We start from the raw sequence: 57465 nt of genomic DNA, 5'->3' as shown, positions 1-57465 counted from the left end.
ACGGCGGCGGCAGCCACCGGTGCAGCGGCGGCGCGGGCCGGTGCGGGAGCGGCAGCCGGAGCAGCCGCAGCAGTGGCCTTGGCGGCCTGGGCACGCTGGCGAGCAGCATCCTGCTCTTCGCGCTGGCGACGGCGCTCGGCCATCTGCTCTTCCTGGCGGCGCATGAATTCCGCCTGGCGCTTGGCTTCGACGTCACGACGCGCCTGCTCGGCGGCATCGATGACGGAACCCGTGGGCTTGCTGGCTACAGGCGCGCTGGCCTGTTTTTCCGGTTCTGCAATGGTGGCTGACACTTTTTCCTCGGCGGCGACGTCGGCGGGTACACCTGGGGCAGCTTGCGACTCAGGCTCGGGCAAGGGTTCCGGCTCCGCACGGACTTCAGGTACGGGCTCGGGTTCGGGTTCTGCAACCGGTGCGGGCTCGACGGCCGGCGCGACAGCAACAGGTTCTTCGACAGGCACGTCGACGACGGCCGGGGCCTCGTCGACGATCTCGACATGCGCGTCCTCGGGATGCGCGAGCACGTCCTCGTATTCGGCGGCATCGGCCGATTCGCCGGACGGCACGCCCTGCTCGTCGTCGCGACGGATGAAAGTGCGCTTCTTGCGGACCTCGACCTGGATGGTGCGGGCACGGCCCGTCGCATCGGCCTGCTTGATCTCGCTGGTCGTCTTCTTGGTCAAGGTGATCTTGCGACGTTCGCCGCCAGCCGAACCATGACTGGCCTGCAGGTAGCTCAACAACTTCTGCTTGTCGGCATCGGTCAGCGCATCACGCGCGGACGACTTGTTCACGCCTGCGTTGTTGAGTTGTTCCAGAAGGGTATCAGTCGGTTTTTTGAGTTCGGCTGCAAACTCGGCTACTGTGGTACTGGTCATATGTGTTTCTGCCCTCCATGATCACGACTCTTGCCCGTCGAACCAATGTTCGCGAGCTTTCATGATCAGCGCTGTGGCTTCGTCCGAAGACTGGCCGGTGATTTCTACGAGTTCGTCGACGGCCAGATCGGCCAGATCGTCGCGGGTGTGGACGCCAGCCTGCGCCAGCTTGGCGATGGCAGCGGTGTCCAGTCCCTGGAGGTCGCGCAAGTCTTGCGAGACGCTGCCCACCGATTCCTCGCGGGCAATTTCCATGGTGAGCAGCGCATCCTTTGCACGGGCACGCAGTTCATTGACGGTGTCTTCGTCGAAGCTTTCGATTTCCAACATTTCCTGCAGCGGCACATAGGCCACTTCCTCGAGGCTGGTGAAGCCTTCGCTGATCAGGATGTCGGCGATCTCTTCATCGACGTCGAGTTTCTGCATGAACAGCGAACGCACAGTCTGGGCCTCGTCGGCCTGCTTCTGGGCGGACTCGGCAGCGTCCATGATGTTGATCTTCCAGCCGGTCAGGTCGGAAGCCAGGCGGACGTTCTGACCGCCGCGACCGATCGCGATGGCCAGGTTTTCTTCGTCGACCACGACGTCCATGGCATGGCGCTCTTCGTCGACCACGATGGAGCTGACGTTGGCCGGAGCCAGCGCGCCGATCACGAACTGGGCGGGATCTTCGCTCCAGAGCACGATGTCGACCCGTTCGCCGGCCAGTTCGTTGGTCACGCCGTTGACCCGGCTGCCGCGCACGCCGACGCAGGTGCCGATGGGATCGACACGCTTGTCATGCGAGAGCACGGCGATCTTGGCCCGGCTGCCGGCATCGCGGGCGCAGGACTTGATCTCGAGCAGGCCTTGTTCGATTTCGGGCACTTCCTGGCGGAACAGCTCGATCATGAACTCGGGGGCCGAGCGCGACAGCAGAATCGGCGCGCCGCGCAGGTTCAGGTCGACTTCCATGATCATGGCCCGCACGCGGTCGCCGGTGCGCAGATTTTCCTTGGGGATCATCTCGCTGCGACGCAGACGGCCTTCGACACGGCCCGACTCGACGATCAGGTCGCCCTTGTCGAGACGTTTGACGGTGCCGACAAAGATCTTCTCGCCGCGCGACATGAAGTCGTTGAGCAGCATCTCGCGTTCGGCGTCGCGAATCTTCTGCAGGATGACCTGCTTCGCAGCCATGGCACCGATACGGCCGATCGGCACGGAGTCGACCGGCTCTTCGATGTAGTCGTCGACTTCGATGTCGCCGATCTGATCCTTGGCTTCGAACAGCAGGATTTCCTGTTCGGGCAGTTGCAGGCCGGCTTCATCCGGAACGACGTGCCAGCGGCGGAAGGTTTCGTAGGCGCCGGAATCACGGTCGATCGCCACACGGATATCCACTTCGCCTTCATACAGCTTTTTGGTCGCCTGAGCCAATGCGGCTTCCACGGCGCCAAACACCACGTCGCGCTCGACGTTCTTTTCGCGCGAGATGGCCTCTACCAACATCAACAATTCGCGATTCATGCCACGGCTCTCCTGCAAATACTGCTACTCTTTTATTAACTAATCTTGCCGACCTGCTCGCCAGGAGCAGCAGCGTCACGGGGTTTGCGGCCTTTGAAGTCGACCAGCGGGGCCAGCCGTGCTTCCTTGAGCTCGTCCAGGGTGAATCCCAGCGCATGGACGGCTTGTTCTGCCAGTTTTTTCTTGCCGGGTTTCTGACCCGGCTTGGTCTCGATGGGATCGCGCCAGACGATCTGCCAGCCGCTCTCGGTCTTCTCGAGCTCGCCACGGAATTTCTTGCGGTTGGCGGACACTTGCCCACCCGCTGCGGCACCCAGGGGCTGCTTGAGCGTGATGTCGACCGTCTCGCCTTCGAAACGCAGGAAATCCTGCTCGTGGCGCAACGGGCGATCGATACCGGGGGAGGAAATTTCGAGCCGCTTGTAATCGGCCCCGTCGACTTCGAGGGCGAACTGCAGCTGCCGTGTGACTTTTTCGCAGTCTTCGACGGTCACGAAGGCATCGGGTGCACCGGGCACGGCCTGCGCGGACCAGGGAAGATCGATGGTGATGCGCAGCAGCCCCCCAGCGGAGCGCTCGACTTCCACCAAGTCATAACCGAGTCCGGTCACGGTCTGTTCAACGATTTCCTGCAACGCCACCCAAGTCCTTTCAAGCCGACAGTCCAACGCGGACCCACAGCACAGAACACGGGCGCGCCAGCCGACCGCTCTTGCTTCGTCGCAAGAACAGTCCGCCTAACAAGCCCGTCAAATACTGTGCGCAAACATGTTCATATCCGTTTGACCAAAAAAAAAGGGCGGTCAGGTCGTCCGCCCGTTTGGTCGTTTAACTCGCTATTGTAACCCCTGCTGCCAGTCCGCACAAGGCTCGCGGTACAGGCCGGCCTCTTGCTACAGCAATTCGATGTCGGGCAGGCTCACGAAAGTGGTCTCGCGCACGATGCGCACGAAGTCTTCGAGATGGTTGCGCCCCGTCGCCTGAGCCGGCCAGACCGCATACAGCCTGGAGGTCAGGCCTTGGGCGGTGATGGAGCGCTGCGAGACGTAGCCGCGATCGAGATAGTGCTTGACGGCCCACAACGGCAGGGCCGCCACGCCGCGCCCGCTGGCCACCAGTTGCAGGATGGCCACGGTCAGCTCGGTGGTCCGGCGCGGCACGCTCACGCCGGCCGGCCGCAGCACCTGCCGGATGAGGTCGAGCATGTCGTCGGGCACCGGATAGGTGATCAGGGTCTGGTCGGCGAAATCCTCGGCCGACAGGTGACTGCGTGCCAGCAGCGGATGCTGGTTCGACAGCAGCGCCACCATCTCGAAGGCGAACAAGGGCCGCACGGTCAGGCTGGCCAGCGAACTGCCGGTCTCGTCTTCGGGATTCCATTCCGAGACGATGGCCAGGTCGGCCCGGTTCTGATGCAGCAGGCCCACCGGATCGGCCTGGAAACCCGAGACGATGTCGAGCTCGACCTCGGGCCAGCGCTGCCGAAAGATGTCCATCGCAGGCATGAGCCAATCGAAGCAGGTGTGACATTCCACGGCAATGCGCAACTGACCTGCCCCGCTTTCCCTGAGCCGGGCCACATCGCGTTCGGCCTCCTCGACCTGCGGCAGCACCCGATCGGCGAGTTCGAGCAGGCGCTGCCCGGTGCCGGTGAACAGGGGCGGCACCGATTTGCGTTCGAACAAAGGGCCGCCATAACGCGCTTCCAGCAGCTTGACCTGGTGCGACAGGGCCGACTGCGTCAGGTTGAGCAACTGCGCGGCACGCACGAGGCTGCCGGTGTCGCGCAGAGCAACCAGGGTTCGGAGATGTCGGACTTCGAGGAGGGAGGACATGGGAGCGGCCCGGCCCCTCTCGAGACCATCGATTACCTTCAAGTTGTCTGGCAAAAAATGTCGTTTGGATAATACATGTGTTTGAACGGCCCTGACGGGCGCGGCCATGCCAGCGCCCGTGCGAACAGGCGACCGTGCATATCGCACTGGCGCACTGGCGCACTGGCGCATCGGCACCTCGGGCCGGTCGGGCCCGGAAATCGAAAAAGCCGCACATCCCTTGAAGGACGTGCGGCTTTTTCATGACGACCGCCCCTGTGACGGGGAGTCAGGATGTCCGGTCGCCGATCAGCCCACCCACTTGCGGGCGTTGCGCCAGATGCGCAGCCACGGGCTGGCCGCGCCGGCATCGCCCGAGGTCCAGCTCATCTGCACATTACGGAAGACCCGCTCGGGGTGCGGCATCATGGCAGTGAAACGGCCGTCGGCCGTGGTCACGGCCGTCAGGCCCTGCGGGCTGCCGTTGGGGTTGAGCGGGTAGACCTCGGTGGGCTGGCCGTGGTGGTCGACAAAACGCATGGCGCCGATCACCTGCTGCGCGTCGCCGCGGCGTGCGAAGTTGGCATAACCTTCGCCGTGGGCCACGGCGATGGGCAGGCGGCTGCCGGCCATGCCGGCAAAGAACAGGCTGGGCGATTCCAGCACCTCGACCTGGCTCAGGCGGGCCTCGAAACGTTCGCTGCGGTTGGTGGTGAAACGCGGCCAGGCTTCGGCGCCGGGAATGATGTCGGCCAGTTCGGCAAACATCTGGCAACCATTGCACACGCCGAGGCCGAAGGTGTCGCTGCGGCCGAAGAAGGCCTGGAACTGCTCGGCCAGCACCGGGTTGAAGGTGATGGAACGCGCCCAGCCGATGCCGGCCCCCAGCGTGTCGCCGTAGCTGAAACCGCCGCAGGCCACGATGCCCTGCATGTCGGCGAGACTGGCCCGGCCGTTCTGCAAGTCGGTCATGTGCACGTCGACCGCCTCGAAGCCGGCGCTGTCGAAGGCATAGCCCATCTCGACATGCGAGTTGACGCCCTGCTCGCGCAGGATGGCGACCCTGGGGCGCGCGAGGTTGAGGAAGGGCGCAGCAACGTCTTCGGCCGGGTCGAAGCTCAGCGCGACATGCAGGCCGGGATCGGTCGGATCGCCTGCCAGGGCATGCTCGCTGTCGGCACAGGCCGGGTTGTCGCGCTGCTGGTTGATCTTCCAGCTCACGCTGTCCCAGACCTGATGCAGGTCGGCGAGCTCGGCGCTGAACACCGTCTTGGCGTCGCGCCAGACCTGCAGTTGGCCCTTGCCTGCATCGATGGCCGAAGCGGCAGGACGGGTCTTGCCGACGACATGCGTCAGGCGGCCCAGGCCGTGTTCGCGCAGGGTGCGCAGCACGGCATCGCGCTCTTCGGTACGCACCTGCAGCACGGCACCGAGCTCTTCGCAGAACAGCGCCTTGAGCGTGAGTTCCTCGCGACGGCCGCTGACCTGCTGCGCCCAGTTCTTGGAGTCCCCGGTTTCCATGCGGCTGTCGCTGATGCCGTCGCCTTCGGTGATGAGCATGTCGACATTCAGGGCCACACCGACATGGCCGGCAAAGGCCATCTCGGCCACGGCAGCCAGCAGGCCACCGTCGCTGCGGTCATGGTAGGCCAGCAACTTGCCTTGCGCACGCAGGGCGTTGACGGCATCGACCAGATGCACGAGGTCCTGGGGATCGTCGAGGTCGGGCACGTCGGTGCCTTCCTGGCCCAGCGCCTGGGCCAGGACGGAGCCCGCCATGCGGTGCTGGCCTGCGCCCAGGTCGACCAGGATCAGGGTGGTGTCGGATTCGGCTTCGAGCTGGGGCGTGAGGGTGCCACGCACATCGTCCAGGGTCACGAATGCCGAGACGATGAGCGAAACGGGTGCCGTGACCTTGCGGGCGGCGCCGTCGGCGTCCTTCCATTGGGTGCGCATGGACAGCGAGTCCTTGCCCACGGGAATGGAGATGCCCAGGGCGGGGCACAGTTCCAGGCCGACGGCCTCGACGGTGCGGTAGAGGGCCGCATCTTCGCCCGGTTCGCCGCAGGCGGCCATCCAGTTGGCCGACAGCTTGACACGCGACAGCTCGAACGGCGCAGCCAGCAGATTGGTGATGGCCTCGGCAACCGCCATGCGGCCGGACGCCGGAGCGTCGAAGGCCGCCAGCGGCGTGCGTTCGCCCATGCTCATGGCCTCGCCGGCGAAACCGCCGTAGTCGGCCAGCGTCACGGCCACGTCGGCCACGGGCACTTGCCAGGGTCCGACCATCTGGTCGCGGTGGGTCAGTCCACCCACGGTGCGATCGCCGATGGTGATGAGGAATCGCTTGGAGGCCACGGTGGGGTGGCCCAGCACCGCGATGACGGCATCCTGCAGCGTCACGCCGGTGAAGTCGACGGGCTGGAAGCTGCGCTCCACGGTCTGCACGTCGCGGTGCATCTTGGGCGGCTTGCCCAGCAGCACGTCCATGGGCATGTCGACGGGTGCCAGCGTACCGGCCGCTTCGGCGGCATCGCTCTCGACCACCGACAGGCCACGTTCCTCGGTGGTCACGCCGACCACGGCAAAGGGGCAGCGCTCGCGTTCGCAGAAGGCCTGGAACTGGGCCAGCGATTCGGGCGCGATCGCCATCACGTAACGTTCCTGGCTTTCGTTGCTCCAGATTTCCTTGGGCGCCAGGCCGGACTCCTCGAGCGGCACCTTGGACAGATCGAAACGCGCGCCGCGGCCCGCATCGTTGACCAGCTCGGGGAACGCATTGGAGAGACCGCCCGCGCCCACGTCGTGGATCGCCAGGATGGGGTTGGCATCGCCCAGGTTGGCGCAGTGGTTGATCACCTCTTGTGCGCGCCGTTCGATTTCGGGATTGCCGCGCTGCACCGAGTCGAAATCGAGCGAGGCGGCATTGGCGCCTGCGGCCATGGAACTGGCGGCGCCGCCGCCCATGCCGATGCGCATGCCCGGGCCGCCCAGCTGGATCAGCAGGCTGCCGGCCGGGAAGACGATCTTGCGGGTCAGGCGCGCATCGATGGTGCCGACGCCGCCGGCGATCATGATGGGCTTGTGGTAACCCCGGCGCTCGCCGGCCACCGTCTGCTCGTACTCACGGAAATAGCCGGTCAGATTGGGACGGCCGAACTCGTTGTTGAACGCCGCGCCGCCCAGCGGGCCTTCGGTCATGATCTGCAGGGCGCTGGCGATGTGGGCCGGACGGCCGTAGTCGGCACCGGCGTCGGGCCAGAGCTTGGAGACCGTGAAGCCGCTCAGGCCGGCCTTGGGCTTGGAGCCCCGGCCCGTCGCACCCTCGTCGCGGATCTCGCCGCCGGAGCCGGTGGAGGCGCCCGGGAAAGGCGAGATCGCCGTCGGATGGTTGTGCGTCTCGACCTTCATCAGCACATGCCGCAGTTCCTGCTGGCGTGTATAGCTGGGTGCGCGGTCCTGCTGTTCGGGGCTGGCCACGAACTTCTCGAGCGTGTAGCCCTCCATCACCGAAGCGTTGTCGGCATAGGCGATGACGGTGTGCTGGGGTGCGTTCTTGTGGGTGTGGCGGATCATGCCGAAGAGGCTGTTGGGCATCTCCTCGCCATTGATCGTGAACCGGGCATTGAAGATCTTGTGCCGGCAGTGTTCGCTGTTGGCCTGGGCGAACATCATCAGCTCCACGTCGGTGGGATTGCGGCCCAGCCGGGTGAAGGCGTCGACCAGGTAGTCGATCTCGTCGTCGGCCAGGGCCAGGCCGAATTCGGTGTTGGCGGCTTCGAGGGCTGCCCGGCCGCCGGCCAGCACGTCGACGGTGGCCATGGGCGCGGCCTCGAGCACGGTGAACAGGCGCGCGAGCTGGTCGCGGCTGTACATCACGCTTTCGGTCATGCGGTCGTGCAGCAGCAGGCCGATCTGCTCTCGCTGAGCCTGGCTCAGGCTGGGCTTGCCGGCCAGCAGGCCGGTCTTGAAGGTGAGCACGTACTCGGTGACACGCTCGACGCGGTGCAGCGCCAGTCCGCAGTTGTGGGCGATGTCGGTGGCCTTGGAAGCCCAGGGCGACACCGTGCCGATGCGCGGGCTGACCAGGATCACGCCGCCGTCCGAGAACTCGGTCGGGACTTCGTAGGGCTCGCCGTAGCTCAGCAGGGCCGCGACCCGGGCCGCCGTGGCTTCGTCGGGCTGGCCGTCGAACACCGCCACGTGCACGAACCGGGCATGGATGCCGTTGATCTTGTCGTGGATCGCCTGGAGCTGAGGCAGCAGTTGCTGGGCGCGGAAGGAGGACAGCGCGTTGATGCCGGGGGCGGCGCCTTCGAAGAGGGAAAGATACGGGGTCACGGTGCGAGTGGCCAGGTTTTGCGCGGCGCCCGGCAAGGCCGGGGCGTTCGGGCGGTGGGGAGGGAAGCCGGGATTTTAACGGGTTCGGGGCAAGCCCCGCTTCAGCGCGCCGCCGTTCCGCCGCCGGAGGCCGGCAGGGGCGGCGTGCGGTCCCAGGCCTCGATGATGCGTTCGGTCAGGCGCGCATGGTCGCCGTCGAAATGGTGACCGCCCGCCGTTTCGAGCACGGAAGCGCCACTGGCAGCGAGTTGCGGACAGGCACTCTCGACATCCTCTCGCCCGTAGACACACTGCACCCGCGCGGCCGGCACGTGCACCATGGCCTCCAGCGTCGAGCGGCCGTCGCTGGAGCCGATGCCCAGCCAGCCGCCCACACGGATGTGGAAATCCGCTTTGCCCGCCAGCCCCAGCAACGACACGAAACGCACCGATTGCCGCTGCTCCTCGGGCAGCCGCTGGTAGATGAAGGGCATGACGTCGGCACCGAACGAATAACCGATCAGCGCCACTTCACGCACCTGCCAGCGCTGGCGGTACTCGGCCAGCACACGGGCCACGTCGGCGGCCGTCTGTTCGGGGGTCTTGGTTTTCCAGAAATAACGCAGCGCATCCCAGCCCAGCACCGAGATGCCGCGCTGGACCAGTTCCGCACCGACCTGCTGGTCGATGTCGCGCCAGCCGCCGTCACCCGAGATGAACAGCGCCATCCGCTCGCTGCCCGGCTTGTGAAGCTCGACCACGGGCAATCCGGCAAAACCGCCGCGTGCCGAGTGAGACAGATGCTGGATCACGGCTTGCGCCAGGCGCTCGACCGCCTCTTCCTGCATCAGCGCCTGCGCGGCCTGCCCCACTCCGGCTGGATCGGGTGCCCGCGCCGGATTGGCGCTCGATGGCTGCACCGTGTAGAGAAAACCCTGGTCGGCTGCCGGCTGGCCCGTGGCGCAGTCGGGCAACTGCACCCCGGTTTCGGCGGGACCGCCATCGACCACGGCGCCGGCCACCGTCTCGGGCATGGCTGCGGCAACCGCCTGGTGCGCCAGCACTCCGCCGGCGCCCGTGCCCGCCAGCACCGGCAGCAGAAAGCCCTGTACATCCTCGCGGCGCAGCAGTTGTTTGGCCATGTAGCCCAGATCGCCGGCCAGAATGCCGCAACCGCGGGTTTCGGCCACGCGCTGCACGCTGGCATAGTCGTCGAGATCGACCACGGCCACCAGTGCGCCCTGGGCGGCGATGCGCCGGGCGGCCTGCCGTTCGACCGACTCGGAATCCGAATCCTGGGCCAGCAGGATCACCAGCGCGCGCGCCGCCTCGGTGTCCCGATCCGTGGGACCGATCACCTCGACGTCACCGAAACGGCCGCCCAGGCTTTCGCTCTGCCAGTAACCCACACCGACCCAGATGGCTGCGGCCACCAGGCCCGCCCCTGCGACGGCCACGCCCGTCTTGATCCACCGTTTCATGCGTCCTCATCCCCTTGGAACTGCCCGATCCGCCCTCTGTACCGGCGCCACCTGCCCTCTGTCGATCGAGGATGGGCATGCACCGGTCCGGTCGCGATCCGGCTCAGCCTGCCTGCACACGCAGGCGGGCACATTGTGAGGGTTTCCAACCGGCCCGGCGCTTCTCGGGGGGCTCACTGGCCTCGCGAGAAACCGGCGCGAGGGCACTCAGGCCGTGAATTCGATGCTGAGCCCCGTCAGGTCGAGGCCGTCGATCTGCGAATGCCAGGTCTGCCCGGCCTCGACCGGATAAGCCGTCGTGATCGTGCCGGTGGTGACGATCTCGCCTGCGGCGATGGGCGGGCGCGACTGTGCGGCCAGCACACGGGCCAGAGCCAGAATGGACTGCAGGGGGCTGCCCAGCACCTGCCGGCCCTCGCCCTTCTCGACCGCGACGCCGTCGCGCGACAGCAGCAGGGAGAAATGCTTCAGGTCTTCGGCCAGACCGTCGGACAGGGCCGAGACCGCGACCTGCGGACCGACCACCAGGCAACCATGGAACACCGAGTTGGCCACCGTATCGGCCACCACGGTGTCCTTGCTGTCGTAGTTGGACTGCACGATCTCGTAGCCGCTGGCGATCCAGTCGATGGCCGCGAGCACCCCTTCCTCGCCCTGGCTCACATCGGGTGCCTCGCGGAAGTGCACGACCACTTCGGGCTCGATGCGCGGTGCCAGGAAAGGGGCCAGGCTGAGGCGGCCGCGGGTGTCCGTCCAATGGATCACGCTGTGCCCGTAGATCGACGACCAGACCGGCGCCTCGACGCCCAGCTTGCGCCAGGCGGACGTGTTCGTCAGCCCGATCTTGCGGCCCAGCGCCACGGCGCCCTGCGCCAGCCGCAGCCGATGGACACGTGCATCGATCTCGTAGGCTTCGTCCAGGGTCACACCCGGGTAGCGGTGCGAGACGGGGCGCAGCGTGCGGACCGCCGTACGGGCGGCAAGGAGTTCGGCAGCGCAATCGGACAGTTGTTGATCGGTGAGCATGCGGTGGAAACCATCCAGGAAAAGATGAAAAATCAAACCGGCCGTCGGTCGACGGCCGGTCGGCCTGCCTGCGCGCAAGCAGGTGTGCAGGACAAGAGGAATCGGAGGACTACTTCTTGAGGCACTCGGAGAGATGCTGCTTGCGTTCGTCCCCCTTGAGTCCGGTCGCGGAGGCGTTGCAGGTTTTCATTTTCTCCTGCTGCCGCAACTTGCTGTTGGACAGACAGCTTTTCATGAACGCCTTGCGATCGTCCCCGGTCTTGCCGGTGGCCTGCTGGTTGCAGGTCGCCATCAGGCTTTGCTGGGCTGTTTTGTCTGCCGCGTGCACCGGCGTGGCCAAGGCCAGCAGGCAAACCACGGCCGACAGGGCCGGATACAGGAAAGAAGCGCGTGTTGTGGTCATGTGGTGCTCCTGAAACAAACGCCTGATCGGCGCAGGCGCATTTCAGCATGCTCCGGGGGGCTCAACAAGTGGGCAGACCCGGTTCAGGACGATCTGACAAACGCCGGCTCAAGCCGTCCAGGCCTGGGCCAGCAGCTCTTGCGCCGGAAGGGCCTGGGCCCCGCCGCCCCAGGCCGCTCCCCAATCGGGATCGAGCCGGCTGTCGACAAAAATGCCGGTTGCCGCCGGGCTGCCGAACTGCAGCATGAGCGCACCTTGCGCCGCCAGGGCCAGTTGCTGCGCGGCATGACGCGCCCGGGGCTCCAGCAGTTCGGCCGGCCGCAGGAACTGCACGGCCAGCCCCTGCACCAGACGCTGCAGCGGCGCGCAGCCCGCCTGTCCGGCCACCTCGTCGAGATGCTGCAGCACACGCTGGGCATCCTCGCGATGACGTGCGGCCACCCGCAGCATGTCGAGGCACATGATGTTGCCCGAGCCCTCCCAGATGGCGTTCACCGGCGCCTCGCGGAACAGCCGGGCCAGCGGCGAGGACTCGACATACCCGTTGCCACCCAGAACCTCCATCGCCTCGCCCGCAAAGGCCACGGCGCGCTTGCAGTTCCAGTACTTCGCAACAGGGGTGATCAAGCGGCGCCAGGCCAGGTCGAGCGCCAGCGAATCGCTGTCCGGCAGCGCCTGGGTGGATTCGCCGGACGTGCCGGCGTCGCCCTGCTGCCAGGCCGCCGCCTGCCCGAACCGGCCCGCCAGGTCCATGGCCAGCAGCATGGCGGCCTCGGATTCGAGCGCCATGTCGGCCAGCACGCTGCGCATCAGGGGCTGCTCGGCCAGCGGTTTGCCGAAGGCCTTGCGCCAGCGGGCATGGTGCAGGGCTTGCACCAGTCCCTGCCGCATGAACGCTGCGCTCGAGAGCGCGCAGTCGAGCCGGGTCAGCGTCGCCATCTCGAGCAGGATGCCGATGCCGCGGCCGGGCTCGCCGACGCGCACGCCCCAGGCGGCGGCGAACTCGACCTCGGCACTGGCATTGGAGCGGTTGCCCACCTTGTCCTTGAGGCGCTGCAGATGCACCGTGTTGCGCCCGCCATCGGGACGCCAGCGCGGCACGAAAAAACACGACAGCCCGAGCTCGGCCCCGCCCTGGGCATCGGCGCCGCGCTCACGGGCCAGCACCAGATGGGCGTCGCACATGGGGGCAGAGAAAAACCATTTGTGACCGGTGATCAGGAACTCGGTGCCCCAGGGGCCATCGGTCTGCCCCTGCAGCGGCACGGCCTGGGTGAGGTTCCCGCGCACATCGCTGCCCCCCTGGCGCTCGGTCATGCCCATGCCGAGGGTGACGGCGAACTTCTGCTCGATCGGCAGATCGCGCGGGTCGTGCTCGCGGGCCGCCAGCCGGGTGGCCAGCGCCGCATGCAGGGCCGGATGCCGGCGCAGCACAGGGATGGCCGCATGGGTCATGGTGGTCGGGCAACTGGAACCCGGCTCGGCCTGGCAGTGGAGAACGTGCGCCGCGGCGCGCGCAGTCCACGCAGAGGGCCGGTCGTCCAGATGCGACAGGTTGGCCACGCCATGGCGGCGGGCCAGATCCATCATGCGGTGCCAGGCGGGGTGGAAACGAACCACGTCGATCCGCTCGCCGGCACGGTCGTGGCTCTGAAGTTCGGGCGGGTAACGCTGCACATCCTCGGCGTCACGCAAGGTGGCTTCGCTGCCGCACTCGGCGCCCTGGTGAACCAGGGCCGACTCGTGCCAGCCCGCGCCCCCGCGCAACACGGCACGCGACAGCACGGGATCGCTGGCATACGGATTCCAGTCCTTGAGTTCGGGCGGCTGGTTGTGCACGACCGTTTCCAGAACGGCATGCGACCCCAGGTTGGACGAGGCGAAATCATTCATGGCGTGCTCCGGAGGGCCTGTCGGTCCATTCTGGACCCGTCCGCCGCCGGGCGCGATGGGGGTTTACCGAAAGCCGGGGGCTTCGTGCCCGAGCCGGCCCGCTCCGGCCGGAACGCTTAAAATCGACGCCATATGAGCATCATCATCAAAGACCAGGCCGGCATCGAGGCCATGAGACTGGCTTGCAGGCTGGCCTCCGAAGTGTTGGACTATCTCGACCCGCACATCAAGGCCGGCACGACCACCCGGCAGATCGACGAACTGGCCCGGGGCTACATGGCCCAGCAAGGCACCGTCTCGGCCACCCTCAACTACCAGCCCCCCGGCTATCCGCCCTATCCGGCATCGCTGTGCACCTCGCTCAACCACGTGGTGTGCCATGGCATTCCCAATGACAAGCCCTTGAAGAAGGGCGACATCATGAACATCGATGTCACCGTCATCAAGGATGGCTGGTACGGCGACAACAGCCGCATGTATGTGATCGGCGACGCCTCGATCGCGGCCAAGCGGCTCTGTGCGCTGACCTTCGACGCGATGTGGCTCGGCATCCTGCAGGTCAAGCCGGGCAACCATTTCGGCGACATCGGTCATGCCATCCAGAAATTCGCCGAAGGCCACGGCCTGTCGGTGGTGCGCGAGTTCTGCGGCCACGGCGTGGGCCAGAATTTCCACGAGGAGCCGCAGGTGCTGCACTACGGCCGCCCCGGCACGCATGAACAGCTCAAGCCGGGCATGATCTTCACCATCGAGCCCATGCTCAACCTCGGCCGCAAAGAGGTCAAGGAACTGGGCAACGACGGCTGGACCATCGTCACCAAGGACCACTCGCTGTCGGCCCAATGGGAACACACCGTGCTGGTGACCGAAACGGGCTACGAGGTGCTGACCCTGTCGGAAGGCAGTCCGGCCCTTCCGGCGTTCGTGCAGGCCGTCAAGACCTGAGACCTGATACCTGCGCCACGGCGGACGGCTCCCGGCGAGCCGCCCTGCCGACCCCACGCCGGCTCAGCCCAGCGGGTTGCCTTCGATGTTGGAGATGATGCCGCGGATGACGTTGCTGCCATCCTCGCGGCGCAGTTCCTCGTACCAGCGCTGCGTGACCTCGGGGTCCTTGGCATGCGTGACGTCGCAGCGCCTGCGGGCACGCAACACCAGTTCGGCAGTGCGCTCGTTGCGTTTGTTCTGGTAGCGCACCAGCGCGTCTTCCACGCCCAGGGTGTTGGTCTGCAGCGCGATCGCCAGCACCACGGCGTCCTCCATGGCCGCACAGCCGCCCTGCCCGATGTCGGGCGTGGTGCTGTGACCGGCATCGCCCAGCAAGGCCACACGGCCCCGCGCGAACTGCATGAAGGGTTCGATGTCGTGGATTTCCACGCGGTTGGTGGTCTGCGGATCGATCTGGCCGATCAGGCGCTGCACCGGCTCGGCCCAACCCTTGAAATACTCGCCCAGCAGGGCCGGATAGGTTGCGCGGTCGTTGGGCAGGCCGGTCGGCAGCGGCACATCGAAAAAGAAATAGAAACGGCCGCCGGCAATGGGCATCACCGACACCCGCTTGCCCTCGCCCACGAAGGTGGTCCACTGCGTGGCCGGCGCGATGCGCTCGTCGATGTCGACCAGGCCGTTCCAGTTGACATAACCCGCATAGCGCCGCTCGGGCTGGCTGCCCAGCACATGCGCACGCACGGTCGAGTGGGTGCCGTCGGCGCCGATCAGCAGGTCGCCCGTCGCGGTGCTGCCGTCGGCGAAGGTGGCGGTGACCTGCTGCCCGTCGTCGTGCACCTGCGTGAGCTTCATGCCCAGATGGATGCGGTCGCGACCGAAGGCATCCATCAGCATGAACTGCAGGGCCGCGCGGGACACCGGATAAGGCCGCTGGCCGACGGCCTCGACCAGGGGCTGCAGGCTGAACTGCGTCATGACCTCGCCGGTATGGCCGTCCATGTAGGCCATGCTGTCCATCTGCCCGCCGAGCGCCGCGGTCTCGCGCTCGAGGCCCAGGTAGTTCAGGCATTTCACGCCGTTGGACCACACGGAAATGGCGGCACCGACAGGCCGGATCTCGAGCACCTGTTCGTAGATCTCGACGTCGTAGCCGATGCGCTTGAGCGCGATGCCTGCGCTCAAGCCGCCCATGCCTGCCCCGATGATGATGACTTTCATGCGGATTCCTTGATATCTGCCACGTCCTGGTGCCTGGATTCGCCGCGCCGCACCATCATGATGCAGCATCGGCCTCAACGGACCACCGTTATGCGGCCACCCAAAAGTGTATACAAAAATCGGGCCACCCTGCCCTTTTCGCGCCCCGGCCGCCCCGGTTCCCGCATTGATAGCACCGTGCGGCCACCGGCCTTGCGTTCTGCCCGACCGGCCCTAGAATTTGATACCGAGCGCGCATGCGGTCCTCACCGGGACTGCACGCCTTGCACGCTTTAACATGCAGGGTCCGGCACCGCCGCCGTTCCCCACTTTCCTGCCGTCTTCCCATCCGCCTCCCATGATCGACATCAACCTACTGCGAGACGACTACCGCGCGCGCAAGGCCGAATTGTTCGGCGACATCGCCACCAGCGGACAATCCGTGCGCGGCATCCACAGCGTGATGCGCCATCTCGCACGCGAGGCGGACCAGGTCCTCAAGACCCTGTGGAAGGCTGCTGCGCTGCCCGAGGGTTTTGCCCTCGCGGCGGTGGGCGGCTTCGGCCGCGGCGAGCTGTTTCCCTACTCGGACGTGGATGTCCTGGTACTGATGCCCGATCGCACGCGGCCCGAGGTCGACCCCGAGCTCAAGGAAAAGCTCGAGCGCTTCATCGGCAACTGCTGGGATGCGGGGCTCGAGATCGGCTCGAGCGTGCGGACCGTGAGCGAATGCCTGAGCGAGGCGGCCAAGGACGTCACGGTGCAGACCTCGCTGCTCGAAGCCCGCCTCGTGACGGGCAGCCGCAAGCTCTATATGCAGTTCCGGGCCGGCTTCGAGGACGCACTCGACGCCCGCGCGTTCTATGTCGCCAAGATGCAGGAGATGCGGCAGCGCCACGCCAAGTTCGAGAACACGCCGTATGCGCTCGAACCCAACTGCAAGGAATCGCCCGGCGGCCTGCGCGATCTGCAGGTGGTGCAATGGGTGGCACGTGCATCGGGCTTCGGCAAGAACTGGGACGAGCTCAGCCGCAACGGCCTCATCACCCGCTTCGAGGCACGTCAGATCAAGCACAACGAAGCCCTGCTCAGCCTGGTGCGCGCCCGCCTGCACCTGGCCGCCAGCCGGCGCGAAGACCGGCTGGTGTTCGACATGCAGACCGCGGTCGCCGAGATGTTCGGCTACACGGCGCAAAGCGGCCACCGCAGCAGCGAACAGCTGATGAAGCATTACTACTGGGCAGCCAAGGCCGTCAGCCAGCTCAACCAGATCCTGCTGCTCAACATCGACGAACGCCTCAACCCGGCGGATCACGAACTGCGCCCCATCAACGAACGTTTCTTCGACAAGGCCGGCCTGATCGAGGTGGCCCGCGACGACCTGTACTTCGAACAGCCGCACGCCATCCTCGAGACCTTCTATCTCTACCAGACGCTGCACGCCATCCGCGGCCTGTCGGCGCGCACCATGCGCGCGCTCTACAACGCGCGCGAAATCATGGACAGCGCATTCCGCCACGACCCGGTCAACCATGCGATGTTCATGCGCATCCTGCAGGCGCCCGAGGGCCAGACCCACGTGTTCCGCCTGCTCAACGACACCTCGGTGCTGGGCCGCTACCTCTGGGTGTTCCGCCGCATCGTGGGGCAGATGCAGCACGACCTGTTCCACGTCTACACGGTCGATCAGCACATCCTCATGGTGCTGCGCAACGTGCGGCGTTTCTTCATGGCCGAGCATGCGCACGAGTATCCGATGTGCGCGCAACTGGCCGCAGGCTGGGACAAGCCCTGGCTGCTCTACGTCGCAGCCCTGTTCCACGACATCGCCAAGGGCCGCGGCGGCGATCATTCCGAACTCGGCGCGGTCGAGGTGAGGCGTTTCTGCAAGGAGCACCACATCGCCACGGCCGACGCCGAGCTCATCGAGTTCCTGGTGGCCGAACACCTGACCATGAGCAGCATCGCGCAGAAGCAGGATCTCAGCGACCCGGCCGTCATCAGCGCCTTTGTCGACCGCGTCGGCAGCGAGCGCAAGCTCACCGCGCTGTATCTGCTGACCGTTGCCGATATCCGCGGAACCAGCCCCAAGGTCTGGAACGCCTGGAAAGGCAAGCTGCTCGAAGACCTGTACCGCTACACCCTGCGCGCCATGGGCGGCCGCCTGCCCGACGCCGATGCGCAGGTCGAGATGCGCAAGCGCGAGGCCATCAAGCAACTCGCGCTGAACACGGCGCTGCCCAATGGACAGGAAGCGCTCTGGGGCACGCTCGACGTGCGTTACTTCATGCGCCACGATGCCGGCGATATCGCCTGGCACACACGCCAGCTCGGCCCCGTGCTGGCCAAGGCCGCGGGCCAGAAGACCGACGGCGGGCCAGCCAAGCCGACGACCGTGGTGCGCGCCCGGTTCTCGCCGGTGGGCGAAGGCCTGCAGGTGATGGTGTACACCCCCGATCAGCCCTCGCTGTTTGCCAGCCTGTGCGCGTATTTCGAGCAGAACGGCTTTTCGATTCTCGACGCCAAGGTGCACACCACCAACGACGGCCACGCGCTCGACACCTTCCAGATCGTCAGCTCCCTGGTCCCCGAGCACTACCGCGAACTGGTCTCCATGATCGAGACCGAGCTGCCGTTGACCATCGCCCGTCCGGACACCCTGCGCCTGCCCAGCCGCGGCCGTGTCTCGCGCCGCGTCAAGAGCTTTCCGGTACAGCCGCAGGTCGACTGGCTGCCCGATGAAAAAGCGCAGAACTGGGTGCTCAACATCATCGCCAGCGACCGTGTGGGCCTGCTGCACGCCGTCGCCCACGTGCTGGGCCGCCATGGCGTCAACCTGCAGATGGCCAAGATCACCACGCTGGGCGAACGCATCGAAGATACGTTTCTGATCAGCGGCGAGACGCTGACGCAGTACCGCAATCGCCACGACATCGAAAACGAGCTGCTCGAGGCCCTGCAAGCCTGATCCTTCGCCAGCGATCGCCCGGTCTGTGCGCATCGTCGCCTTTGGATGACAGGCATTGCCGGACAAGGCCTGGATGCCGAACAGGCGGCGCACCACGAATCGGGTGCATGATGGATGGGACGGCGCGGACTCCGGTTCGCAGGCCGTCCCCGATCAACACGAAAGGAGCATCCATGCACATCCAAGTCCGTACAGACGATCACATCCAAGGCGGTGAATCGCTCGCCAGCTGGCTGCAGGAAGAAACGGCCAGCCGCCTCTCGCGTTTCCGCGAAAACGTCAGCCGTGTGGAAATCTATGTCAGCGACACCGATGCCGGCAAGACCGGTGCCGGCGACAAGCGCTGCGTGATCGAGGCCCGTCCCAACAGCCGCCCGGCCATTGCCGTCAACGCCGAAGCCGACAAGGTCGCTTCCGCTTTCGTCGCGGCGATCGACAAGCTCGCACGTGCACTCGACACCGACCTGGGCAAGCTCAAGGACAAGGCCGGCCGCGACACCATCCGTTCGGCCGAAGCCTGAGGCCTGTCCTGCAGCCTCGCACAGACCGCGAGGGCCTGCAGGACCCGGAAAGGGCGGCACGGCAAGCCTGTGCCGCCCTTTTTTCTTTTCGCCGGGGCCGCTTCAGTCCTGCGGCGGAAACAGCACGTCGGTGTAACCGAACCGGCCAAAATCCCGGATACGCATGGTGTAGAGCACGCCCTTCAGATGGTCGTATTCGTGCTGCACGACACGGGCGTGGAACCCTTCGGCGACCTGCTCGACCGGGTCGCCGTACACGTCGAATCCGCTGTAGCGGATGCGTTTCCATCGCGGCACCATGGCACGCAAGCCGGGAATGGACAGGCAGCCTTCCCAACCCTCTTCCTGTTCGTCGTCCAGCGGCTCGATCACCGGGTTGACCAGCGCCGTGCGCGCAATGACCGGAGCATCCGGATCGCGCGCCAGCGGCTCGCCCGTACCGAACACCATCACCTGCAGGTCGACGGCGATCTGTGGCGCGGCCAGCCCGACGCCGCCTTCCGCATCCATGGTCTGCCACATGTCGGCCACCAGCAGATGCAGGTCGTCGGTGTCGAATTCGGTGACGGGCTGGGCGACCCGCAGCAGGCGCGGATCGCCCATCTTGATGATGGTTCTCAGGGTCATGCAATAAGCCTTGTTTGCGCCATGTCAATCCAGCGAGGCACGACGGGCTCGACAGGCGCATGCACAATAGCCGAACAAGACAGAAACCGCCAGTCCGCCGGCAGGTTTCGACGACAACGACCGCGCCCCGACCCATTCAGACCGATTGTCCGCCAGCCGCCGATTCCATGTCCCAGCCTTCCCCTTCCGACAGCCCAGCCGAGCCTCAGACATCCGGGCCCGCGGTCTCACGTGTCGAAAAAGCGGGCCTGCCGGGTGAATCCAGCCATGCCGCGCGCGTGGACGAACACCTGGCAGCGCTGCGTGCACTCAAACCGCTGCCCTGGCCGGTTCGCGCGCTGCTCGTGGTGTTTGCCGGCCTCAGCCTGGCGACCGGCATCGTCGGCATCTTTGTGCCTGGCCTGCCCACCACGGTCTTTGTCCTGATGGCGGCCTGGGCGGCTGCACGCAGTTCGCCCCGGCTCTACGGCTGGCTGGTGAGGCATCGCCTTTTCGGGCCCATGATCATCAACTGGCACAACGGCGGAACGGTCAGCCGCAAGGCCAAGTGGAGCGCCAGCATCACCATGGCGGTCTGCGCCGTGATCGTCGCCTACACGGCTCACCGCCCATGGCTGGCCATCGTGGCCATCGGCAGCATGGCCGCCGTGTCGATCTGGCTCTGGATGCGGCCCGAGCCCCAGGCACCCGGCACCGAACACGCAGACCGCTGAATCGGCCCGGCGCTGGGCCAAGCGAGCCCGGATGACCGCAAGGCGCCAGGCCATGCCTTCCCGGCCCCGGTCAAGCCCTCAGTCGCAGGGACCGCTGAGGGTCTGGGCCTGGCTCACATTGCTGTTGGGCGGCACGCTGTGCGTCAGCCAGACATTGCCGCCGATGATGGAGCCCTGCCCGATGGTGACGCGACCCAGCACCGTGGCTCCGGCGTAGATCACCACGTCGTCCTCGACCACAGGGTGACGGGCCAGACCCTTGACCAGACTGCCGTCCTCTTCCATGGGAAAGCGCTTGGCACCCAGCGTGACATGCTGGTACAGCCGGACCCGCTCGCCGATGATGGCCGTCTGGCCGATCACCACACCCGTGCCGTGGTCGATGAAAAAGCTGCGGCCGATCCGGGCTCCGGGATGGATGTCGATGCCGGTGCGCGCATGGGCGATGTCGGCCAGCATGCGCGCCAGGAAAGGCGAGCCCAGCCCATAGAGCGCATGGGCCAGCCGATGGCAGATGATCGCCGCCACGCCGGGATAACACAGCAGGATCTCGGAAATGCTGGTGGCCGCCGGATCGCCCTGATAGGCCGCCTGAAGGTCGCTGACCACCACGGCACGTACCTGGGGCAACCCTTGAGCGAACTGCGCCGTGATCTGTGCCGCACGCGCCTGCAGGATCTGGACATCGGTCTCGACCTCGCTGTCGTGTGCAGAAAAATGCAGGCCGCGACGCACCTGCTCCTGAAGCAGATGCAGGGTGTCGTTGAGCCGCTGGCCGACGAAAAAATCGATGCTGTGGTCGTCGAGTTCGGCTTGCCCGTAGTGCGTGGGAAACAGCGCGGCCAGGCAGCCGTCGAGAACCTGCTTCATCACCTTGCGCGACGGCAACTCGCGGATACGGCCTTTGTATCGGATCTTGTGCTGTTCCTCGCGCGAGACACGCAAGGCCTGCACGACAGAGGCCAGATCCCAGGAGGTGGCGGTATCGGCAGCCGGCGCCGTGCCGGAAACGGGGGGGATGGACGGAGAAGGCATGGGGGCTTGTCGTTTGAATACGGTTCTGCAATCCGGGCCGGCGGTGAAGTCGCCCGTGCGGCGCGCATCTGGGCGCGCTGCCCCTGAATTTAGCGCAAGCGGGATAAACCTGTCGGCAACCCCGGCTTGGCAGGAAGCGGCCACACGCGGCGGGCGATGCAGGCCCCCGGCCGGGTGCATCGCCCGCCGCATGGCGCAGACCGGCGAAAGCCGTCTTAGCCGCGCCGGCCCGTGGAAGGCCGCAGCGCGTAGGCACCGTCACCCAGCAAGGCCAATGCCGCAGCAGACACGGCGAGGAACACCGGGTACTCCCAGCCACCGCCGTTGGGGGCGGCAAAAGCCCAGCCGTTGCCCCAGTGCACGCTCGATGCGAACAGCAGTTGCACGGCAGCCACGGCGGCCACCCAGCGCGGCACGATGCCCAGGATCAGGAAGATGCCGCCGATCACCTCGAACGCGATGACCGGATAGGCCAGGAATCCGGGAAAACCGACGCTGGAAAAGAACTGGGCCGTGCCGGCCGGGGTGAACACCAGCAGCTTGGTCAGGCCATGGGCCAGAAACATCACACCCAGCGCCAGGCGCAGCAGGAATGCGGCATACGGCGCCGTGGAAGCGTTGGGGACGGAGGGAAATTGAGACATGATGGAATCCGATCGACAAAAGAAAAAAACAAAACAGCAAAAAACCCTGGAACCGAGCGGCCGCGTTCAGCCGCCGGCGCCCGCCGCCAGCCTGGCCTCGATCCAGGCACCGAAGTCCGCCAGTTCCTCGCGACAGAGCTCGTGGCCCATGTCGTAGAGGCGGGTCTCGTGCGGCACGCCCAGCCGGGACAGCCATTCGTCGGCCCGGTGGGCCCACTGCACGGTGAGCTTGTCGTCGCGCTGCCCATGGGCGATGAAGCCATGCACGCCGGCCAGCGCATCGGGCGCCGCCAGATGAGGTTCGATCTCGGGCAGGATGCGGCCGCTGAGCACGCCGAAACCGGCCACGCTCTGCGGCGCACTCAGCCCCACGCTGGCACTGAGAATGCCGCCTTGGCTGAATCCCGCGATGAGCGTGCCGCCGGCCGGCTGCGACCAGCGCTGCTGCAAGGTGCCGACCAGGGAAAGCAAGGCCAGCCGGCTGCGCTCGGCCTGGGCCGCATCGATGCGCGGCCCCTGCGGCCCGAACTGCACGGGAAACCAGGCATAGGCGCCCGGCCCCAAGGTCAGCACCGAGCGCACGAAGACCAGCCGCAGTCCGGCGGGCAACAGGGGTGCCAGACTCAGCAACTGGCTTTCGTTGCCGCCCACGCCGTGCAGCAGCAGCAGGGTCGCGCGGGCCGGTGAGCCGTCCGCCGGCTCGCGCACACGAAACGAAATGCCCGAAGCCGCATCGTTCTCGAGTTCCGGCACGCCGGTCGATGTCGCGGTGCTCATGCCACGGCCTCCTCTTCATGCGGCGCCAGGTGGCCCAGCACATACCCTTCCATCGACAACACGCCATGGCTGATGCCGCCGTCGATGACTTCGACCGGATCGGTGTCGTCGCTGGCCGCCATGGCGATCACCAGCGGCCAGTAATGCTCGTCCGTCGGATGGGCCCGCAGGGCATGCGGTGCACGTTCGCGGTAGTGGGCCAGCGATTCGAGGTCGTGGGCCTGCACCGCGGCACGGGCCCAGGCCGAGAACTCCTTGACGTACTCGGCCGCTTCGTCGCCGACGCGGCGGAACTCGTAGAGGTTGTGCGTCAGGCTGCCCGAGGCAACGATCAGCACGCCTTCGTCGCGCAACGCGGCCAGCGCCCGGCCCATGCGCACCGCCAGTTCGGCCGTGATGGGATGCGGCATGGAAACCTGCAGCACCGGCACCCGGGCCTCGGGGGCCAGATAACGCAGCGGCACCCAGGCCCCGTGGTCCAGCCCGCGCTGCGGATGGACACCGGTCTTGAAGCCGGCCTGTGCCAGACGCTCGGCCACGGCCTGGGCCCATTGGGGATGGCCGGGCGCCGGGTACTGCAACTGGTAGAGCGCGTCCGGGAACCCGCCAAAATCGTGCACGGTCTCGGGTTGCTCGGCTCCGGTCGTCAGCATGCCGCCGGCGGTCATCCAGTGCGGCGACACCACCAGAATGGCCTTCACGGCCTGGGGCAGCCGGCGGCCCACGGCCTGCAGCAGCGGACCGGCCTGGCCGGGGTCCACCGCAAATGTCGGTGAACCGTGGGATACGTAGATGACAGGAAGACGGGGTGTCATGGATCAGCTCCTTCGATGGCGAATCTGTTTTCGCCTTGAATCGAACTGTAGACCGGACGGTCTTTCCGATAAACCACTAGAATCCAGACATATTGTTCCGATTTTCGGAATAAATCCTGGAACAAGGTCCCCTGCATGGATCGTTCACTTGAAATGGCCGTCTTCGCGGCGGTCGTGGAAGCCGGCAGCTTCGTCGGCGCGGTCGAGCCGCTGCGCATGTCGAAGCCCGCCGTGTCGCGCCACATCCACGCCCTGGAGGAGCGCCTGGGCGTGCGCCTTCTGCAGCGCACCACCCGGCGCCTGTCGTTGACCGAAGAAGGCCGCATCTTCTACCAGCGAGCCAAGGAGCTGCTGAGCCTGCTCGACGAAGCCGAAGCCGAACTGCGCCCGACCCAGGGCGAGCCGAGCGGCACGCTGCGCATCAACGTGCCGGTGTCTTTCGGCATTCAGCACCTGGCGCCGCGCTGGGCCGCGTTCATGGAACGCTACCCCAAGGTCAAGCTGGAAGTGACGCTCAACGACCGTGTCATCGACTTGCTCGACGAAGGCTACGACCTGGCCGTGCGCATCTCGCGTCTGGCCAACTCCACCCTGATCAGCCGCCAGCTGGCGACCACCCGCATGATGCTCTGTGCTTCGCCCGGCTACCTGCGGCGGCGCGGCAACCCCGGTCATCCGCAGGATCTGAGCGAACACCTGATCCTGTCGTACACCAACTGGTCGGGCCGCGAGGAATGGCAATTCGACGGCCCGGCGGGACCGGCCAGCGTGCGCATCCGCCCCGCCATCTTCACCAACAACGGCGACACCACCCGCGCCATCGCACTGCAGGACGGCGGCATCATTCTCGAGCCCAGCTTCATGGTGGCCCAGGATCTGCAGGCCGGCCGCCTGGTCGAACTGCTGCCCGACTACCGCGCTCTCGAGCTCGGCGTCTACGCGGTCTACCCCTCCCGGCAGCACCTGCCGCTGCGCACCCGTTGCCTGATCGATTTTCTGGTCGAGTCCTTTGCGCAGGTGAACTGGTCGGATACGCCATCCGCCCGGCCCGCGGCATAACCGGGCCGGCCGCCCGGCCCCGGATTCAGCGCACCTGCATGGCCTGCGGCGCAAAACCGTGATTCAGCGGGCCCACGCCTCCGCCCGTCCGCACATGCGCGCCTGCGTTGAGCGCCGACATCACATAGGCACGTGCAGCCTGCACCGATGACAGCAGATCCAGCCCCAGCGCCAGGTAAGCCGCGATCGCCGACGACAGCGTGCAACCCGTGCCATGCAGGTTGTGCGTGGCGATGCGGGGCGACTGCAGTGCATGGGACTGCACCTGGCCCTGTTCGTCGCGCCAGGCCAGCACATCCAGAATCTCGTGACCCGGCAGATGACCGCCCTTGAGCAGCACCGCTCTCGCACCCAAGTCGAGCAACTGCCGTGCAGCATCTTTCAGGTCGTGCTCGGTCTGCAGCGGACGCCCCAGCAGCAGCACCGCCTCGTCCAGATTGGGCGTGATCAGCGTGGCGCGCGAGAACAACAGTTCCACCAGCGACGAAATGGCCCGCTCGTCGATCAGCGCGGCGCCACTGGCCGAGACCATCACCGGATCGAACACCACCCGATCCAGGCCGTGCGCGTCGAGTGCATCGGCCACCGTGCGCACCACCTCGGTCGAATGCAGCATGCCGATCTTGACCGCGTCCACGCCGATGTCTTCCACCACGGCATCGATCTGCGTGCGCAGAAAATCGCACGGTACGGCATGGATGGCACGCACCCCTTGCGTGTTCTGCGCCGTCAGCGCGGTGATCGCGGTCATGCCATAGCAGCCCAGCGCGGAAAACGTCTTCAGATCGGCCTGGATCCCGGCGCCGCCGCCGCTGTCCGAACCGGCGATGGACAGCACGCGCGGATAACGCACGATCGGGCCGGGGTTGTTGTTGTCGAGAGGGCTGTGACGCATGCACTTCTTCCAAAAGCGAAAAAACTGTGCCTATAATAGCGGTCTGTTCCTCGATAGCTCAGTCGGTAGAGCGCCGGACTGTTAATCCGTAGGTCCCTGGTTCGAGCCCAGGTCGAGGAGCCAGAATCAAGCAAAGAAATCAAAGGCTTGCGGTGAAAACTGCAGGCCTTTTTTCTTTGCCCGCGGGCTGCACCGACGGTTGTCGCTCGCTGCAACGACCGCTGCGGCCAAAGGCCGCAGTTCATTTGCGATCAGTTCATTTGCGATCCCCCGCGCAGGGCTCGGCCCCCGCTGCGGCGATCGCTTATTTACCCAGCTTTTCCAACGGCGTCTTGAATGTCTCGCGCATGCTGGCGATCGCCACCGCCGAGATCAGGCAAGTCGCGGCAGAAAACACGGCCGGCAGCACCCAGGGCGCGGTTCCCCATTTGCCGACCAGCGCGGACTGAATCAGCGGCGTGAAGCCGGCGACCGCAAAACCGAACTGCGTGCCGATCGCCATGCCGGACAACCGGACGCGGGTCGGAAACCGTTCGGCGTAAGTGACCGGCCAGCAGGCGCAGGTGATCGCAAAGAACACGCCCCCCAGGATCACGCCCACCGCAAAGACCAAGGCGTTGTTGCCCGTCGTGAGCGACCACAGGAACAGGGCTGCAAACACGACGCAACCGACGTTGCCGGCCAGGAAAACCGGCTTGCGTCCGATGCGGTCGGTGAGCGCGCCCCACAGCGGAATGGTCAGTGCGGCAATCAGATTCGCCACGATGGCAATCCACAGCATGGTCGATGCATTGATCGGGACTGCGCGGTCGCTGCTGGTACCGAACGACAGTGCAAACACGGTGAAGGTGGTGCCGATCGATGCCACGAAGGCGGCAAAGAACACCTGCAGCAGCTCGGGACGGTAGTCGGTGAAAAGAACCTTGAGCGGAATCTTGTCTGCGTTGGCGCTGGACTTGACCTCGTTGCGGAAGGCCGGTGTTTCCTCGAGCTGACGCCGGATCATGAAGCCGACGGCCACGACGACGATGCTCAGCCAGAACGGAACACGCCAGCCCCATGACATCCAGTCTTCCTGCGGCAGAAATGCCGCCAACGGCAGCACCACCGCCGGTGCCAACACCTGGCCGCCCTGCGTGCCGCTCAGCGTCCAGCTCGTGAAATAGCCGCGGCGATGGGCTGGCGCATGCTCGAACGACATGGCGTTGGCGCCGGCTTGCTCGCCGGCTGCAGAAAGGCCCTGAAGAATGCGCATCAGCACCAGCAAGGCCGGTGCCAGCAGGCCCGCGGTTTCGTAGGTCGGAAGGCAGCCGATCAGGAAAGTCGATACGCCCATCAACAGCAGCGTGCCCACCATCACCACCTTGCGTCCGAGCCGGTCACCATAGTGCCCCATCAGGAACGAGCCCAGCGGGCGCGCGATATACGCCACGCCAAAGGTCGCCATCGAAGCGAACAGGGCCGTGGACGGATCGTTCGTCGGAAAGAAGATCTTCGGGAACACCAACGCAGCGACGGTGCCGTAGACGAAAAAATCGTAATACTCCAGCGCGCTGCCGAACCAGGCCGCCAGCGCTGCCTTCCGGGGATTCGTTCCCGCTGCCTCTTCGCGATGGCCGGTCTCGCCGCCCACGCGGTTCCTGCCCGATATGACTTCTGACATGGTTGTCTCCAGTTTGATGTGATGGGTTGACTGTCGTTGCCGGGGTTCGAGCCCCGGCTGGATTTACGTGTTGCCGCCGAGCAGCGTCCGGGTGGCCTGCGCCGCCCGCGTGGCCAGTTCGAAGGCATCCATGCCCTGGGCGTAACGGCGGGTCGGGATCTCGACCCCGATCGACAGACCGGCGGGCAGACGCGCGACCAGTTCAGCGAGCGGCAGTTCGCCCTCTCCCGGCAGCAGGCGGTCGCCGCGCGCCTCGGCGACGATCTGGTCGTCTGCCGGCCGGCGCAGCGGTGCATCGCACAGTTGCACATTGCCGATCAACGGCAACAGCGCGCTGTCGATCTGACCGGGGCTTGCGCCGCATCGCTGCAGATGAAGCGCATCCACCAGGACAAAGGCATTGGGACGGGCCACCGCTTTCACGAAACCGGCGGCATCCCGCAGATCGTGCACCGGGCGCCACGCCATGAATTCGATGTCCACGGCCATCCCCAAAGGCGCCGCAAGGTCGCACAGCTGCACGCCGTTCTCGACCGCTCGCGACCGTACCGGATCGTCGACGTTGACGCAGAGCCGTGTGGCCCCCAGCTCCGCCCCGGCTTCCAGGAGAGGCAGGTACTGTGCGACCTCGGTGTCGGCAGCAAGGCAGACGACCTCGACTTCGGCGATCTCGACGCCCAGGCCATCGGCCAAGCGCCGCAGTTCGCGCAGGTCGTCCGAGCCGGCCTGCAGGGGATAACAGACATGGCCTGCCGCCGGTGTCGCGAGCCTCAGGCTCACGGCATCGAATCCGGCATGGGCCGCGATGCGCAACAAATCCGCGGGCCGCTTGTCCAGAAAGGACAGATGCGCGAGGGTCAAGGCCCGTTTGACGCTGGTCATGGCGCGAGCCTCCTAGTACGTCGCGCGTCCACCGGTGAGATCCAAGGTCGCGCCGGTCGTGAAAGAACATTCCTCGGTGGCCAGCCAGGCCACCATGGCCGCCACTTCGTCCGGCCGGCCGGCGCGGCCCATCGGGATCTTGGCCAGGACAAAAGCGCGTTGTTCTTCCGTCATCTTGGCCAGCATCTCGGACTCGATGGCGGCAGGCGCCACCGCATTCACCCGGATGTCCGTATCCGCGAGTTCCTTGCCCAAAGACTTGGTCAACGCGATCACGCCCGCCTTCGACGCACCGTAGGCGCCCTGATTGGGATTGCCTTCCTTGCCCCCCACGGAAGAGAGATTGACGATGCGTCCGTGGCGCGCGCGGCGAAGGTAGGGCAACACTTCACGGCAGGAGAGAAACACGCCGGTCAGGTTCACGGCCATCACCTGATGCCAGCTCTCCACCGGATAACTTTCGACCGGTCCGATCGCACCGTTGATGCCCGCCGCGTTGATCAGGATGTCGATGCCCCCGAACTGCTCGGCCACCCCGGCGGCCGCACGGGCCAGGCTGGCCTGGTCGGTGACGTCCACCACGTCGCCTGCGGCCGAGCCCGTCTCGGCAACCACGGCACTCAGCGCGTCCGGCTGCCGGTCCCACAGGATCACCTTGGCACCCGAAGCGACAAACCGCGTGGCGATGGCTTTGCCGATACCGCCCGTGCCGCCAGTGATGACTGCCACCCGTTGATTCAAATCCAGTTGATTCATAGCCTGAAATTTCCAAAGTCGTCGTTTCCGTGTACTGTATACCGTACACAGAAAGACAAGACATCGCGTAAACCACTAGAGGTAAACCCTGGTTTTAGCAGCCTTCACATTGGTTTTGATGGCCACGGATTTCGGTGCCGGCTTGTGTGAGATAGTTGGCTTGGCGCCGTGTGCCTTGAGACCCTCTCTCCCAACCGCATCTCATAAAAATGAGCAATCAACTCATCAACCGTCCGCCCAAGCTCGTCACCATCGTCACGCAAAGCATCCGAAAGAGCATCGTGGAAGGCGAGTTGCCGCTGGGGGAGTACATCGCCGAGGAACGCATTGCGGCCACGCTCGGCGTCAGCCGTACACCGGTGCGCGAGGCCCTGATGTCCCTGCAGTTCCAGGGATTGGTGGAGACCGCGCCGCCGCGAGGCGCCTATGTGTTCAAACCCTCTTACGACGAGGTCGTGAAGCTCAGCGAGTTCCGCATGTTCATGGAACTGCAGGCCCTGACGCTCGCTGCGGGCAATCAGTTGCAGAAGCTGCTGACCGACCTTCGCCGTGCCACTGCGGCCATGCGCACGGCTGCTGCGCATGCCGACCGCCTCGGCTACGGCAAAGCCGATGCCGAGTTCCACGATGCCCTGTTCGCGTCTTGCGAAAACCCTTATCTCACCGAGGCCTACCAGCTCACTTCAGGCCGCTTCGACACGCTGCGGAATTTTCTGTCCGGACGCCTGAGCGAACGCTCGCCGAGCCCGGCAGACGATCACGACCAGATCATCGATGCCATTGCAGAGGGGCGGCTGGAGGCCGGCAAGACGTTGCTGGCCGATCATATTCTTCGGATGGCGAAGAACTACAAGGCTGCCTTGTAGGAGCGTGAGCGCGGATGGTCCGTCTAGGCGGGGCTTTCGGGCTGCATGGCGTGGGACGGATACAGCTCGGCAAAACGTGCAACCGTCTGGTACATGAAATCCCGGAACACGCGGACCCGGGCGGACAGGTTGCGGTTGGGGGGATAGGCGATGTGGATTTCCGCGCCGGGGCTCATGTAGTCGGTCAGGAGAGGCACCAGCCGTCCATCCTGAATGGCCTGCGCCGTCACGAACGTACTGAGCATCACGATGCCCGCTCCGCCCAGGGCCATCGCCATCAACGATTCGGCATGGTTGATGTTGATGCGGCCCGACAGGTCGACCACCTGCTTGCGACCGTCCTTGATGAACACCCACTCCCGATACCGCCGCGTTTGCGGCATCGCATAAGACAGGCAATCGTGCTGCAGCAAGTCGTCCGGCGTCTGCGGGCAACCGCGCCGCGCCAGGTAGTCGGCAGAGGCACACGCCAGCATGCGATAGCGGCCCAGCCGGTGGGACACCAGCGCCTCGTCCTGCGTCGGCCCCACGGTGACGATGGCATCCAGTCCCTCGAGCAGGACATCCGCAGGCCGGTCGCTGAGCTCCAGATCGACCGAGACCTCGGGATACCGTTGCCAGAAATCGAGCAGTGCCGGCACGACCACCTGGCGGCCGAAACCCACCGGAGCCAGCACGCGGATGCGTCCCTGCGGTACCGATCTCGCATGCACCAACGCCGCGGCCGCGTCGTCGATCTCCGCCAGCACATGCTGGCAGCGGTCGAGAAAGACTTCGCCGTCCGCCGTCAGCCGAACCGAGCGCGTGTTGCGATGCAGCAGCTTCACGCCCAGGTCTCTTTCCAGTCGCGTCATGGCCTTGCTGACGGCGGACGGTGTGAGGCCCATCGCCCCCGCAGCCTTGGCAAAGCTCTGGTGATGGGCAATGCGCGCGAAGATCCGCAAGCCGTTGAGATCCCAATCCATGACGCCCTCATTGGTGAACAGAGTTCATCAGTCTAGTGATTCATCGCGCATTGATTGCATCGAGCGATCTAAATAGCATCAAAACCGATGCATAGACATCGAGGTCCGTGATGCACGGAAGACCAGATCGACAATCGGAGACACAGACATGAAACGTTTGCACAGGCATGGCCTGCCCCTGCTCCTGGTGGCGGCCCTCGGCTGCACGGCCAACGCCACGGCCGAGGAATGGAAGCCGAACGGCCCCATCAAACTGGTCGCGCCCGTCGCCCCGGGCACCGCCGCCGATGCCACCGCACGCTACTTCGCCAAGGAAATCGGCCAGGCCATGAATACGCCCGTGGTCGTCGACAACCGGGTGGGCGCGAATGGCATCCTGGGATCGGACGCCGTCGCCAAATCGGCACCCGACGGCAGGACCCTGCTGGTCGTCTCGTCGCCGCACTACATCAACAAGAGCGTCTACGCCCAGTTGCCTTTCGACCCGATCCGGGACTTCACCCCGGTGGCAGGCATCAGCGATGGCTGCCTCGTGCTGGTGGTCGCGGAGGACTCGCCCTTCAAGACCCTGAACGACCTGCTGGCCCACGCCAAGAGCCACCCCGGCGACCTCGACTACTCGTCCTCGGGCACCGGCAGCGTGCCGCACCTCGCAGCCTCCGTCATGCTCAGCCAGGCCCAGGCCACCGCCACCCACGTTCCCTACAAGGGCGGCGATCAGGCCGTGGCCGACGTGGTCAGCAAGCAGGTGACGTTCATGTTCGCGCCCTTGACCTCGGCCGTGCCGCTGGTCCAGGCCAAACGGCTCAGGGCGCTCGCGGTCAGTGCGCGCGCACGGGTGCCCAGCCTGCCGGACACCCCCACGATCGGCGAAGCCGGACTGCAGGGCTACGAAGTCGTGACGCGCTTCGGCTTTCTGGCGGCGGCTGGCACCGATCCGCACATCATCGACCGGCTCTCGAAGGTGATCACCACCATTGCAGCCAGCGAAGGATTCCGTGAATTCGCCTTGCCCAAGGGCTTTGTTCCCCATGTCGCCGACAGCGCGCAGTACGCGAGCACACGGCAGGCCGAACTCGACAAGTGGGCCGAAGTCGTGCGCATCAGCGGCGCCCGCGCGGAGTAGCCCCGCCGCCCTCCCCCTCTGCAGCGCTTTCGCCCTCCGGCCCACCCTATGAAAATCACCTCCATCACGCCCTACCTCTTCAACCCCAGAAGCGGCAAGAACCTGCTGCTGATCCGCGTCGAGACAGACACCGGCCTGTACGGCTGGGGCGAGTGCTACACGAGCCTGCGCAAGGAGCAGGTGGTCCAGGCCTATGTGCAGGCCATGACGCCGTACGTGATCGGCCGCGATCCGTTCAACATCCGGCACACCTGGCGCGTGCTGTTCGACGACTTCGCCATCCGGCGCAGTTCGCTCGACCTGGCCTGCGCCTGGAGCGGCATCGAGATCGCGCTCTGGGACATCATCGGCAAGGCCTGCAAACAGCCGGTCTACAAGCTGCTCGGCGGCGCCAACCGGGAACAGGTGCGCCTCTATGCCAATGGCTGGTACGAAGGCGCCCGATCGCTGGACGCTCTTTGCGATGCCGCCGTCCGCACGGTCTCGCAAGGGTGGAACGCCCTCAAATGGGACCCCTACAGCGGCCCGTGGCGCACCTTCATCAGCCAGAAGGAAGAAGACGAAGCCGTGGAAAACGTGCGCCGCATCCGCGCAGCCGTCGGGCCGCACGTCGACCTGCTGATCGATGCGCACCGGCGAGTCGCGCCGCGGCAGGCCGTCTCGTTTGCCAAACGCATCGAGGGCTTCGGCATCATGCAGTTCGAGGATCCCAACCTCGCCGACAACATCGATCTGGTCGCACAGACACGCGCCCAGATCGGCTTGCCCACGGTGACCGGCGAGACGCTCTACACCAAGGAACAGTTCGTGGCGGTGCTGGAGCGCAAGGCTGCCGACGTCATCAATCCCGACGTCTGCGCCGCCGGCGGCATCCTGGCCAGCATGGAACTGGCGGCCATGGCAGAACCCTACGGCGTTTCATTCAGCCCCCACAACAACAACAGCACCGTGGTCGGACTGGCCGCGACCCTGCACGTGTCCCTGGCCGCATCCAACTTCCTGATCGCGGAGCATTTCGTGAACCTCGCACCCGCCTGCGATGCGATTGCGACCTGCCGGCCGGATGTCCGCCCCGGCTGGGCCAGGCCCCGCGACATTCCCGGCCTCGGCGTCGACATCGACATGCGGGCGCTGCGCGAGTGGCCCTACGCCGACCTGGGCAGCAAGAACCTTCGGCACCCGCATGAAGAGTTTCCGCGCGAAGGCCATGTCTAGGCCGAAATCGGCCCGACTGCGAACATTTACCGCCCGCCCAATCTTGCGATTTGATCGACGCCAAAAAATAACGCTATAATCGAAGACTTGTTCCTCGATAGCTCAGTCGGTAGAGCGCCGGACTGTTAATCCGTAGGTCCCTGGTTCGAGCCCAGGTCGAGGAGCCAAAACAAATCAACGCCTCAGGTCGCAAGATCTGGGGCGTTGTGCTTTGTGGTGTCGAGAAACAGCTGATCTGCCGCAGCCTGGCCGCCCCCAGAGTCAATGCATGCGAGGAAGACCCAGGGCAACACCGGCGACATCCACGCAGTCGACTGCGCACTCGAGCCGTTGATACACGGATTCAAGCAGCAGCGCCACCCCCGCCCCATTGAGATCAACGCGCGGCTCACCCTCTCCACGCAGCAACGACATCAAGACCCCGATCGCGGCACAACTGCCGAGGATGTCCATCTGAATCTGGCGGAATTCGGCCAGATCCACGCCAGTACATGGGCGAGTGCCGAAGGATGGCCAAGGAAGGGAATTTCCCGAAGAAAGGGTATGGGTCATCGACCTGCTCCAATGAGGGTTGAAATAGGCCGCATCGACGCATGCGGCCAAACACCGCTCCATTCAGGGTTCCACGCCTGATCCGCTGTTCACGAGCGGATGTTCCCCAGTGTATGGCATGAAAAAAGCCATCACAGTGCCACGCCCTCAATGCCAAGTCTCAATCAAAGGCTCGTCGATCTCGCATCGATAACCGGTCGCGCAGTAGGCAACCGTCCAAAGACACGCGGTGACCCATGGCGCCTCGACGCCCTCGTCATCCGGCGCTCGGGCCTCGCTTGCCCGGGAGCCCACCCACTGCCGATTGCTGAACCCTGCTGCGCAGCATACACTCTCAATTGAGACCAACATCTCCACCAAATGAAGGATTTCGATCATGGCTGCTCACCCCACCGAGACTGTCAAAAAAATCACGGGTTCCAAAAAACCTGTCGCTCCTCATCAGCCGTGGGAGGGATTTTTATCATCGGTGGCAGAGAATAATCATTTCAGATTGAAAACCTTCGACCCGAAGCTCAAAATACCTCACACAACCAAGAGTCCATCGCAAGACGCATCCATCAACGATCGCACCACAACACAAGAGCCCCCCCATTCGAAGGGCGTCCGTTCCTTATCTGTTCCCGCAGATTTACCCAGGTACGTGCACCAAATGCCGTCACTGGACAAAGTGGCATTGGTCAAAGACGGTCTTCTGGCAGAGTCCATCAGCGATGTCGCGTTCGCCATGGACATCACATTGGACAACACCAATCGATTTCTAGGACTGCCGGCCTCGACGATTGCCCGAAAGATCAGAGAAAAACAACCCCTTGCGACGGAACAAGCCGAAAAAGTCGTTCAACTGGTCAGCTTGATCGGGCTGGTCGAGCAAATTGTCGACGAATATGGCGACCCCAAATCAACCCTGGATTTCGATGCCGCACGATGGCTCGGAGAATGGATTGAAAAACCACAACCGTCACTGGGAATGAGGAAACCCTCGGAATTTCTCGACACAGCGACCGGCATCGCGATGATCGAGACGCTGCTCAAACGAATCGCCGCAGGGGCTTTTGCATGAGGGGCGACGTCTCTTACGGATCTTTTTGGAGAATTTCAAACGAAGGAAAAGAAGACAAGGCCATGGGCCTCTCGGGCGCAGGGGGCCTGTACGTGGGGGGTCGATGGCACGAGAAAGGCAATCGCATCATCTATGCCGCGGAGTCGGTGGCACTGGCCTGCCTGGAAACACTGGTTCATTACAACGCCATCGGTCTTCCTCTGCTCAAAAAGCTGATCGAGCTTAGAATTCCGACCGATATCATCGATGCCGCCCACACGATTCATCCCCCTTCCGGGTGGGATACCATTCCAGACAGCCCGGCGGCTGCAACCGAAGGCACCCGTTGGTTGAACAGCGGCGTATCCTTGTTGACGTTTGTACCCTCCGTCATCATCCCCCAAGAACAAAACATCCTCATCAATCCGGGCCATGCGGATATCAGAAGAATCAAAGTGATCGATCATGGAAAATATGAGTACGACCCGCGCCTGGTGGGTCGGTAAAAACAAGCCGTCAACAAAAGGCCCCTGCATTTCTCCATCGAATGGGCGGCATCAAAAAGACCGAAGCCGGCAGCGGGCCGTCTACCGCCCCGTTTCCTCACGCATCACAAACTGCACCGGCTCCCCGTCGGTCACCATCACACACACCTTGCCGGTGCGTTTGCAATGGTCCTGGATACGCCAGTAATCGCCATGGCTGATGCAACCGGTCTGGCAGATCACCATGTCGGCCGCGCGCAGGCTGGCCTCGAACAGAACGGTATCGGGCAGGGACTCAGCATCGCTGCCGCCGGCCGGATCCGGCTGGACACCGTGAGACGCAAAGGGCGCCTCGAGCCCGGTGCCGGGCGACTGGCATGACGAGGGGCATTGCACCACTGTCCGGGCACCCAGTTGATGACGCAGGCACTCGCGCATCAGCACCTGGACACGGTCACGCAGATTCTCGATCACCTGCAGCAGTTGCAGGCGCCGGGGCAAGCCGGGCGCAGCGTCTTCCACCGCCAGGCGGCGATCGCGTTCGATGGCCCACTGGGTGGTGCGCACCATGCATTCGGCGCGCAGCCGCTTGACGTCGGCTTCGGCCCGATCGACGGCGGCCTGGCGTTCGGCCAGCAAGGCGCTGCAACGAACCTGAACCTCGGCGTACCGACGCAGCAACACATCGCGCTCCTGCCTGAGCATCTGCGCTTCCTCTGTGTTCAAGACATCATCCACACTCGTGCCCCTTCCTGCCCCAGGCCTGTCGGTGAACCGGAAACCGTCTCGCCAGCGCCGTCATCCCGGCATCGTCAAGCGAACAATTCGCATTCAACCAAATACAGGCATTCTAGCCACGTCGCAGCCCAACGCCAGCCATGTCCGACATGGCAGTGCAGGGTCTGATCAAGCCGTTCGGGACAGGACTGCGGCGTACGCGGCCTCGCACGGGCATCGGCTCGCCGTTCGCACGCTGGTAAAATCCGGCGCTCCCTGCATTGCTCGCCTTCGTCTATGGACTATCCCGGAAATCTTTTTGTCGTTGCGGCCCCCAGTGGCGCCGGCAAGTCTAGCCTGGTCAAGGCCCTGATGGAACTCGATCAGGGCGTACGCCCATCGATCTCGCACACGACACGCGCAGCCCGCGGCCAGGAGCTGCATGGCCGCGAGTACTTCTTTGTCGGCACCGAGGAATTCGAAGCCATGGTGGCCGAAGGCGCCTTCCTGGAGTGGGCCCATGTGCACGGCAACCGCTACGGCACGTCCCGCCACGCCATCGAACAACGCATCGCCCAAGGCGGCGACGTGATCCTGGAAATCGATTTCCAGGGCGCCATGCAGGTCAAGCAGATCTTTGCCAACGCCGTGCTGATCTTCATCCTGCCGCCCAGTTGGGAAGAACTGCGCTCGCGCCTGCATCGCCGTGGCGAAGACACGCCCGACGTGATCGAGACCCGCCTGCAGAACGCCGCGCTCGAGATGGCGCAAGCCAATCAGTTCGACTTCGTTATAATCAATGAGTTATTTGAGCGTGCTCTGTTCGATCTGAAAAGCATCGTGCACGCCCAACGCTTGAAGTACTCGGCTCAACGCCGGGCGCGTGCTGCGACTTTCGAAGCACTCCACATCGTCTAACAGGAACACACAATGGCCCGCATCACCGTCGAAGACTGCCTGGAAAAGATCCCCAACCGTTTCCAGCTCGTTCTGGCAGCCACCTATCGCGCCCGCATGCTGAGCCAAGGCCACACGCCGCGCATCGAGTCCAAGAACAAGCCCGCCGTGACCGCCCTGCGCGAAATCGCCGAAGGCAAAGTGGGCCTGGAAATGCTGAAGAAGGTGCCGGGCTGACCCTACAGTCCGTAACAAAAAACCGCGGATTGACGCGGTCGCACGTCAAAAACACCGCACAAGCGGTGTTTTTTTATGCCTGCAACAACCAAGCCCGTCGGCTATCGCTATATTCTTCAAGGTATGAGCGCAGTCATGCCCACTGATAAAAAATCGCACACGACATCATCATCCGACCTCTTCCCCAAAATTGTCGGTGCGGGTCCCGTTGAGCCCAATGCGGCCGCCGCCAGCTTTGCCGTGCTTGCCGCCCGGCTGGATTACCTGAGCGCGGACGACGTCGAACGCGTCCGGCGCGCCTACAAGTTCGCCGACGAGGCCCACCTGGGCCAGTTGCGCAACAGCGGGCTGCCCTACATCACGCATCCCATTGCCGTCGCCATTCAGTGCACGGAGTGGAAACTCGACGCACAGGCGCTGATGGCCGCCCTGCTGCACGACACGCTGGAAGACTGCGGCGTGACCAAGGCCCAGTTGCTCGAGCACTTCGGCTCCAGCGTGGCCGAACTCGTCGACGGCCTCACCAAGCTCGACAAGCTGCAGTTCAACACCCGCGAAGAGAGCCAGGCCGAATCCTTCCGCAAGATGCTGCTGGCCATGGCGCGCGATGTCCGCGTGATCCTGGTCAAGCTCGCCGACCGCACGCACAACATGCGCACGCTCGACGATTCGCCCAAGAGCAAATGGCGCCGCATCTCCCAGGAAACGCTGGATATCTACACGCCCATCGCCTACCGCCTGGGGCTGCACCAAACCTTCCGCGAACTGCAGGACCTGTCTTTCCAGCACATGCTGCCGTGGCGCTACAACGTGTTGAGCAAGGCGCTGGCCAAGGCCCGCGGCCGGCGCAAGGATCTCATCTCCAAGGTGCAGGCGGATGTCGCCGCAGCCTTCGACAAGGCCAAACTCAAGGTCGAGATCACGGGCCGCGAAAAAGCGCTCTACTCCATCTACCGAAAAATGGTAGAAAAACGCCTGAGCTTCGCGCAGGTGAGCGACCTCTACGGTTTCCGGCTGATTCTGCCCACCGTCACCGATTGCTACACGGCCCTGGGCCTGCTGCACCAGCTCGACAAACCGGTGCCGGGCCGCTTCAAGGATCACATCGCCATTCCGAAGGTCAACGGCTACCAGTCGCTGCACACCACGCTGGTCGGTCCGGCCGGCATCAACATGGAGTTCCAGATCCGCACCCAGTCCATGCACCAGGTGGCTGAATCGGGCATCGCGGCGCACTGGCTCTACAAGTCGAACGAAAAAGGCGAGCAGGTCGCCGAGCGGCTGGGCACCCAATGGCTGCAGTCGCTGCTCGACATCCAGCACGAGACCAACGATGCCTCGGAATTCTGGGACCACGTCAAGGTCGACCTGTTTCCCGATGCGGTCTATGTGTTCACGCCCAAGAGCCAGATCATGGCCATGCCCCGCGGGGCGACCATCGTCGACTTCGCCTACGCCATCCACAGCGATGTCGGCGACCACACCGTGGCGGCCAAGGTCAACGGCGAACAGGTGCCGCTGCGCACGGAAATCCAGAACGGCGACGTGATCGAGGTCATCACCGCACCGGTCTCGCGCCCCAACCCGGCCTGGCTGGGTTTTGTCCGCACGGGGCGTGCGCGCTCCAAGATCCGCCATCACCTCAAATCGCTGGCACAGACCGAGTCGGCCACGCTGGGCGAAAAGCTGCTGAGCCAGGCCCTGCGCGCCGAAGGCATGCAGCGCCTGCCCGACGAAGACGGCGAATACAAGGCCATCTGGGACAAGCTGCTGCGTTTCACCGGCAGCCGCAACCGGCTCGAACTGCTGACCGACATCGGCCTGGGCAAACGCATTGCCAGCATCGTGGCCAAGCGCCTGGTGTCCATGCTGACCGAACAGGGTGAAAAACGCGACTCCCTGCTGATGAGCCGCGAACGCTACACCGCACACGAAACGGTATCCCAGGGCGCCGTCACGCTCGATGGCAGCGAAAGCTCCTCGGTGCAGTTCGCCAACTGTTGCCGACCGATTCCCGGCGATCCCATCGTGGGTTACCTGGGCCGCGGCGAGGGCCTGGTGGTACACCATGGCGACTGCGAAGTCGCGCGCCGCCTGCAGCACAAGGACAGCGAACGCTTCATTCATGTGGAATGGTCCGAAGACCCGATCCGCACCTTCCAGACCTCGATCGTGGTCACCATCTCGAACGGCAAGGGCCTGCTGGCCCGGGTGGCCGTCACGCTGGCGGCAGCCGAAGCCGACATCGTCCATGTCGACATGGACGACCGCGGCAGCCAGGATGCGATCGACCTGCGCTTCATCATCGCCGTGCGCGACCGCCAGCATCTCGACGGCGTGCTGCGCAGTCTCAAGCGCATGCCCGAAGTGCTCAAGGCCACGCGCGCCCTGCCCTCCGAAGAAGGCAAATGAGGGCCAGCCACAGGCCTGCAGACGCCCTCGAACGGCCTCCGTGGTAATTTTGATGCGCCCAGTCCAAGCAAGCCAAAAAAACGGGTTATAATTTATTTCTCAGCGGCTGTAGCTCAGTTGGATAGAGTACTTGGCTACGAACCAAGGGGTCGTGGGTTCGAATCCTGCCAGCCGCACCAACTTGAGAAACCCTGCATTTGTTTGCAGGGTTTTTTAATCGAAAAATTGAGATCAATCTTTATCTGCGGCTGTAGCTCAGTTGGATAGAGTACTTGGCTACGAACCAAGGGGTCGTGGGTTCGAATCCTGCCAGCCGCACCAATTAAAAGCCCTGCAATCCACCGGTTGCAGGGCTTTTTTATTTCCCGACTGCGCGCGTGCAGCACAGGGGCGAAGCGTCACGGCATCGTCACATGGCTGTCTTAGCATGCGCCAGCCATGCGCTCCAGCCCTCACCTGCTCACCCACACCCGCCATTCCCGTCAGGACCATCGGCGGGCACTGGTGCGCATGATGCGGCAGTACGCCCTGCATGCCGTGTTCCAGCCGCTGATCGACATGCGCGACGGCTCGGTACTCGGGCACGAAGCGCTGATCCGAGGCCCCATCGGCTCGTCGCTGCACAGGCCGGACGCCTTGCTGGCACTGGGCCGGCATGCCCGCATGGAGCAGCAGCTTGAGCTGTTCTGTATCCAGAGCATCCTCGCGCAATGGCGCATCACGGGGCACGCCGGTCTGCTTTTCATCAACCTCAGCGCCGACAGCCTGATTCAAACGCTGGCCCGGCATGGCTTGCCCATGCTGCAGCATGCCGTCCGCCAGGCCGGTCTCGAGGGCGGACAGTTGGTCATCGAACTGACCGAACACGACCGGGTCAGCCAGCAGGCCACCCTGGCGGAAGTCGTGCGGCGCCTGCGCGGCGAAGGCGTCCTGTTTGCGCTCGACGATTTTGGGGACGGCCATTCCAGCCTTCGGCTGTGGCACGAATTGCGTCCCGATTTCGTGAAGATCGACAAGTACTTCACACGGGGCGTGCACAGCGATCCCCGCAAGTTGCAGATCGTGCAGGCCATTCAGGGCATCGCCGGGCTGATGGGCACCAAGCTGGTGGCCGAAGGCATCGAGACCCCCGAAGAATTGCAGGCGCTGCGCGCCATCGGCATCCAGATCGGGCAAGGTTATCTGCTGGGTCGACCCGCCGCCGCACCGCGCACCGAGCTGGACGCGCTGTGCCAGGAGTTCTTCTGGCAGGTTCCCACCCGCCCGCCGGTGCTGCCGGTTCATCCGGCGCGCCCCAGCGTGCTGCAACGGCTGGATCTGATCGACGCGCCCGCCGTGCCGCCCCACACCACGCACAACGATCTGGCGGCGCTGTTCCAAGCGCATCCCGAACTGCATGCCGTCGCGCTGGTGGAGCATGCGCGACCGGTCGGACTGGTCAATCGCAGGCAGTTCATGGACCAGTACGCCAAGCTGTATTTTCGCGAAGTGCACGGGCGCCGGGCCTGCATCGCGACGGCCAACCGGTCTCCACGCGTCGTGGAACGCGACGACAACATCGACGACCTGATCGCCATCCTGATCTCGCACGACCAGCGCTACCTGGCCGACGGTTTCATCGTCACCGAGCAAGGCCGCTACATCGGTCTGGGCACGGGCGAACAACTGGTGCGTTCGGTCACCGAGGCGCGCATCGAAGCGGCGCGGCACGCCAATCCGCTGACGCTGCTGCCAGGCAACATTCCCTTGAATCTGCACATCGACTGGCTGCTGCGCTGCGGCGCGGATTTTGTGGCCTGCCACGCGGATCTGGACAACTTCAAGCCGTTCAACGACCACTACGGCTACTGGCGCGGCGACGAGATGATCCGGCTGGCGGCCCGGCTGACCCAGGAACACTGCAATCCCAGGCACGATTTCGTGGGCCACATCGGCGGCGACGATTTCATGATCCTGTTTCAGAGCGCGGATTGGGAACAGCGCTGCCAAGCCATTTCCCGCGAGTTCGCCGCTGCGGCACTGGGCCTGTTCGACGCACCCGCGCGCGAAGCCGGCGGCATCCACGCCGAAGACCGGGCCGGGCAGCCGCAGTTCTTTCCGTGCACCACGTTGTCGATCGGCGCGGCCCGCGTTCGCCACGGCGACTACCGTCAGGCCGATGCCGTGGCGACCGCTGCGGCACTCGCCAAGCACGAGGCCAAACGCACTCACCAGCGGCTGTACATCCAAGGCTCGTTCAGCCCGTAAACGGCCAGGCGCAACCCGCCGGCCTGTCGCACGCCATCCACGGGCGTTTTATTTTGCTTGTCTTGTTTCTTTTTTGATACTAGTATTAAAAAAGAAATAAACTGCTTTCACCCACCCAGAACCATGACCGCCCCTCCCTGCTTCCAAAGGAATGCCGACCACGTGGCCTCGCACCGGTGCGAGGTGATCGAGCACCGCTGGGTGAACAGCCGCTACCGCTACATCCGGCTGCACGCACCGGTGGATCTGGCCAACATCACGCGCCCCGGGCAGTTCTATCAGCTCAAGTGCCCGACCACCGAGGCCCATCAGCCTTTCCTGCTGCGGCCGATGAGTGTGTACGGCGTGGGGCCCGAACCCGGCACGATCGAGTTTCTGTACAACGTGGCGGGTGCCGGCACGCAGGCGCTGGCGACGCTGGCCGTCGGTGGCTCGCTGGACATCGTGGGCCCCTTGGGCAATCTCTTCAGCCTGCCTGCGCATGCACAGCGCATCCTGGTGGTGGTGCGCGGGGTGGGCTTGGCCACTCTGGCGCCGCTGGTTCAGTTGGCTGCGCTGGCCGGTGTACAGGTCAGCGCGGTGCTGTCCGCACGGGCTCCGCAAGACCTGATGCGCGACGAGTTTCTGCGCGGCGTGCAGGCCGAGGTACACAGCGTGTACGACAGCGACGGCAGCTCCGGGGTCGAGGCGCTGGAACGCCTGGTTCGCGGGCTGCTGGCTCGCAACCCCTTCGACGTGGTCTACACCTGTGGCTCGCACCGCGTGCTGATGATGCTGCAGCAGGTGCTGGAAGACCATCCGGCGATCCGTGGCGAAGTGGCGATGGAGCAGCGCATGGCGTGCGGCATGGGCGTATGCCTGTCGTGCGTGCGCCTGTTCGATCGGGACGGCGATCGCCAGTTTCTGCGGGTGTGCCGCGAGGGCCCGGTTTTCGACATCCGGCAGGTCATGAAGGAGGTGGAATTTGGCTGATCTTTCAGTGAAGGTTGGCAGCGTGAACCTGCGCAACCCGGTGATGCCGGCTTCCGGCTGCTTTGCCATCGAGTACGCCGAGGCGCTGGATTTCAACCGCCTGGGTGCGCTGGTGATCAAGAGCCTCTCGCCCACCTGCCGTGCGGGCAATCCGACGCCGCGTGTGGCGGACTGCCATGGCGGCATGCTCAATGCCATCGGCATTCCCAGCCACGGCCTGGCCTACTACCTCGAACGGGTCCTGCCGCCTTACACGCGTTTCGACACCCCCGTGGTGGCGTCGGTTTCCGCCGACACGGCAGCGCTCTTCGCGGAGGCCGCCGCGGCGCTGTCCCTGCCGCAGGTCGCGGCCATCGAAGCCAACATCTCCTGCCCCAACCTGGAGGCCGACGGACGGGCATTCGCCGTGTCGCCGCAGGATACGTTCGAGGTGCTGAGTGCGATACGCCGCCAGACTCGTCATCCCTTGTGGGCCAAGCTCACGCCGAACACCGCGGATGTCGCGGCCGTGGCGCGTGCCGCCGAAGCTGCCGGTGCCGATGCGCTGGTGATGGGCAACACGGTACTGGGCATGGCCATCGATGTCCGCACCCGCAAGCCCAAGCTGGGCAATGTGATGGGCGGCCTGTCCGGCCCGGCCATCAAGCCGATCGCGCTGCGCATGGTGCATCAGTGCCACCGCGCCGTGAGTCTTCCGATCATCGGCTGCGGCGGCATCGCCACGGCCGACGACGCCGTCGAATTCCTGCTGGCCGGCGCCAGCGCGGTGCAGGTCGGCACGGCCTCGTTCATCGATCCGGGCGTGATGGGCAAGATCGTCGACGGGCTGCACGCCTATTGCCAGGCCCATGGCGTCGAACGCATCCAGACGCTGACCGGCGCGGTCGCCATCGACGACCAGTTGGCCGAGCGCTGGCACCGCTACGCCACGCAGGCGGCCTGAGGCCGCAGGCCCCGCCTCTGTTCTTCGCCACCGGATACCGATCGTTCCAGCAACGACTTCCTTTGCTTCTTTTCGCTGCCATTCCATGCAACTCCTGTCCTATCAACCGCTGGCCGAACAACTTTTCGACGAGATCCGTGCGCTGAGCTTCGATGGCGTCGGCGTCACGCGCGCCAGCTACGGCGAAGGCGAATCGGCCACCGCAGAGTACCTGCGCGCCTTTGCGCTCGCCCAGGGCCTGCGTGTGCAGGTGGACCGTGCAGCCAATGTGGTGTTCTCCCTGCCCGGCGACGACCCCGAGGCGCCCGCCATCTGGATCGGCTCGCACATCGACTCCGTGCCGCAGGGCGGCAACTTCGACGGCCTGGCCGGCGTGATCGCCGGGCTGCTGGCCCTGGTGGCTCGGCAACGCTGGCACCCCACAAGCGGTGGCGGCAGCGCGCTGCCGCTCAAGGTGATCGCCTTTCGGGGCGAAGAGAGCGCATGGTTCGGCAAGGCCTACATGGGCTCGAGCGCACTGCTGGGCAAGCTCGCGCCCGCCGACCTGCAGCTGAAACAACGCAGCACCGGCCAGTCTCTCGGCGAATGCATGGCAGCCGTGGGCGCAGACGTGCAGGCGATCTCGCTTCAGGAAAAGCTCGTCGACACCCGGGCCATCAAGGCCTATCTGGAACTGCACATCGAGCAGGGCCCCGTCATGGACGCCCGCGATCTGCCGCTGGCGGTGGTCTCGGGCATCCGGGGCAATGTGCGGCACAACCGCATCGTCTGCCTGGGCGACGCGCAGCATTCGGGCGTGGTGCCGCGCTGGCTCCGCCACGACGCCATGTTCGCCGTCTCGGATCTCATCATGCGGCTGGACACCCACTGGCGCGAGCTGCTCGAACGCGGGACCGACCTGGTCGTCACGGCCGGGATCGTGCAGACCGACGAGGCCGAGCATTCGATCTCGCGCATTCCGGGGCGCGTCTCCTTCAGCCTGGAGGCCCGCAGCAAAAGCAGCGACACGCTCGAGGCCTTCTACCAGTTGGTGCAGGCGGAGATGGCTTCGATCTCGCGTGAGCGCGGGGTCCGTTTCCAGAACGACCGCCGCCTGACCAGCGACCCGGCCACCATGGACCCGGGCCTGTGCGACATGCTGCTCCAGGCCTGCAGGGACAACGGCATCCGCCACGATACGCTCCCCAGCGGGGCGGGCCACGACGCCTCGTTGTTTGCCAATGCGGGCGTGCCCAGCGCCATGCTGTTCGTGCGCAACCAGAACGGATCGCACAATCCGCACGAGGCCATGGACATCGACGACTTCATGCTGGGCGTGCAGGTGCTCAGCGATGCCGTGCAGCGCGTGCAGGATCTCGGCCATGCGCTGGCCTTCTGAGCCTGCCATGCCGACATCAACCTTTCGCCAGCGATTGACGGCCCGGGCGGACCGCCGGAGCTGCCCCACCGCCGCCGAATCGCCTATATTCTCTTTTTCGATCCATTCAGGACAAAAAGAGATGACCGCCGAGCACGAGCACTGGATATCGGCTATCGACTACACCGCGCTGGGCGATCGCCTCAAGGCCTATCGCATCGGGGCCTCGCTGCAGGCCGAAGACATCGCCGCGCAACTGGGCGTGTCGCGTGCGGTGGTCTACCGCATGGAAAAAGGCGAGATCGTCAAGATCGAGACCCTGGAGCGCCTGGCGCATGTGCTGGGCACCTCGCTGGCTTCGCTGCTGGGCGTGGAGGCCGAGTACTACCCCACCGCGCTGGGCCTCTTCGAACGCATGCGGCAGCTCGAGAGCGCCAGCGACCGCATCCTGGCGCATTTCGAGCCGATTTCGCTGCTGCTGACGTCCGACGCGTACCTCCAGCATCTGCGCGCCATGCTGCACGAAGGTGCACCCCGTGCAGGCAAGGGCACGCAGGCCGCGGATATCGAGGCCATGCTGCTCATCCTGGCCGAGCGCCGGGCCTTCTTCGAAAAACGCAAACCGCACATCATCAGCCTGATCGGCCTGCGCGAGCTCGAGCGGTTCGTGCACACCGGCCTGGTCGGCCGCGTCGACCTGCCCGAAGACATCCGGAGCGCCCGTGTGCAGGCTGCGCGGCATGAAGTGCTGCGCATCGCCGAGCTGATGGAAAGCGAGCCCTTGCATGTCCAGATCGGACTGGTCGACGATGCCATGCCATCATCGACGTTTCAGGTGCTGTCCGGGCCGCAGCACAGCGTGCTGGCCACCAGCCCTTTCCGGCTGGGCGAGCTGCCCAACGTGCGCAACGGCATCGCGACCGTCACGGCGGCCCCCGAGGCGGTCAGGATGCACAGCGATCTCATGATTCGCCTCTGGAAGACCGCCTACAAGGGCAAGTCGGGCGCCCAGCGCCTGCGCAAGCTGGTCGAACGCATCTGAGAAAAAGCCCATGCAACCGACGATCACCCCGGCTCGCCACGAGCCCACCCACGAGTCCCCCACTCGAGACACGGAGACCTTCCAATGACCTCTGCTCACGATGCACATGCCGCAGCCGCCCTGCTGCTCGACAGCGGTTGCGTGACCCTGCGTGCCGACGAGCCCTTCCGCCTGCCTTCCGGCTGGGCCAGTCCGGTTTACATGGACTGCCGCCGCCTGGTCTCTCTGACCGATGCACGCCGGCAACTGCTGGGGCAAGGCCTGGCCCTGCTGCGCGAACACGCGGTGCTGGACGGCCTGCAGGCCGTTGCAGGCGCGGAATCCAGCGGCATCGCACCGGCCGCCTGGCTGGCCGACGTGCTCGATCTGCCGCTGCAGGTCGTGCGCAAGCGCGCCATCGGCAACCGGCAGATCGAAGGCCTGGTCGAGCCCGGTGCCCAGGTCCTGCTGGTCGACGACATGATGGCTGCGGGCTACTCCAAGCACAGCTTCGTCGACGCCCTGCTGTTCGCGGGCGCCCAGGTCAGGCACGCGCTGGTCTATTTCGACTACGGCACCTTCGAAGCGGCCGCCAGCCTGCAGGCGCGCGGCGTGACCTTGCACGCCCTGGCCAACTGGCAGGATATCCTGACGGTCGCGCATGAACGCCAGTCCTTCGACACGGCATCGCTCGCCGAGCTCGCCTCGTTCATCCAGGATCCTGGCGCCTGGTCCCTGGCCCACGGCGGCATTGCCCAGCCGGGCCGCCCTTCTGTATCCCCCTCCGCGGAGTAACACCACCATGACTTTCCAAGAACTCGCCACCACCTTTGCCCAGGCCGAAGCCGGCACCGATTCCTTCAAGAATCTCTACAAGAACGCCTTCCGCCTCATGAACGAAGACCGCGACAACGCCGCGCTCTACTTTGTCGTGGGCGTGGCGGCCCGCTCGTACGTGCACACCTACGAGGACCAGGGCGTGAGCGTGGAAAAAGCCCATGCCGCCAAGGTGCTGCTGACGGGCTTCAACGACAAGCTGCTGCAGGCCCTGCAAGGCACGGCCGAACAACGCCTGCAGGCGGTCAACGAAATCGCCCATGCCTATGAATGGACGGTTCCGGATTTCTGAACCCGCTCGGTGACAGCCATGAAAAAACCGCCCGAAGGCGGTTTTTTTGTCAGTGGGGGAACGAGGCGCTTACTCGCGCTCGCCGCCCATGATGCCCAGCAGCGCCAGCAGGCTCTGGAACACGTTGAAGATGTCGAGGTACAGAGCCAGGGTGGCGCTGATGTAGTTGGTCTCGCCGCCGTCGACGATGCGCTTGAGGTCGTACAGCATGAATGCGCTGAAGATACCGATAGCGGCAACCGACAGGGCCAGCATGGCTGCGGTGGACTGCACGAAGATGTTGATGACACCGGCTGCCAGCAGCATGATGGCGCCGACGAACAGCCACTTGCCCATGCCCGACAGGTCGCGCTTGATGACCGTGGACAGGCTGGCCATGGCGAAGAACACCGCAGCGGTCCCGCCGAAGGCGATCATGATGAGCTCGGCACCGTTCGAGAAGCCCAGCACGGCACCGATCAGGCGCGAGAGCATGAGGCCCATGAAGAAGGTGAAAGCCAGCAGCACGGCCACGCCGGCGCTGGAGTTCTTGGTCTTCTCGATGGCGAACATGAAGCCGAAGGCGCCGCCCAGGAAGACCAGGATGCCCAGCCCGCCATGCAGCGCGGCGGTCATGCCGGTGGCCACGCCCAGCCAGGCGCCGAGCACGGTGGGAACGAGGCTGAGAGCCAGCAGCCAATAGGTGTTGCGCAGCACGCGGTTGCGCTGCTCGGCCGATACGGCATAACCGTAGTTCAGGGAAGAAGTAGAAGGTAGCGGCATGTCCAGAATCCTTTGAGACAAAGGTAGAGGGCAAAAAAGGGAATTCAAGTCGCAGCCTTGCGGCCACGTGCGCCAGGATGTTGTTGTCGATATGACGGCGCGTTCGTGCGGCGGCCCCCGCACACACGACTTGCGACCATTCTAGCGGTATGTCGAAATGTGGCAACGCCATGACGCCGCCCCGGCGTGTCGGTGGTCAGGCCGGGCCCGTCACGCCTTCACGACCCACGGGGCGCAGGCAGAACGGGCATGGCCTGCGGGCGCTCTGGTTTCCGACCCCGTCAGCCCCTTGGAAAAAACTCAGAAAAGCCCGTTCCCGGGCCGGTCCCGGCCTTGAACGAGACCGTCCCCCAGCGTCGGGTCGGCGTCGGGCGAGGACGCAGCGCCGAGCGCCGGTGTGTCCCCGGCCCCTGGCGCGGTCGCTTGCCCCGGCTCAGGCGGCAGGGCCGGCAGGGTTTCGTCGTCGGCCGCGTACTCGGCCGCTTCGTCGGTCAGCCCTTTGGAGAATGCCTTGGTCGGCTTGACGCCCAGGCTCCTGAGCATTTCGGCACGCCGGATCACGTTGCCGCGTTTGCGCGCCAGCTTGTCGAAGGCCGACTGGTAGGACTCCTGCGCCATGCGCAGGCGCTCGCCCACTTTCTCGAGATCGCCGGTGAACGAGACCAGTTGGTCGTAGAGATCGGCCCCCCGCTTGGCGATGTCCTGTGCGTTGCGGGTCTGTGCCTCCTGCCGCCAGAGATGGGCCACCGTGCGCACCACGAACAGCAGTGTCGAGGGACTGACCAGCAGCACGTTGCGATCCCAGGCGTCCATGAACAGTTGCTGGTCGGCCGAAATCGCCAGCATGAAGGCGGGCTCGATCGGCACGAACATCAGGACGAAATCGAGCGAACGGATGCCGTAGAGCTGCTGGTAGTTCTTGCCCGACAGGCCCTTGATGTGCGCCCGGATCGATTCCACGTGGCGCCGCTGGGCGGCGGCACGGACCGCGTCGTCGCCCGCGCTCGTGTACTCGTCGTAGGCCAGCAGCGAGACCTTGGCGTCCACGACCAGGTGCCGGTCTTCGGGCAGGTGGATGACGACGTCGGGCTGCACCCGCGAGCCGTCTTCGCGCACATGGCTTTCCTGCACGTCGTACTCGGCCCCGCGGCGCAGCCCCGAAGCCTCGAGCACGCGTTCGAGGATGAGCTCGCCCCAGTTGCCCTGCGACTTGGCCGAACCCTTGAGCGCCTGCGTGAGGTTCCTGGCATCGTCGCTGAGCATCTGGTTGAGCTGCATCAACTGCTTGACCTGCTGCTCGAGGGCCGACCGTTGCTGCCCTTCGGCCACGTAGAACTGCTCGACCTTGCCCTGGAACTCGTGCAGCCGCGTGCGCAAGGGATCGAGCAACTGGCCCAGATTCGCCTGGTTCTGCTCGGTAAAACGTTTGCTCTTTTCCTCGAGGATGTCGTTGGCCAGCGACTTGAACTGGTTGGACAGCGCTTCGCGCGCTTCCCCGAGCAGGGCGATCTTTTCGGCGGACTGGCTGCGCTCGGCATCGAGCCGCGTCTGCAGCTCGGCAACCTGGGCCTGGGCGTCCTGGCTGGTCGCATGCAGTTGATCGATGCGCTGCTGGGCCTGGGCCAGGCGGTGCTCGAGCGCCGGCAACTGGGCGGCCCGTTCCTGGAACGACGAACGCTCGTCGCGGGCCAGATCGAGCGCCTGGCGCAGCGTTTGAATCTCGGTGCGCGCCTGGGCGATGTCGTTGTGCTGGCCCTCGCGGTCTTCGAGCAGGCCCCGCACCCGTTCCTGCAGCGTGGCGGCGGTGGCCGAGGCCATGGCGCGTTCGCGTTCGACCGCGCCGGCCACCGCCAGATCGACGGCTTCGTCCACCGCTTCGCGAATCGCCTGCGCCTGTTCCTCGGCCAGTCTCTGCCGCATCCGCAAGGCCGTGATCCAGCCTCCCGCCAGCAGCCCGAAGACCAGTCCGGCCAGCAGGCTCAGCACCGACACCCCTTCACTCATCGCCATGCGACTGCCGTCCGACCAGCCGGTTGATGGGGGTGACGGCCTGTCCCTGGGTCAGGAAAGCGATCAGGTTGTCGGCCGCCAGATCGGCCATCGCACGGCGCGTGCCCACGGTGGCGCTGGCGATGTGCGGCGTGAGCACGACATTGGGCACGGTCAGCAGATCGGGATGCACGCGGGGCTCGCCCTCGAACACGTCCAGACCGGCTGCGGCAATGCGGCCGGCGCGCAGGGCCGCAGCCAGCGCGGCATCGTCGACGATGCCGCCGCGGGCGATGTTGACCAGCGTGGCGGTCGGCTTCATGGCGGCCAGTTCGGCCGCCCCGATGGCATGGTGCGACTCGGGGCTGTAGGGCAGCACCAGCACCAGGTGATCGGCGCTGCGCAGCAGTTCGTCTTTCGAGACGTATTGGGCACGGCACTCGGCTTCGGTCTGTGCATCCAGGCGCGAACGGTTGTGATAGATCACATTCATGCCGAAACCGAATGCCCCGCGGCGGGCAATGCCCTGTCCGATCCGTCCCATGCCCAGGATGCCCAGGGTGCTGCCGTGCACCTCGCCGCCGACGAACATGTCGTAGCGCCAGCGCTGCCATTCGCCGCGGCGCAGAAAATGCTCGCTCTCGGCAATTCGGCGGGCCGTGGCCATGAGCAGTGCGAAGCCGAAATCGGCGGTGGTGTCGGTCAGCACGCCCGGCGCATTGGTGGCCTGGACGCCGTGCCGGTCGAACGCGTCCATGTCGAAGTTGTTGTAACCCACGGCCATGTTGGCGACGACCTTGAGCTCGGGGCAGGCTGCCAGCACCTCTTCGTCGATCCGTTCGCTGCCGGTGGTGAATGCGCCCTGGTGCCCCTGCAGACGACGGATGAGCTCGGCCTTGTCCCACGCCTCGTCGTGCGTGTTGACGCTCAGTTCGAAGTGCTGGCTCAGGCGTTCGACGGTTTCGGGGAAAACCTGGCGTGCGACCAGCACGCGGGGACGTTCGGACATGGGGTGTCTCCAGGATCGGTAGGAACGAAAAAGGGTGCGGCGGGATGGATCAACGGAACCAGACCCAGCCCATGACCGCAAACAACGGCAGCAGGACGACGGCCGACCAGGCCATGTAGCCAAAGAAGCTGGGCATGCGCAGGCCACGTTCTTCCACCACGGCCTTGACCATCATATTGGGCGCATTGCCGATGTACGAGAGCGCGCCCATGAACACCGCGCCCGCCGAGATCGCGGCCAGGGTTGCGGCATGCCGGGTCATCAGGCTCTCGGGGTCGCCGCCGGCCAGGTTGAAGAACACGAGATAGGTGGGCGCATTGTCCAGAAAACCCGACAGCATGCCGGTGGCCCAGAAGTACATCAGCGGCACCGGCTCGCCGGCCGGGGTGGTGACCGAGGCCACGATGGATGCAAAAGGCCCTTGCAGGCCTGCCTTGAGCATCGCGAGCACCGGAATCATGGTGAGGAAGATGCCGGCAAACAGCTTGGCGACCTCGACCATGGGCCCCCAGCCGAACTGGTTGCCCTCGCGCGCCATGGCCGGCGTCAGCTTGAGCGACAGCAGCAGCACGACCAGCAGGCCGGCGTCGCGCACCAGCGACTGCAAGCCGACATCGACACCGGCGATGTGGAAGTCGATGCCCGGCTTCCAGGTTCCGCTGAGCAGCACCAGCGCCATCACGCACAGCAGCAACGGGACGTTGATCTGCCAGCCATGGACCTGCAGGCCACCGGCGGCGGTGTCGGGGGTGGGGTCGACCGGCTCCACGCCTTCGCGGCGGTAGAAATAGCGGTCGATGGCATAGAACAGCGCCAGCAGGCTGCCGACCAGGAACAGCGTCTGCGGCAGCACGTGCACCAGCGTCCAGCCAAAGGAAACGCCTTTGAGGAAACCGAGGAACAGCGGCGGATCGCCCAGCGGCGTCAACGAACCGCCGGCGTTGGCGACCAGAAAGATGAAGAACACGAACACATGCACGTGATGGCGCCGGTTGTCGTTGGCGCGCATGAGCGGGCGGATCATCAGCATGGCCGCGCCGGTGGTGCCCATGAAACTCGCCAGCACGGTGCCGATGGCCAGCAGGCCGGTGTTGAGCGCGGGCCGCCCGCGCAGGTTGCCCGAGAAATAGATGCCCCCGGCCACCGTGAACAGCGTGCTCAGCAGCACGATGAACGGGATGTACTCGCCGATCAGCGCATGCAGCAGGCCTTCTGTTGCAGCAGCCACGCCATGCCCGATCGCAAACGGCAGCAGGAAGCCCAGCGCGCAGGCCGCCGCAAATTTGCCGAAATGACGGTGCCAGAAGGCCGGCGCCAACAGCGGCAGCAGCGCGATACCCAGCAGCAGGGTCACGAAGGGAAGAGCGTAGGCCAGGCTGAGCGTGGCGCCGTCGAGGTGGGACATCGTATCGGAGGGTCGAAGGCTGAGGATGGCGACCGAGGAAGAGGCCGCCGGCGAAGGATGTTCAGGGGATGCCTCCAGCGATGCGGCAGGAGGCGTCGGGCGAGCGAGTGAGCGAACGCCTCGGCGGTCAGGTCGAGGCGGGCTCCGGGTCGGGCTGCTCGATGTCGAAGACCTGGCGCAGGTAGGCGAGGTATTTTTCATCCTCGCACATGTTCTTGGCCGGGGTGTCGCTGAGCTTGGCCACGGGCTGCCCGTTGCAGCGCACCATCTTGATGACGATCTGCAGAGGCTCGTAGCCCAGGTCGTTGGTGAGGTTGGTGCCGATGCCGAACGCCAGTTGGCAACGCCCCTTGAACTGGCGGTAGAGCTCGATGGTGCGCGGCACGGTGAGGCCGTCGCTGAAGATCAACACCTTGTTGAGCGGATCGACGCGGTTGAGTTTGTAGTGGGCAATGATCTGCTCGCCCCAGGCAAAGGGATCGCCGCTGTCGTGACGCGCGCCATCGAACAGCTTGCAGAAATACATGTCGAAATCGCGCAGGAAGGCCTTGATGCCGTAGACGTCGGACAAGGCAATGCCGAGGTCGCCCCGGTACTCGCGCGCCCACGATTCGAAACCGAATATCTGGCTGTCGCGCAGACGCGGGCCCAGGCCCTGGCAGGCCTGCAGGTATTCGTGCGCCATGGTGCCCAGCGGGGTGAGGCCCAGCTTCTGCGCCAGCAGCACGTTGCTGGTGCCGGCGAGCTGGCTGGCGCCGCCCTGCCCCAGCCTGTCCTTGAGCACCCGCACCACTTCCTCGTGCCACGCACGCGAGAAGCGGCGCCGGGTGCCGTAGTCGGCGATCTTGAGTTCGGAGACGGCCCCCTGGGCGCGGTCGTGCTCGGCTTCCTGCTGGAGCTGCGCGATCTTGGTGTCGAGACGGCGGCGGCCTTCGAGCACGTCGGGCGCCGGGTGATGGTGCCGGAAGTACACCTCGTTGACGATCGCCAGGACCGGGATCTCGAACAGGATGGTGTGCAGCCACGGCCCCTGGATGTCGATGCCGATCTCGCCCGAGGGCAAGGCTTGCACGTCGATGTACTTCTCGTTGAGGCGGAACAGCCCCAGGAAATCGATGAAATCGCTCTTGATGAAGCGCATGGAGCGCAGGTAATCGAGCTCGTCCTGCCCGAACTGAAGGCTGCAGAGCGCCCGGATCTCTTCACGGATCTCCGCCACCAGCGGGGCCAGTTGCACGCCCGAGTTGCGGCACTTGAAGCGGTACTCGGCCTGGGCACCCGGGAATTGATGCAGCACGACCTGCATCATGGTGAATTTATAGAGATCGGTATCGAGCAGGCTGTTGATGATCATGGCACACAGGGAAAACGGGCGCGGAACGCAAACCAGACTGCAGCTCGTCCGTCATGCCCGGCGATACCGGGCACCCGCCGCTTCAGTCTACCGGCTGCATTGTGGCACCGACGGCGTGGCAGCCGGCGCCAAGCCCGGTACATCGCTTGGCGGACCGCCCGCTCAATCGCCGGAACGGTCGCGGACGGGCCAGCCGCCGCCCGGCTGCAGGCAGCCGTCGTGTTCGCCGAGCCGGGGCGCTGCGTGCGAGATTCGGCCGGGGGTTGCACTGAGCTTGGGCACGATGCCCGGCACCTTGAGCGGCAGGCCGTCGGAGGCCGGGCTGTCCACCAGCATGTCGCGGGCCTGGTACTGAGGGTCGGCTGCGATGTCGGCGACGCTGTAGATGCGGCCGGCGGGCACCTGCGTCGCATCGAGCACGGCCAACACCTCGTCGCGCGCGCGGCTGGATGTCCATTGCGCAATGGCGGCATCGATCTCGGCGCTGCGCACGACACGGCCGTCGTTGTGGCGCAGGGCCGGGTCGTCGGCCAGATCGCCGCGGCCGATGGCATGCATCAGACGCCGGAAGATGCTGTCGCCATTGCCTGCCACCAGCACGTACTGGCCATCCCGGCATGGATAGGCATTGCTGGGAGAAATCCCCGGCAGCGCACTGCCCGCCGGTCCCCGCACGGCACCGAAGGCATCGTATTCCGGCAGCAGGCTTTCCATGACGTTGAAGACGGATTCATACAGGGCGACATCGACCATTTGCCCTTGTCCGCCCTGCGTGTCGCGGTGGCGCAGCGCCATCAGCACGCCGATCACGCCATGCAGGGCCGACAGCGTATCGCCGATGGACACCCCCACGCGCACAGGCACCGCGCCCGGCTCGCCCGTGAGATGGCGCAGCCCGCCCATGGCTTCGCCCAGGACCCCGAAGCCGGGCTTGTCGCGGTAGGGCCCGGTCTGCCCGTAACCCGACAGGCGCAGCATGACGAGCCGGGGGTTGAGCGCATGCAGCGCCTCCCAGCCGAGTCCCCAGGCCTCGAGCGTGCCGGGCTTGAAGTTCTCGATGAGCACGTCCGCTTCGGCGGCCAGGGCCCGCACGGCCTCTTGCCCTTCGGGCGTGCGCAGATCGAGGCAGACCGACCGCTTGTTGCGCGACTGGACCTGCCACCAGACCGATGTGCCGTCGCGCAGCAGGCGCCACTTGCGCAGCGGATCGCCCACGCCCGGCGGCTCGACCTTGATCACGTCGGCACCGAAATCCGCCAGGGTCTTGCCGGCAAAAGGGCCTGCGATGAGTTGACCAAGTTCCAGGACCTTGAGACCGTCGAGAGCTTGCATGGGTGGCGGGATCGCGTTGTTGAAAGACACGGCCACTTTACGCAGGAATGCGCCGGCCAGGCAAGGCCGTCGAATGCCCTGCCGCCGTGAAGGCTTGATGACGCGAGCGCTGCGGTTCGCTGACACTCAAACAAAAGTTTGACCGGGTTTCACGATTTAGCAGCCTCATTAGAAACCTCAATCTAATCAACGATAAAAGACGAAAAATGCACTTGCAAAACCAGCGGCTCTCCGTACAATGAAAAGCATGCTGCAGTGCAACATTCAACGTTGCGCAGCAAGAGGCTCATTCCTCGCTCGGGCCGCGCTCACAGCAGTTTTCGTCAGCTCGCCGCCTTTCATTCATCATGATTTGAATCGGAGATCACCATGGCCACCCCTGAAGACTTCATCACCGCCCAGAAAGCACAGGTCGAAACCCTGTTCGGCCTCACTGCCAAGGCATTCGAAAGCGTCGAAAAAATCATCGAACTCAACGTGACCGCTTCGAAGGCTGCGCTGGCCGAATCCGCCGATCACGCCAAGGCCGTGCTGAGCGCCAAGGATGCACAAGAGCTGCTGGCCCTGCAAGCCAGCCTGTTCCAGCCCCTGGCCGAGAAAGCCACGGCCTACAGCCGCCACCTGTACGACATCGCCAACGCCACCGGCAGCGATTTCGGCAAGGCCTACGAAGAACACGCCGCCGAAGCGCAGCGCAAGTTCCTCGCACTGGTCGACAACGCTTCGCGCAACGCCCCGGCCGGCTCCGAAACCGCCGTCGCCGTGCTCAAGAGCGCCGTTGCTGCCGGCAACACCGCTTACGACTCGCTGCAAAAGGCCGTGAAGCAGGCCACCGAAGTCGCCGAAGCCAACTACAACGCTGTTGCCAGCACGGCTGCCACCGCAGCCAACAAGGCCGCCGCGACTGCCACACGCAAGCGCTGATCCAACGCTTGCGAGAGATCGGCCTGGCGACCACCGCCGGGCTGTCGAACCGGGTTTTCATTGCAGATGTCTCCTCGAGCCCTGGCGCCAGGGGGTGATAGGCTCATTGGGGCTGGTCTTCGGACCAGCCCCTTTTGTTTGTCCGCAAGAAGAAGCAATACTTTTGTTTGCGCACGCATCGGTCCGGCATCAAAAGCTTGCCTTCAGGTGTAGCGGACACACCGCAATACGGCTCGTCGAGACGCCTGTCAAATCTATAATTTCCGGAGCACCCCGCTCCTGGGGCGATTACGGCGAAGCCATCGGACGACGGGTCTGCGGCACGCCGACCAAGAGATTTGCCGCATGGCCGTATTCGCTTCCCGACCCCGCCTGCCCTTCCCTCCCGCGCCCACCTCGCTTGCGGCCAGCCAGAGTGCCGCTGCACATGCCGATCCCTTGCCGCAGAAACGCGCGGGTCGTGTCCACGGGCTGTTTCGCCGCCCCGTGATGCTGGCCCTGCAATGGTCGCTGGCCGGCCTGGTTCTGCTGGCCCCGGCGGCCGTGATCCAGGCCCAGACGGCCGGTGCCGCCGCCGAGATCAACCAGCTTCTGCAATCCGGCAACAAGACCCAGGCCCGTGCGCTGCTCGACAAATCGCTGGCAGCGGATTCACGCAATCCGCAACTGCGGTTTCTGCAGGGATTGATGTTCAGCGAGAGCGGCGACGCGCCGCGCGCCATCGACGTGTTCACGCAACTCACGCGCGACTACCCGGACATGGCCGAGCCCTACAACAACCTGGCCGTGCTGTACGCAGACCAGGGCATGGACGAGAAGGCCCTGGTGGCCTTGAGCAAGGCCATCGCCATCAACCCGAACTACGCAACCGCCTATGAAAACATGGGCGACCTGCACACACGGCTGGCCAACGAGGCCTATCGCCGCGCCATGAGGACCGGCGCCGACGGCGTACAGACCAAACTCGCGCTGCTGAGCCAGTCGGTGAACACGGGAACGGCACCGCCGGTCGCCGCAGCCGCGCCGGCTGCGACTCCTATCACCCCGGCAGCCGCCAGCCCGGCAAAGCCGGTGGCCGAGACGCAAGGCGTCGCGGGGGCGGTCGCGACCCGCCCTGCCGTTGCTGCGGCGGGCCCGATCGAGCGACCGGCCACGGCCAACGCAGCGGCAACGCCTGCGCCATCGGCCGTGGCTGCTGCGCGGCCTTCTTCCACGCGCCAGCCTGCGGATCAATTGCCCGTCATGGCCATGCCTGTGATGCCGGATGTGGCGGCATCACAGGCCGAAGCTGCGACACCCGCACCCGCTGCAGAGGCCCCTGCCGTGCAGATCGCCAGCGCGACGCCGCGCACGGCCTGGGATCTGCCGACGGCCAGCGACTACCCGACGACGCTCGCACCGGCTTCCGGCAGCTCGCCGGCGGCAACCCGGCGCAGCGTGTGGGACGACGTGGCCATCGGCCCGGCCCAGAACGCCGAGCCGAAGCCGGCCGACGCCGGGGCCGCTCCGGCGACCGCAACAGCCGTCACATCCGATGCAGCGCAGGCCACGGCCCAGACACTGCCGCCGTTGGCCGAAGCCGCTGCGGTACCGCCCGTTGCAGTGACTGCGGCCGCCCCAGCGCAGCAGCCTGTCGCGCCCACTGCGCCGCCCGTCGTCGAGCACGCCGTTGCCCTTGCGCCT

The 57465-nt window shown here is 65.3% G+C and carries 50 protein-coding genes and 4 tRNA genes (2 of these 54 running past the window's edge); 26 read left to right on the top strand and 28 right to left on the bottom strand.

The window, feature by feature from the left end; translation table 11 throughout:
• The 9 genes from infB to EC845_RS11365 all read right to left on the bottom strand — a co-directional run.
• Nucleotides 1-878 carry the beginning of a translation initiation factor IF-2 gene (gene infB, locus EC845_RS11405; RefSeq protein WP_123298231.1) on the bottom strand. 2299 nt of this gene lie to the left of the window's left edge, so only the first 878 of its 3177 coding nucleotides appear in the window; the start codon lies at nt 876-878; its stop codon lies beyond the left edge, outside the window.
• A 21-nt stretch (nt 879-899) separates the two neighbouring features.
• Nucleotides 900-2387, bottom strand: coding sequence for a transcription termination factor NusA (gene nusA, locus EC845_RS11400; protein ID WP_123298230.1), 1488 nt, complete (start codon nt 2385-2387; stop codon nt 900-902).
• Between the two features lie 35 nt (nt 2388-2422).
• Complete coding sequence (rimP, locus tag EC845_RS11395) at nt 2423-3028, bottom strand: ribosome maturation factor RimP (RefSeq protein WP_123298229.1); 606 nt, start codon at nt 3026-3028, stop codon at nt 2423-2425.
• Between the two features lie 252 nt (nt 3029-3280).
• Nucleotides 3281-4222 carry a LysR family transcriptional regulator gene (locus EC845_RS11390; RefSeq protein ID WP_123298228.1) on the bottom strand — a complete coding sequence of 314 codons (942 nt, stop codon included), beginning with the start codon at nt 4220-4222 and terminating at the stop codon, nt 3281-3283.
• Between the two features lie 288 nt (nt 4223-4510).
• On the bottom strand, nt 4511-8542 hold the full coding sequence (gene purL, locus EC845_RS11385; protein WP_123298451.1) for a phosphoribosylformylglycinamidine synthase: 4032 nt from the start codon (nt 8540-8542) through the stop codon (nt 4511-4513).
• Nucleotides 8543-8643: 101 nt separating this feature from the next.
• Entirely contained in the window at nt 8644-10002 is a 1359-nt protein-coding gene (locus tag EC845_RS11380) for a virulence factor family protein (protein WP_123298227.1), read from the bottom strand.
• A gap of 207 nt (nt 10003-10209) precedes the next feature.
• Nucleotides 10210-11028 carry a 2-keto-4-pentenoate hydratase gene (locus tag EC845_RS11375; protein ID WP_148077293.1) on the bottom strand — a complete coding sequence of 273 codons (819 nt, stop codon included), beginning with the start codon at nt 11026-11028 and terminating at the stop codon, nt 10210-10212.
• Between the two features lie 109 nt (nt 11029-11137).
• Nucleotides 11138-11431, bottom strand: a complete 294-nt coding sequence (locus tag EC845_RS11370; RefSeq protein WP_123298225.1) for a PsiF family protein — start codon at nt 11429-11431, stop codon at nt 11138-11140.
• 108 nt (nt 11432-11539) lie between these two features.
• Complete coding sequence (locus tag EC845_RS11365; protein WP_123298224.1) at nt 11540-13324, bottom strand: acyl-CoA dehydrogenase family protein; 1785 nt, start codon at nt 13322-13324, stop codon at nt 11540-11542.
• Between the two features lie 132 nt (nt 13325-13456).
• Here EC845_RS11365 and map point away from each other — a divergent pair, with 132 nt between their 5' ends.
• A complete protein-coding gene (gene map, locus EC845_RS11360; RefSeq protein ID WP_123298223.1) occupies nt 13457-14269 on the top strand; it encodes a type I methionyl aminopeptidase in 813 nt (270 codons plus the stop codon).
• 63 nt (nt 14270-14332) lie between these two features.
• On the opposite strand, the gene hpxO is transcribed toward map, so the two are convergent.
• Nucleotides 14333-15490 carry an FAD-dependent urate hydroxylase HpxO gene (gene hpxO / locus EC845_RS11355; protein ID WP_123298222.1) on the bottom strand — a complete coding sequence of 386 codons (1158 nt, stop codon included), beginning with the start codon at nt 15488-15490 and terminating at the stop codon, nt 14333-14335.
• 337 nt (nt 15491-15827) lie between these two features.
• Between hpxO and EC845_RS11350 the strand changes: the two genes are divergently transcribed.
• Together EC845_RS11350 and EC845_RS11345 are read left to right on the top strand one after the other, a co-directional pair.
• Entirely contained in the window at nt 15828-18437 is a 2610-nt protein-coding gene (locus EC845_RS11350; RefSeq protein ID WP_123298450.1) for a [protein-PII] uridylyltransferase, read from the top strand.
• A 173-nt stretch (nt 18438-18610) separates the two neighbouring features.
• Complete coding sequence (locus EC845_RS11345; protein ID WP_123298221.1) at nt 18611-18958, top strand: HPF/RaiA family ribosome-associated protein; 348 nt, start codon at nt 18611-18613, stop codon at nt 18956-18958.
• 102 nt (nt 18959-19060) lie between these two features.
• Here EC845_RS11345 and def read toward each other — a convergent pair whose 3' ends face one another.
• On the bottom strand, nt 19061-19585 hold the full coding sequence (gene def / locus EC845_RS11340) for a peptide deformylase (RefSeq protein WP_123298220.1): 525 nt from the start codon (nt 19583-19585) through the stop codon (nt 19061-19063).
• 167 nt (nt 19586-19752) lie between these two features.
• Here def and EC845_RS11335 point away from each other — a divergent pair, with 167 nt between their 5' ends.
• Nucleotides 19753-20298 (top strand): YbaN family protein, encoded by a 546-nt coding sequence (locus tag EC845_RS11335; protein ID WP_123298219.1) that lies wholly within the window; start codon nt 19753-19755, stop codon nt 20296-20298.
• Nucleotides 20299-20376: 78 nt separating this feature from the next.
• On the opposite strand, the gene epsC is transcribed toward EC845_RS11335, so the two are convergent.
• The 4 genes from epsC to EC845_RS11315 form a co-directional block, all read right to left on the bottom strand.
• Nucleotides 20377-21333 carry a serine O-acetyltransferase EpsC gene (gene epsC, locus EC845_RS11330; RefSeq protein ID WP_123298218.1) on the bottom strand — a complete coding sequence of 319 codons (957 nt, stop codon included), beginning with the start codon at nt 21331-21333 and terminating at the stop codon, nt 20377-20379.
• A 215-nt stretch (nt 21334-21548) separates the two neighbouring features.
• Nucleotides 21549-21977, bottom strand: coding sequence for a DoxX family protein (locus EC845_RS11325; protein WP_123298217.1), 429 nt, complete (start codon nt 21975-21977; stop codon nt 21549-21551).
• 66 nt (nt 21978-22043) lie between these two features.
• Nucleotides 22044-22754 carry an alpha/beta hydrolase gene (locus EC845_RS11320; protein ID WP_123298216.1) on the bottom strand — a complete coding sequence of 237 codons (711 nt, stop codon included), beginning with the start codon at nt 22752-22754 and terminating at the stop codon, nt 22044-22046.
• Nucleotides 22751-23569 (bottom strand): dioxygenase, encoded by an 819-nt coding sequence (locus EC845_RS11315; protein ID WP_123298215.1) that lies wholly within the window; start codon nt 23567-23569, stop codon nt 22751-22753. The genes EC845_RS11320 and EC845_RS11315 overlap by 4 nt, the downstream gene beginning before the upstream one ends.
• A 135-nt stretch (nt 23570-23704) precedes the next feature.
• Between EC845_RS11315 and EC845_RS11310 the strand changes: the two genes are divergently transcribed.
• A complete protein-coding gene (locus EC845_RS11310) occupies nt 23705-24628 on the top strand; it encodes a LysR family transcriptional regulator (RefSeq protein ID WP_123298214.1) in 924 nt (307 codons plus the stop codon).
• A gap of 25 nt (nt 24629-24653) precedes the next feature.
• On the opposite strand, the gene thiD is transcribed toward EC845_RS11310, so the two are convergent.
• Nucleotides 24654-25523, bottom strand: coding sequence for a bifunctional hydroxymethylpyrimidine kinase/phosphomethylpyrimidine kinase (thiD, locus tag EC845_RS11305; RefSeq protein ID WP_123298213.1), 870 nt, complete (start codon nt 25521-25523; stop codon nt 24654-24656).
• A gap of 47 nt (nt 25524-25570) precedes the next feature.
• Here thiD and EC845_RS11300 point away from each other — a divergent pair.
• A tRNA-Asn gene (locus EC845_RS11300) sits at nt 25571-25646 on the top strand.
• Nucleotides 25647-25827: 181 nt separating this feature from the next.
• Here the strand turns inward: EC845_RS11300 and EC845_RS11295 are convergent.
• The 3 genes from EC845_RS11295 to EC845_RS11285 form a co-directional block, all read right to left on the bottom strand.
• On the bottom strand, nt 25828-27186 hold the full coding sequence (locus EC845_RS11295; RefSeq protein ID WP_123298212.1) for an MFS transporter: 1359 nt from the start codon (nt 27184-27186) through the stop codon (nt 25828-25830).
• Nucleotides 27187-27249: 63 nt separating this feature from the next.
• Nucleotides 27250-28068 carry a sugar phosphate isomerase/epimerase gene (locus EC845_RS11290; protein ID WP_123298211.1) on the bottom strand — a complete coding sequence of 273 codons (819 nt, stop codon included), beginning with the start codon at nt 28066-28068 and terminating at the stop codon, nt 27250-27252.
• 12 nt (nt 28069-28080) lie between these two features.
• Entirely contained in the window at nt 28081-28824 is a 744-nt protein-coding gene (locus tag EC845_RS11285; RefSeq protein WP_123298210.1) for an SDR family NAD(P)-dependent oxidoreductase, read from the bottom strand.
• A gap of 209 nt (nt 28825-29033) precedes the next feature.
• Here EC845_RS11285 and EC845_RS11280 point away from each other — a divergent pair, with 209 nt between their 5' ends.
• Nucleotides 29034-29690: a GntR family transcriptional regulator gene (locus EC845_RS11280; protein WP_123298209.1), complete on the top strand. Its 657-nt coding sequence runs from the start codon at nt 29034-29036 to the stop codon at nt 29688-29690.
• Nucleotides 29691-29713: 23 nt separating this feature from the next.
• Here EC845_RS11280 and EC845_RS11275 read toward each other — a convergent pair whose 3' ends face one another.
• Complete coding sequence (locus EC845_RS11275) at nt 29714-30655, bottom strand: LysR family transcriptional regulator (protein ID WP_123298208.1); 942 nt, start codon at nt 30653-30655, stop codon at nt 29714-29716.
• A 148-nt stretch (nt 30656-30803) separates the two neighbouring features.
• Here EC845_RS11275 and EC845_RS11270 point away from each other — a divergent pair, with 148 nt between their 5' ends.
• From EC845_RS11270 to EC845_RS11260, 3 genes are all read left to right on the top strand, one after another.
• The gene (locus tag EC845_RS11270; protein ID WP_123298207.1) at nt 30804-31781 is read left to right on the top strand and encodes a tripartite tricarboxylate transporter substrate binding protein; all 978 of its coding nucleotides are present in this window, start codon (nt 30804-30806) and stop codon (nt 31779-31781) included.
• Between the two features lie 48 nt (nt 31782-31829).
• A complete protein-coding gene (locus EC845_RS11265) occupies nt 31830-32996 on the top strand; it encodes a mandelate racemase/muconate lactonizing enzyme family protein (RefSeq protein WP_123298206.1) in 1167 nt (388 codons plus the stop codon).
• Between the two features lie 91 nt (nt 32997-33087).
• Nucleotides 33088-33163, top strand: a tRNA-Asn gene (locus EC845_RS11260).
• A 94-nt stretch (nt 33164-33257) separates the two neighbouring features.
• On the opposite strand, the gene EC845_RS11255 is transcribed toward EC845_RS11260, so the two are convergent.
• Nucleotides 33258-33548 carry a hypothetical protein gene (locus tag EC845_RS11255; RefSeq protein ID WP_148077292.1) on the bottom strand — a complete coding sequence of 97 codons (291 nt, stop codon included), beginning with the start codon at nt 33546-33548 and terminating at the stop codon, nt 33258-33260.
• Between the two features lie 376 nt (nt 33549-33924).
• On the opposite strand from EC845_RS11255, the gene EC845_RS11245 reads away from it, so the two are divergent.
• Nucleotides 33925-34611, top strand: coding sequence for an antitoxin Xre/MbcA/ParS toxin-binding domain-containing protein (locus EC845_RS11245; RefSeq protein WP_123298203.1), 687 nt, complete (start codon nt 33925-33927; stop codon nt 34609-34611).
• Nucleotides 34608-35096: an RES family NAD+ phosphorylase gene (locus EC845_RS11240; protein ID WP_123298202.1), complete on the top strand. Its 489-nt coding sequence runs from the start codon at nt 34608-34610 to the stop codon at nt 35094-35096. Before EC845_RS11245 ends, EC845_RS11240 begins: the two co-directional genes overlap by 4 nt.
• 81 nt (nt 35097-35177) lie before the next feature.
• Here the strand turns inward: EC845_RS11240 and EC845_RS11235 are convergent, their stop codons facing one another.
• Nucleotides 35178-35801: a DUF2325 domain-containing protein gene (locus EC845_RS11235; protein ID WP_148077291.1), complete on the bottom strand. Its 624-nt coding sequence runs from the start codon at nt 35799-35801 to the stop codon at nt 35178-35180.
• Between the two features lie 288 nt (nt 35802-36089).
• Here EC845_RS11235 and gmk point away from each other — a divergent pair, with 288 nt between their 5' ends.
• The 12 genes from gmk (at nt 36090) to EC845_RS11175 (ending at nt 47007) form a co-directional block, all read left to right on the top strand.
• Nucleotides 36090-36710, top strand: coding sequence for a guanylate kinase (gene gmk, locus EC845_RS11230; protein ID WP_123298200.1), 621 nt, complete (start codon nt 36090-36092; stop codon nt 36708-36710).
• Nucleotides 36711-36722: 12 nt separating this feature from the next.
• Nucleotides 36723-36926: a DNA-directed RNA polymerase subunit omega gene (gene rpoZ / locus EC845_RS11225; protein WP_123298199.1), complete on the top strand. Its 204-nt coding sequence runs from the start codon at nt 36723-36725 to the stop codon at nt 36924-36926.
• Between the two features lie 135 nt (nt 36927-37061).
• Entirely contained in the window at nt 37062-39338 is a 2277-nt protein-coding gene (locus tag EC845_RS11220; protein ID WP_123298198.1) for a bifunctional (p)ppGpp synthetase/guanosine-3',5'-bis(diphosphate) 3'-pyrophosphohydrolase, read from the top strand.
• Nucleotides 39339-39440: 102 nt separating this feature from the next.
• Nucleotides 39441-39517, top strand: a tRNA-Arg gene (locus tag EC845_RS11215).
• Nucleotides 39518-39582: 65 nt separating this feature from the next.
• Nucleotides 39583-39659: transfer RNA gene (locus tag EC845_RS11210), tRNA-Arg, on the top strand.
• 117 nt (nt 39660-39776) lie between these two features.
• Nucleotides 39777-41585, top strand: coding sequence for a phosphodiesterase (locus EC845_RS11205; protein ID WP_123298197.1), 1809 nt, complete (start codon nt 39777-39779; stop codon nt 41583-41585).
• Between the two features lie 123 nt (nt 41586-41708).
• Nucleotides 41709-42557 carry a dihydroorotate dehydrogenase electron transfer subunit gene (locus EC845_RS11200; protein WP_123298196.1) on the top strand — a complete coding sequence of 283 codons (849 nt, stop codon included), beginning with the start codon at nt 41709-41711 and terminating at the stop codon, nt 42555-42557.
• On the top strand, nt 42550-43500 hold the full coding sequence (locus EC845_RS11195; protein WP_123298195.1) for a dihydroorotate dehydrogenase: 951 nt from the start codon (nt 42550-42552) through the stop codon (nt 43498-43500). The genes EC845_RS11200 and EC845_RS11195 overlap by 8 nt, the downstream gene beginning before the upstream one ends.
• An 85-nt stretch (nt 43501-43585) precedes the next feature.
• Nucleotides 43586-44878, top strand: coding sequence for a hydantoinase/carbamoylase family amidase (locus tag EC845_RS11190; RefSeq protein ID WP_123298194.1), 1293 nt, complete (start codon nt 43586-43588; stop codon nt 44876-44878).
• Between the two features lie 121 nt (nt 44879-44999).
• Nucleotides 45000-45899, top strand: a complete 900-nt coding sequence (locus EC845_RS11185; protein ID WP_123298193.1) for a helix-turn-helix domain-containing protein — start codon at nt 45000-45002, stop codon at nt 45897-45899.
• A gap of 84 nt (nt 45900-45983) precedes the next feature.
• Complete coding sequence (locus tag EC845_RS11180; RefSeq protein ID WP_123298192.1) at nt 45984-46673, top strand: orotate phosphoribosyltransferase; 690 nt, start codon at nt 45984-45986, stop codon at nt 46671-46673.
• 7 nt (nt 46674-46680) lie between these two features.
• Nucleotides 46681-47007: a hypothetical protein gene (locus EC845_RS11175; protein WP_123298191.1), complete on the top strand. Its 327-nt coding sequence runs from the start codon at nt 46681-46683 to the stop codon at nt 47005-47007.
• 69 nt (nt 47008-47076) lie between these two features.
• Here the strand turns inward: EC845_RS11175 and EC845_RS11170 are convergent, their stop codons facing one another.
• The 6 genes from EC845_RS11170 to EC845_RS11145 all read right to left on the bottom strand — a co-directional run bounded on the left by EC845_RS11170 (nt 47077) and on the right by EC845_RS11145 (nt 54858).
• Entirely contained in the window at nt 47077-47769 is a 693-nt protein-coding gene (locus tag EC845_RS11170) for a Bax inhibitor-1/YccA family protein (protein ID WP_123298190.1), read from the bottom strand.
• A 300-nt stretch (nt 47770-48069) separates the two neighbouring features.
• Nucleotides 48070-49779, bottom strand: a complete 1710-nt coding sequence (gene rmuC, locus EC845_RS11165) for a DNA recombination protein RmuC (protein WP_199739783.1) — start codon at nt 49777-49779, stop codon at nt 48070-48072.
• Nucleotides 49766-50767 carry a D-glycerate dehydrogenase gene (locus tag EC845_RS11160; protein WP_123298188.1) on the bottom strand — a complete coding sequence of 334 codons (1002 nt, stop codon included), beginning with the start codon at nt 50765-50767 and terminating at the stop codon, nt 49766-49768. Before EC845_RS11160 ends, rmuC begins: the two co-directional genes overlap by 14 nt.
• A gap of 49 nt (nt 50768-50816) precedes the next feature.
• Entirely contained in the window at nt 50817-52172 is a 1356-nt protein-coding gene (locus EC845_RS11155) for a sodium:proton antiporter (protein ID WP_123298187.1), read from the bottom strand.
• A 127-nt stretch (nt 52173-52299) separates the two neighbouring features.
• Complete coding sequence (gene pncB, locus EC845_RS11150) at nt 52300-53526, bottom strand: nicotinate phosphoribosyltransferase (RefSeq protein WP_123298186.1); 1227 nt, start codon at nt 53524-53526, stop codon at nt 52300-52302.
• A 162-nt stretch (nt 53527-53688) separates the two neighbouring features.
• The gene (locus EC845_RS11145) at nt 53689-54858 is read right to left on the bottom strand and encodes a CaiB/BaiF CoA-transferase family protein (protein ID WP_123298185.1); all 1170 of its coding nucleotides are present in this window, start codon (nt 54856-54858) and stop codon (nt 53689-53691) included.
• A gap of 369 nt (nt 54859-55227) precedes the next feature.
• Between EC845_RS11145 and EC845_RS11140 the strand changes: the two genes are divergently transcribed.
• Together EC845_RS11140 and EC845_RS11135 are read left to right on the top strand one after the other, a co-directional pair.
• Nucleotides 55228-55782, top strand: coding sequence for a phasin family protein (locus EC845_RS11140; protein WP_123298184.1), 555 nt, complete (start codon nt 55228-55230; stop codon nt 55780-55782).
• A 345-nt stretch (nt 55783-56127) separates the two neighbouring features.
• On the top strand, nt 56128-57465 hold the beginning of the coding sequence (locus tag EC845_RS11135) for a tetratricopeptide repeat protein (protein WP_123298183.1). It continues 1407 nt past the right edge of the window; the window shows 1338 of its 2745 coding nt (coding positions 1-1338); the start codon lies at nt 56128-56130; its stop codon lies off the right edge, out of view.

The organism is Comamonas sp. BIGb0124 (assembly GCF_003752175.1).
Taxonomy (GTDB): Bacteria; Pseudomonadota; Gammaproteobacteria; order Burkholderiales; family Burkholderiaceae_C; genus Comamonas_F.
Note: the sequence above shows the minus strand (reverse complement) of the source record. Positions and strands in the feature narration are given on the sequence as shown.

What these genes read in the sequence shown, in the direction of transcription:
- EC845_RS11170 (WP_123298190.1), bottom strand. Translation starts at nt 47,769, where the DNA reads ATGCCGCTACCTTCTACTTCTTCCCTGAACTACGGTTATGCCGTATCG.
- rmuC (WP_199739783.1), bottom strand. Translation starts at nt 49,779, where the DNA reads ATGGCGATGAGTGAAGGGGTGTCGGTGCTGAGCCTGCTGGCCGGACTG.
- EC845_RS11310 (WP_123298214.1), top strand. Translation starts at nt 23,705, where the DNA reads ATGGATCGTTCACTTGAAATGGCCGTCTTCGCGGCGGTCGTGGAAGCC.
- EC845_RS11200 (WP_123298196.1), top strand. Translation starts at nt 41,709, where the DNA reads ATGACCGCCCCTCCCTGCTTCCAAAGGAATGCCGACCACGTGGCCTCG.
- EC845_RS11380 (WP_123298227.1), bottom strand. Translation starts at nt 10,002, where the DNA reads ATGAAACGGTGGATCAAGACGGGCGTGGCCGTCGCAGGGGCGGGCCTG.
- EC845_RS11315 (WP_123298215.1), bottom strand. Translation starts at nt 23,569, where the DNA reads ATGACACCCCGTCTTCCTGTCATCTACGTATCCCACGGTTCACCGACA.
- thiD (WP_123298213.1), bottom strand. Translation starts at nt 25,523, where the DNA reads ATGCGTCACAGCCCTCTCGACAACAACAACCCCGGCCCGATCGTGCGT.
- EC845_RS11290 (WP_123298211.1), bottom strand. Translation starts at nt 28,068, where the DNA reads ATGACCAGCGTCAAACGGGCCTTGACCCTCGCGCATCTGTCCTTTCTG.
- EC845_RS11350 (WP_123298450.1), top strand. Translation starts at nt 15,828, where the DNA reads ATGATCGACATCAACCTACTGCGAGACGACTACCGCGCGCGCAAGGCC.
- EC845_RS11265 (WP_123298206.1), top strand. Translation starts at nt 31,830, where the DNA reads ATGAAAATCACCTCCATCACGCCCTACCTCTTCAACCCCAGAAGCGGC.
- EC845_RS11220 (WP_123298198.1), top strand. Translation starts at nt 37,062, where the DNA reads ATGCCCACTGATAAAAAATCGCACACGACATCATCATCCGACCTCTTC.
- hpxO (WP_123298222.1), bottom strand. Translation starts at nt 15,490, where the DNA reads ATGAAAGTCATCATCATCGGGGCAGGCATGGGCGGCTTGAGCGCAGGC.
- EC845_RS11190 (WP_123298194.1), top strand. Translation starts at nt 43,586, where the DNA reads ATGCAACTCCTGTCCTATCAACCGCTGGCCGAACAACTTTTCGACGAG.
- EC845_RS11185 (WP_123298193.1), top strand. Translation starts at nt 45,000, where the DNA reads ATGACCGCCGAGCACGAGCACTGGATATCGGCTATCGACTACACCGCG.
- EC845_RS11145 (WP_123298185.1), bottom strand. Translation starts at nt 54,858, where the DNA reads ATGCAAGCTCTCGACGGTCTCAAGGTCCTGGAACTTGGTCAACTCATC.
- EC845_RS11285 (WP_123298210.1), bottom strand. Translation starts at nt 28,824, where the DNA reads ATGAATCAACTGGATTTGAATCAACGGGTGGCAGTCATCACTGGCGGC.
- EC845_RS11365 (WP_123298224.1), bottom strand. Translation starts at nt 13,324, where the DNA reads ATGAATGATTTCGCCTCGTCCAACCTGGGGTCGCATGCCGTTCTGGAA.
- EC845_RS11390 (WP_123298228.1), bottom strand. Translation starts at nt 4,222, where the DNA reads ATGTCCTCCCTCCTCGAAGTCCGACATCTCCGAACCCTGGTTGCTCTG.
- EC845_RS11325 (WP_123298217.1), bottom strand. Translation starts at nt 21,977, where the DNA reads ATGTCTCAATTTCCCTCCGTCCCCAACGCTTCCACGGCGCCGTATGCC.
- EC845_RS11160 (WP_123298188.1), bottom strand. Translation starts at nt 50,767, where the DNA reads ATGTCCGAACGTCCCCGCGTGCTGGTCGCACGCCAGGTTTTCCCCGAA.
- EC845_RS11275 (WP_123298208.1), bottom strand. Translation starts at nt 30,655, where the DNA reads ATGGATTGGGATCTCAACGGCTTGCGGATCTTCGCGCGCATTGCCCAT.
- epsC (WP_123298218.1), bottom strand. Translation starts at nt 21,333, where the DNA reads ATGCCTTCTCCGTCCATCCCCCCCGTTTCCGGCACGGCGCCGGCTGCC.
- EC845_RS11280 (WP_123298209.1), top strand. Translation starts at nt 29,034, where the DNA reads ATGAGCAATCAACTCATCAACCGTCCGCCCAAGCTCGTCACCATCGTC.
- EC845_RS11245 (WP_123298203.1), top strand. Translation starts at nt 33,925, where the DNA reads ATGGCTGCTCACCCCACCGAGACTGTCAAAAAAATCACGGGTTCCAAA.
- gmk (WP_123298200.1), top strand. Translation starts at nt 36,090, where the DNA reads ATGGACTATCCCGGAAATCTTTTTGTCGTTGCGGCCCCCAGTGGCGCC.
- EC845_RS11155 (WP_123298187.1), bottom strand. Translation starts at nt 52,172, where the DNA reads ATGTCCCACCTCGACGGCGCCACGCTCAGCCTGGCCTACGCTCTTCCC.
- def (WP_123298220.1), bottom strand. Translation starts at nt 19,585, where the DNA reads ATGACCCTGAGAACCATCATCAAGATGGGCGATCCGCGCCTGCTGCGG.
- EC845_RS11345 (WP_123298221.1), top strand. Translation starts at nt 18,611, where the DNA reads ATGCACATCCAAGTCCGTACAGACGATCACATCCAAGGCGGTGAATCG.
- EC845_RS11335 (WP_123298219.1), top strand. Translation starts at nt 19,753, where the DNA reads ATGTCCCAGCCTTCCCCTTCCGACAGCCCAGCCGAGCCTCAGACATCC.
- EC845_RS11140 (WP_123298184.1), top strand. Translation starts at nt 55,228, where the DNA reads ATGGCCACCCCTGAAGACTTCATCACCGCCCAGAAAGCACAGGTCGAA.
- EC845_RS11295 (WP_123298212.1), bottom strand. Translation starts at nt 27,186, where the DNA reads ATGTCAGAAGTCATATCGGGCAGGAACCGCGTGGGCGGCGAGACCGGC.
- nusA (WP_123298230.1), bottom strand. Translation starts at nt 2,387, where the DNA reads ATGAATCGCGAATTGTTGATGTTGGTAGAGGCCATCTCGCGCGAAAAG.
- EC845_RS11270 (WP_123298207.1), top strand. Translation starts at nt 30,804, where the DNA reads ATGAAACGTTTGCACAGGCATGGCCTGCCCCTGCTCCTGGTGGCGGCC.
- EC845_RS11375 (WP_148077293.1), bottom strand. Translation starts at nt 11,028, where the DNA reads ATGCTCACCGATCAACAACTGTCCGATTGCGCTGCCGAACTCCTTGCC.
- EC845_RS11205 (WP_123298197.1), top strand. Translation starts at nt 39,777, where the DNA reads ATGCGCTCCAGCCCTCACCTGCTCACCCACACCCGCCATTCCCGTCAG.
- EC845_RS11255 (WP_148077292.1), bottom strand. Translation starts at nt 33,548, where the DNA reads ATGACCCATACCCTTTCTTCGGGAAATTCCCTTCCTTGGCCATCCTTC.
- EC845_RS11320 (WP_123298216.1), bottom strand. Translation starts at nt 22,754, where the DNA reads ATGAGCACCGCGACATCGACCGGCGTGCCGGAACTCGAGAACGATGCG.
- rpoZ (WP_123298199.1), top strand. Translation starts at nt 36,723, where the DNA reads ATGGCCCGCATCACCGTCGAAGACTGCCTGGAAAAGATCCCCAACCGT.
- EC845_RS11240 (WP_123298202.1), top strand. Translation starts at nt 34,608, where the DNA reads ATGAGGGGCGACGTCTCTTACGGATCTTTTTGGAGAATTTCAAACGAA.
- EC845_RS11180 (WP_123298192.1), top strand. Translation starts at nt 45,984, where the DNA reads ATGACCTCTGCTCACGATGCACATGCCGCAGCCGCCCTGCTGCTCGAC.
- pncB (WP_123298186.1), bottom strand. Translation starts at nt 53,526, where the DNA reads ATGATCATCAACAGCCTGCTCGATACCGATCTCTATAAATTCACCATG.
- map (WP_123298223.1), top strand. Translation starts at nt 13,457, where the DNA reads ATGAGCATCATCATCAAAGACCAGGCCGGCATCGAGGCCATGAGACTG.
- EC845_RS11175 (WP_123298191.1), top strand. Translation starts at nt 46,681, where the DNA reads ATGACTTTCCAAGAACTCGCCACCACCTTTGCCCAGGCCGAAGCCGGC.
- EC845_RS11370 (WP_123298225.1), bottom strand. Translation starts at nt 11,431, where the DNA reads ATGACCACAACACGCGCTTCTTTCCTGTATCCGGCCCTGTCGGCCGTG.